This window comes from Paenibacillus sp. FSL R5-192, from assembly GCF_000517845.1.
GTDB classification, from domain to species: Bacteria; Bacillota; Bacilli; order Paenibacillales; family Paenibacillaceae; genus Paenibacillus; species Paenibacillus amylolyticus.
Window position 1 is genome coordinate 57,672 of sequence record NZ_ASPR01000022.1, and the last position, 57,671, is coordinate 115,342.

The 57,671-nt window shown below is 46.0% G+C and carries 45 protein-coding genes (2 of these 45 cut by a window edge); 15 read left to right on the forward strand and 30 right to left on the reverse strand.

The window, feature by feature from the left end; all coding sequences use genetic code 11:
• The 3 genes from C161_RS31610 to C161_RS17680 all read right to left on the reverse strand — a co-directional run.
• A protein-coding gene (locus C161_RS31610; RefSeq protein ID WP_051449792.1) for an S-layer homology domain-containing protein crosses the window boundary here: on the reverse strand, positions 1-3,538 show its 5' portion. The gene continues 59 nt to the left of window position 1, outside the view; 3,538 of the gene's 3,597 nt are visible here — the first part of the coding sequence; the start codon lies at positions 3,536-3,538; its stop codon lies beyond the left edge, outside the window.
• Positions 3,539-4,042: 504 nt separating this feature from the next.
• Complete coding sequence (locus C161_RS17675) at positions 4,043-5,200, reverse strand: glycerate kinase family protein (RefSeq protein ID WP_036671740.1); 1,158 nt, start codon at positions 5,198-5,200, stop codon at positions 4,043-4,045.
• A 3-nt stretch (positions 5,201-5,203) separates the two neighbouring features.
• On the reverse strand, positions 5,204-5,638 hold the full coding sequence (locus C161_RS17680) for an Lrp/AsnC family transcriptional regulator (RefSeq protein WP_036671743.1): 435 nt from the start codon (positions 5,636-5,638) through the stop codon (positions 5,204-5,206).
• A 161-nt stretch (positions 5,639-5,799) separates the two neighbouring features.
• Between C161_RS17680 and C161_RS17685 the strand changes: the two genes are divergently transcribed.
• Positions 5,800-6,267: a VOC family protein gene (locus C161_RS17685; protein ID WP_036671744.1), complete on the forward strand. Its 468-nt coding sequence runs from the start codon at positions 5,800-5,802 to the stop codon at positions 6,265-6,267.
• A gap of 94 nt (positions 6,268-6,361) precedes the next feature.
• On the opposite strand, the gene C161_RS17690 is transcribed toward C161_RS17685, so the two are convergent.
• On the reverse strand, positions 6,362-6,916 hold the full coding sequence (locus C161_RS17690; protein WP_036671746.1) for a hypothetical protein: 555 nt from the start codon (positions 6,914-6,916) through the stop codon (positions 6,362-6,364).
• Positions 6,917-7,012: 96 nt separating this feature from the next.
• Between C161_RS17690 and C161_RS17695 the strand changes: the two genes are divergently transcribed.
• Positions 7,013-7,930 carry a phosphatidate cytidylyltransferase gene (locus C161_RS17695; protein WP_036671748.1) on the forward strand — a complete coding sequence of 306 codons (918 nt, stop codon included), beginning with the start codon at positions 7,013-7,015 and terminating at the stop codon, positions 7,928-7,930.
• A 314-nt stretch (positions 7,931-8,244) separates the two neighbouring features.
• On the opposite strand, the gene C161_RS17700 is transcribed toward C161_RS17695, so the two are convergent.
• Together C161_RS17700 and C161_RS17705 are read right to left on the reverse strand one after the other, a co-directional pair.
• A complete protein-coding gene (locus tag C161_RS17700; RefSeq protein WP_235193852.1) occupies positions 8,245-8,817 on the reverse strand; it encodes a hypothetical protein in 573 nt (190 codons plus the stop codon).
• Between the two features lie 367 nt (positions 8,818-9,184).
• Positions 9,185-9,562: a LysM peptidoglycan-binding domain-containing protein gene (locus tag C161_RS17705; protein ID WP_036671750.1), complete on the reverse strand. Its 378-nt coding sequence runs from the start codon at positions 9,560-9,562 to the stop codon at positions 9,185-9,187.
• A 304-nt stretch (positions 9,563-9,866) separates the two neighbouring features.
• Between C161_RS17705 and C161_RS17710 the strand changes: the two genes are divergently transcribed.
• From C161_RS17710 to C161_RS17720, 3 genes are all read left to right on the forward strand, one after another.
• Positions 9,867-10,919 (forward strand): bifunctional transcriptional activator/DNA repair enzyme AdaA, encoded by a 1,053-nt coding sequence (locus C161_RS17710; RefSeq protein ID WP_036671751.1) that lies wholly within the window; start codon positions 9,867-9,869, stop codon positions 10,917-10,919.
• 77 nt (positions 10,920-10,996) lie between these two features.
• Positions 10,997-11,770 carry an isocitrate lyase/PEP mutase family protein gene (locus tag C161_RS17715; protein WP_036671753.1) on the forward strand — a complete coding sequence of 258 codons (774 nt, stop codon included), beginning with the start codon at positions 10,997-10,999 and terminating at the stop codon, positions 11,768-11,770.
• A gap of 50 nt (positions 11,771-11,820) precedes the next feature.
• A complete protein-coding gene (locus tag C161_RS17720) occupies positions 11,821-12,339 on the forward strand; it encodes a hypothetical protein (RefSeq protein WP_036671755.1) in 519 nt (172 codons plus the stop codon).
• Between the two features lie 163 nt (positions 12,340-12,502).
• Here C161_RS17720 and C161_RS17725 read toward each other — a convergent pair whose 3' ends face one another.
• The 7 genes from C161_RS17725 to C161_RS17750 form a co-directional block, all read right to left on the reverse strand.
• Positions 12,503-13,201: a hypothetical protein gene (locus C161_RS17725; RefSeq protein WP_036671757.1), complete on the reverse strand. Its 699-nt coding sequence runs from the start codon at positions 13,199-13,201 to the stop codon at positions 12,503-12,505.
• The gene (locus C161_RS17730) at positions 13,198-14,073 is read right to left on the reverse strand and encodes an ATP-binding cassette domain-containing protein (protein WP_036671759.1); all 876 of its coding nucleotides are present in this window, start codon (positions 14,071-14,073) and stop codon (positions 13,198-13,200) included. Before C161_RS17730 ends, C161_RS17725 begins: the two co-directional genes overlap by 4 nt.
• Positions 14,070-14,450, reverse strand: a complete 381-nt coding sequence (locus C161_RS17735) for a GntR family transcriptional regulator (protein WP_036611682.1) — start codon at positions 14,448-14,450, stop codon at positions 14,070-14,072. The genes C161_RS17730 and C161_RS17735 overlap by 4 nt, the downstream gene beginning before the upstream one ends.
• Before the next feature lie 99 nt (positions 14,451-14,549).
• Positions 14,550-14,720: an aspartyl-phosphate phosphatase Spo0E family protein gene (locus C161_RS32015; RefSeq protein ID WP_017691550.1), complete on the reverse strand. Its 171-nt coding sequence runs from the start codon at positions 14,718-14,720 to the stop codon at positions 14,550-14,552.
• Between the two features lie 240 nt (positions 14,721-14,960).
• A complete protein-coding gene (locus C161_RS17740; RefSeq protein ID WP_036671761.1) occupies positions 14,961-16,343 on the reverse strand; it encodes a hypothetical protein in 1,383 nt (460 codons plus the stop codon).
• Positions 16,344-16,615: 272 nt separating this feature from the next.
• Positions 16,616-17,533, reverse strand: a complete 918-nt coding sequence (locus C161_RS17745; protein WP_017691548.1) for an aldo/keto reductase — start codon at positions 17,531-17,533, stop codon at positions 16,616-16,618.
• A gap of 147 nt (positions 17,534-17,680) precedes the next feature.
• Positions 17,681-18,571: a diacylglycerol/lipid kinase family protein gene (locus C161_RS17750; RefSeq protein WP_036611691.1), complete on the reverse strand. Its 891-nt coding sequence runs from the start codon at positions 18,569-18,571 to the stop codon at positions 17,681-17,683.
• 380 nt (positions 18,572-18,951) lie between these two features.
• On the opposite strand from C161_RS17750, the gene C161_RS17755 reads away from it, so the two are divergent.
• From C161_RS17755 to C161_RS17765, 3 genes are all read left to right on the forward strand, one after another.
• The gene (locus C161_RS17755) at positions 18,952-20,469 is read left to right on the forward strand and encodes a leucine-rich repeat domain-containing protein (protein ID WP_051449794.1); all 1,518 of its coding nucleotides are present in this window, start codon (positions 18,952-18,954) and stop codon (positions 20,467-20,469) included.
• Between the two features lie 311 nt (positions 20,470-20,780).
• Positions 20,781-22,121 (forward strand): glycoside hydrolase family 30 protein, encoded by a 1,341-nt coding sequence (locus tag C161_RS17760; RefSeq protein ID WP_036671765.1) that lies wholly within the window; start codon positions 20,781-20,783, stop codon positions 22,119-22,121.
• Positions 22,122-22,433: 312 nt separating this feature from the next.
• A complete protein-coding gene (locus C161_RS17765; protein WP_036671768.1) occupies positions 22,434-23,594 on the forward strand; it encodes an MFS transporter in 1,161 nt (386 codons plus the stop codon).
• Between the two features lie 137 nt (positions 23,595-23,731).
• Here C161_RS17765 and C161_RS17770 read toward each other — a convergent pair whose 3' ends face one another.
• On the reverse strand, positions 23,732-24,694 hold the full coding sequence (locus C161_RS17770; protein ID WP_036611704.1) for an endo-1,4-beta-xylanase: 963 nt from the start codon (positions 24,692-24,694) through the stop codon (positions 23,732-23,734).
• A 425-nt stretch (positions 24,695-25,119) separates the two neighbouring features.
• On the opposite strand from C161_RS17770, the gene C161_RS17775 reads away from it, so the two are divergent.
• Positions 25,120-27,249 carry a 5'-nucleotidase C-terminal domain-containing protein gene (locus tag C161_RS17775; RefSeq protein WP_442789434.1) on the forward strand — a complete coding sequence of 710 codons (2,130 nt, stop codon included), beginning with the start codon at positions 25,120-25,122 and terminating at the stop codon, positions 27,247-27,249.
• A gap of 150 nt (positions 27,250-27,399) precedes the next feature.
• Here the strand turns inward: C161_RS17775 and C161_RS17780 are convergent, their stop codons facing one another.
• A complete protein-coding gene (locus C161_RS17780) occupies positions 27,400-28,338 on the reverse strand; it encodes a macrolide 2'-phosphotransferase (RefSeq protein WP_036671772.1) in 939 nt (312 codons plus the stop codon).
• 434 nt (positions 28,339-28,772) lie between these two features.
• Here C161_RS17780 and C161_RS17785 point away from each other — a divergent pair, with 434 nt between their 5' ends.
• Together C161_RS17785 and C161_RS17790 are read left to right on the forward strand one after the other, a co-directional pair.
• Complete coding sequence (locus tag C161_RS17785) at positions 28,773-29,129, forward strand: hypothetical protein (RefSeq protein WP_036671774.1); 357 nt, start codon at positions 28,773-28,775, stop codon at positions 29,127-29,129.
• A gap of 223 nt (positions 29,130-29,352) precedes the next feature.
• The gene (locus C161_RS17790; RefSeq protein ID WP_036671776.1) at positions 29,353-30,798 is read left to right on the forward strand and encodes a DEAD/DEAH box helicase; all 1,446 of its coding nucleotides are present in this window, start codon (positions 29,353-29,355) and stop codon (positions 30,796-30,798) included.
• 79 nt (positions 30,799-30,877) lie between these two features.
• Here C161_RS17790 and C161_RS17795 read toward each other — a convergent pair whose 3' ends face one another.
• Entirely contained in the window at positions 30,878-32,290 is a 1,413-nt protein-coding gene (locus C161_RS17795) for a DKNYY domain-containing protein (protein ID WP_036671779.1), read from the reverse strand.
• Between the two features lie 246 nt (positions 32,291-32,536).
• Here C161_RS17795 and C161_RS17800 point away from each other — a divergent pair, with 246 nt between their 5' ends.
• The gene (locus C161_RS17800) at positions 32,537-34,405 is read left to right on the forward strand and encodes an AbfB domain-containing protein (RefSeq protein ID WP_036671780.1); all 1,869 of its coding nucleotides are present in this window, start codon (positions 32,537-32,539) and stop codon (positions 34,403-34,405) included.
• Positions 34,406-34,662: 257 nt separating this feature from the next.
• On the opposite strand, the gene C161_RS17805 is transcribed toward C161_RS17800, so the two are convergent.
• The 5 genes from C161_RS17805 to C161_RS17825 form a co-directional block, all read right to left on the reverse strand.
• Entirely contained in the window at positions 34,663-41,718 is a 7,056-nt protein-coding gene (locus C161_RS17805; RefSeq protein ID WP_235193853.1) for an InlB B-repeat-containing protein, read from the reverse strand.
• Between the two features lie 585 nt (positions 41,719-42,303).
• The gene (gene minD, locus C161_RS17810) at positions 42,304-43,113 is read right to left on the reverse strand and encodes a septum site-determining protein MinD (RefSeq protein WP_036671782.1); all 810 of its coding nucleotides are present in this window, start codon (positions 43,111-43,113) and stop codon (positions 42,304-42,306) included.
• 406 nt (positions 43,114-43,519) lie between these two features.
• The gene (locus C161_RS17815) at positions 43,520-44,218 is read right to left on the reverse strand and encodes a response regulator transcription factor (RefSeq protein WP_036671783.1); all 699 of its coding nucleotides are present in this window, start codon (positions 44,216-44,218) and stop codon (positions 43,520-43,522) included.
• A 4-nt stretch (positions 44,219-44,222) separates the two neighbouring features.
• Entirely contained in the window at positions 44,223-46,364 is a 2,142-nt protein-coding gene (locus C161_RS17820; RefSeq protein ID WP_036671784.1) for a sensor histidine kinase, read from the reverse strand.
• A gap of 269 nt (positions 46,365-46,633) precedes the next feature.
• A complete protein-coding gene (locus C161_RS17825; RefSeq protein WP_036671785.1) occupies positions 46,634-47,227 on the reverse strand; it encodes a hypothetical protein in 594 nt (197 codons plus the stop codon).
• 268 nt (positions 47,228-47,495) lie between these two features.
• Here C161_RS17825 and C161_RS17830 point away from each other — a divergent pair, with 268 nt between their 5' ends.
• Positions 47,496-48,356, forward strand: a complete 861-nt coding sequence (locus tag C161_RS17830) for a GNAT family N-acetyltransferase (RefSeq protein ID WP_036671786.1) — start codon at positions 47,496-47,498, stop codon at positions 48,354-48,356.
• A gap of 49 nt (positions 48,357-48,405) precedes the next feature.
• Here the strand turns inward: C161_RS17830 and C161_RS17835 are convergent, their stop codons facing one another.
• From C161_RS17835 to C161_RS17850, 4 genes are all read right to left on the reverse strand, one after another.
• A complete protein-coding gene (locus C161_RS17835; protein WP_235193854.1) occupies positions 48,406-48,960 on the reverse strand; it encodes a hypothetical protein in 555 nt (184 codons plus the stop codon).
• 184 nt (positions 48,961-49,144) lie between these two features.
• A complete protein-coding gene (locus C161_RS17840) occupies positions 49,145-49,414 on the reverse strand; it encodes a CD3324 family protein (protein ID WP_036611734.1) in 270 nt (89 codons plus the stop codon).
• A 271-nt stretch (positions 49,415-49,685) separates the two neighbouring features.
• Entirely contained in the window at positions 49,686-50,612 is a 927-nt protein-coding gene (locus tag C161_RS17845; RefSeq protein WP_036671787.1) for an oxidoreductase, read from the reverse strand.
• Positions 50,613-50,672: 60 nt separating this feature from the next.
• On the reverse strand, positions 50,673-51,581 hold the full coding sequence (locus C161_RS17850) for a helix-turn-helix transcriptional regulator (RefSeq protein ID WP_036671788.1): 909 nt from the start codon (positions 51,579-51,581) through the stop codon (positions 50,673-50,675).
• 69 nt (positions 51,582-51,650) lie between these two features.
• Here C161_RS17850 and C161_RS17855 point away from each other — a divergent pair, with 69 nt between their 5' ends.
• On the forward strand, positions 51,651-52,217 hold the full coding sequence (locus C161_RS17855) for a dihydrofolate reductase family protein (protein WP_036671789.1): 567 nt from the start codon (positions 51,651-51,653) through the stop codon (positions 52,215-52,217).
• A gap of 118 nt (positions 52,218-52,335) precedes the next feature.
• On the opposite strand, the gene C161_RS17860 is transcribed toward C161_RS17855, so the two are convergent.
• Both C161_RS17860 and C161_RS17865 read right to left on the reverse strand, forming a co-directional pair.
• Entirely contained in the window at positions 52,336-53,460 is a 1,125-nt protein-coding gene (locus C161_RS17860) for an SGNH/GDSL hydrolase family protein (protein WP_036671791.1), read from the reverse strand.
• A gap of 64 nt (positions 53,461-53,524) precedes the next feature.
• Positions 53,525-53,893: a DUF4180 domain-containing protein gene (locus C161_RS17865; RefSeq protein ID WP_036671793.1), complete on the reverse strand. Its 369-nt coding sequence runs from the start codon at positions 53,891-53,893 to the stop codon at positions 53,525-53,527.
• A 212-nt stretch (positions 53,894-54,105) separates the two neighbouring features.
• Between C161_RS17865 and C161_RS17870 the strand changes: the two genes are divergently transcribed.
• The gene (locus C161_RS17870; RefSeq protein ID WP_036671794.1) at positions 54,106-54,723 is read left to right on the forward strand and encodes an NUDIX hydrolase; all 618 of its coding nucleotides are present in this window, start codon (positions 54,106-54,108) and stop codon (positions 54,721-54,723) included.
• A gap of 108 nt (positions 54,724-54,831) precedes the next feature.
• On the opposite strand, the gene C161_RS17875 is transcribed toward C161_RS17870, so the two are convergent.
• The 3 genes from C161_RS17875 to C161_RS17885 form a co-directional block, all read right to left on the reverse strand.
• Positions 54,832-55,725 (reverse strand): response regulator, encoded by an 894-nt coding sequence (locus C161_RS17875; protein ID WP_036671795.1) that lies wholly within the window; start codon positions 55,723-55,725, stop codon positions 54,832-54,834.
• Positions 55,697-57,028 (reverse strand): ATP-binding protein, encoded by a 1,332-nt coding sequence (locus tag C161_RS17880; protein WP_235193855.1) that lies wholly within the window; start codon positions 57,026-57,028, stop codon positions 55,697-55,699. Before C161_RS17880 ends, C161_RS17875 begins: the two co-directional genes overlap by 29 nt.
• Positions 57,029-57,184: 156 nt before the next feature.
• A protein-coding gene (locus C161_RS17885) for a hybrid sensor histidine kinase/response regulator (protein ID WP_235193856.1) crosses the window boundary here: on the reverse strand, positions 57,185-57,671 show its 3' portion. It continues 2,600 nt past the right edge of the window; 487 of the gene's 3,087 nt are visible here — the last part of the coding sequence; the start codon falls outside the window, past its right edge; it ends in the stop codon at positions 57,185-57,187.

The window sequence follows — 57,671 nt, forward strand, 5'->3', positions numbered from 1 at the left end:
TGAACGTTGGCGTAACTGTGCCAGTTAGGGGTGTGCGGTTGAACAATACATTCAACACTTTCACGGCTTCCGCACGTGTCAGCTTGCTATCCGGTTTGAATGTGCCATCGTTGTATCCAACCATCAAGCCAGCCGATTGCACGTATGCAATCGCCTCTGCTGCCCACAGGTCTGCGGATACATCTGTGAAGGACACTGCTGTACCATTCACGGTTGTATTACTCGCTTGTTGCTGCATCCAGCGATACGCAATCGTTGCCATCTGTGCACGGGTAAGCGAACCTTCCGGTGCAAATTGGGTGTTGCTCATGCCGTTCATGATGCCAGCGGATTGCGCTTTTTGAATCTCATTTGTTGCCCAGTGTGTTGCAGATACATCCTTGTAGCTCACGCTATTCGCGGAACTTGCTGCTTCAGTTGGAAGATTACGAGCCAGCATAGCTGCCATCTGTGCACGCGTTACGAATGCATCTGGACGGAAATCTGTACCAAATCCTTGGATGTACGGTTGGTGTGTACTTTGTGAAGCTTTCAGTCCATCCACAACAACGAGGGTGAACGTGCTGAATTTTGTTACGGTAAATTCGATGCCTTCGCTGTTATCCGCGAGTTGCACCAATTTGCCTTGAATCAATTCTTTTGTGCCGTCACTGTGTTCGATGTAGATTGCCAAGTTGTCCAATGCTTGCTGATGAGCAGCCGGATCGGTTGGCAGACTATCACGCAATGGCAACGTGAGTGTCACTTCGCGGCTCTGCATATTCGTGTCGATCTCTACCGGACGAGCCAGTACGCGCACATTCGTATTCGGAGCAACTTGTTGAATCAACTGTTCTTTCTTCGCACGTTCTTCGACTTCTTTACGTTCCGATTCCTTTTTCAGGGGAACCACACGGAAGTACAAGTCTTGATCGAATCCAGTGATGGAATTCGTCGGAACGGAGATCACTACATTTTCAGTGGAGATTTCAAGTTTCAGTGAACCATCATTCAGTTCTTTCACCGCTGCCTTAGGCAGTTCAATACGTGTCTCGGACACGGAATCTTTGGTGTCTGGGATGACAATGCGTGCGGTGTTCATGTTCAATTGCTTCGCTTTTTCAACAGATTCCTTGGCAATCGCTTCGGTCATTTTCACCAGGTCTTTGATCGTGCCGTTGGTTTCGGTTGTACGGGTAATTGGCGTTTTGGTCAGGTTGGTACCATTTGTTCCATTAACGTCAACCACGATCTGCTCTTGTTTCGTTGTTGGTGCAGGTGTAGACGTTACTGGCGTAGTCGTAGATGATCCGCCACCACCACCTGTGTTTCCACCCGGGTTAGGCGTTGGAGTATTTCCATTATCTGTGCTGCTATCACCATTCTGTGTAAAGACAAACTTCACAGCGCGGCCTGGCAGTTCATCGCTGATTGCTTTGTAACGAACCCATACCGTTTTGTTGCCGCTAAGGTCCATTTTTTGAATGAAGGCAACATCAATCCAGTGCAACTTATTGTCGAAGGAAATCTCCATCGTATTGTCCAAGCCTGTTAGGGTGTTATTGATGTCATTCCCCTTCACATTAGGAGCCGTAAAGAATCGGTTAAATACATTTTGTAGATTCCCAACATCCTCATAACTGTCTTGTTCATTTAGGACCCATTCAGCCAATTCCTTCTGGCCTTCAGGACTAAGTTCTGCTCTTTTGGATAAATCAAGAGCGCCTCTAAGATTAAATTTGTACTTGCTGAAGAACGCTTCACCTTTAATCTGATCTTTCATTGCCTTATCAAGCCATTGATCCATTCGCGGTATAGAGGTAGCTTGCTCAAATGAATCGATAGGCATAGAGAGGAGATTCAGGACAATATCAGGCTCAACAATATCCCCTTTAGACACTCCTTCCAACCTTTCGAATGCAACTAGATGCAAGTAATTGAATGCCAGTACACCTTTATCTACTTTGCTGCGTTCCAAATGTTGTTGTCCAATGCTACGTAACACATATGTCTGTTGGTCATTAAAGTGATTAGGTCCATTTACTAATTGCTGAGCGAGCAGATCCAGCTTATTCCTAAGAACACTGAGTTCCCTCTGCTCCCAAACAGATTGTGCCAATACACCAAGTTCAATCATATATTGGACCTGTTCTTTGTTTTTGTAATCTTTATTTACATAGTCGATCAGGAATCCCGCAATGAAATCTCTAACCTGCAAAGACAAAGCACCGTATCCGTTAGGCAGAGTAATACCCAGTTCAGGATCTTCCATAGCTACACGCATAGCCGCTATATTACCATTAGTTTTTGCAGTATTTAAGACAGTCAATGGATCGCTTTCGTTATCATCAGGGAAAAATTTATTAAATGCAGTCTGAATTTCTTCAAAACTTGCATATCCACCAAGTGGTCTCTCATTAAGCATAAGATCAGCCAATTGATCTTGCTCTTCGGATGAGAGGTTTTCCCATTTGCTGATATCCAAAGGGAAACTTCCAAGTGGTTTTTCTTGGTTTTCTTCTTTGGAGTTATACGATTCTATACCTTCTTGAATTTCAAACATCTCATCTAATACTTTCATCATATCTTCTGACGATACTACCTTATTTATAAAAGGAGTATCACTTACTACTGTATCCCTATAACCCAGAATCTTCTTAATGGAAGGGGCCCCTATAATTTTACGCTCATATATATAAGCAGTCATACGTTTTTCAATAGCTGAAGAGTTGAGATACAGATCAATACGTTCATAGTATCCCTCTTCGACACTAGGATAATCAAAATGCAGTTTCCGCTCTGCTAGCTTTCCATAAAATTCATCAAGAACTTTTACGGAGTCTGATCCTCCAATTTTACGGGGAAGTTCCAAGGCTTGCAGAGCCAACTGCACCAGATATTGAACTTGTTCCTTATTCTTGTATCCATCGCTAGTTGGTGGATCAAGATTTAATAAATGTACTGCGATATCAATTTGATCGTCTTCAGATAACGATTTAAAATCAAGCTTGTCTATGAATTGTTCGTTACGAAAAAGGTCTATAACTTCCTGTTTAAAGTCAGAAGTATCGCCCTGATTTATCTTTTTTTTGATTTCGTTAAACTGGTCCAACTCGCTCAGCTGTGTACTAGGGTCGTAAGATTGCATCTGGTACGCAGATTCCAAACCTTTGCCATCATTAACAATTACATTGAAATAGTAAGTTACGCTGTCGCTTAAACCCATAAATTCTCTGGAAAACGTACCGTCTTCAGATTCTGCACCACTAATCCAATCATCGTTCCCATAGTCTAGTGAGTCCCTGATTTCTTCCATGTCTTTCAGGTTAGGATAAACAGAGACGTAGACCTGATATTTTAATTCATATGATGGCGTAGAGGAGTCAGCATATTCCCAATGTACTTCAACATTGTTATCACCCGTAGGCTTGATTGTGATTAGTCCATTATTGCCTGGCACAGGGCTTGAGCCACCTGCACTAACCTTTGCTGCTGGAGCCAGCCATGGTGCTACCAACACCAAGATGAGCATCAAACTAATTATTTTCCTGTAATTCATGTACTTGATCCTCCCTATCTCATGTTTTTTACATATAAATTCAATCCATCTGATACGTAAGGCCTATTGTAGTGCACTGCGATAAACAGAATCTAAACAAAAAGAGCAAATAAAAGGAAAAAGATCCACCCTGTAGTACAAAAACAGGATAGATCTCAACTTTTTTCGCCATAATTCATCATTTTATTTTAAAAAAAGTATTCTTCGGGACCTATATAGCTCCGACTCTTAAATCAAGGTGTACCCGCCATCCACATACAATGTGCTGCCCGTCGTGAACGTATTGGTCATCAGATACGTAACTGTATGTGCAATTTCTTCATTGTGCCATCAAGGGTAAAAATAACGCGAACGACGCGACTTGAACGACAACTATACAATGGAACTTCACGGCAAAAAAAACGAGAGACAGATCACCTGATATCAGGCATACCCGTATCCCGTCTTTGTCACATCACATTTCAATCCGCAATCCGACCCTATACGATCCAGATGGTCACTGACCTAAGAAAGCAACCCCAGCTTCAGTACTCTTGCAATATTCTCGGCGGTACGTTCCACATTCTCCGGGCCTTCTCGCAATAGTCGATCCAGATCTGCTGCTCCAGGCACAATACCAAATATGGCATCAATACCTTCTGCGTAGAGGGTGTCGATCCCTTCGCCCACATAGCCTGCAAGTGCAATCACAGGTTTACCCGCTTCCTTGGCTGCCCGAGCAACACCATAGGGGCTCTTGCCAAATTTCGTTTGGAAGTCGATACCGCCTTCACCCGTAAATACCACATCCGCAGCAATCAACTTTTCACGTAGCTCAGTATATTCAATGACAATCTCAATCCCTTTACGTAACACAGCCTGTGTAAAAATCAAGAGTCCTGCGCCCAATCCACCAGCCGCTCCGGCTCCTTGTACATCTCGGATATCTTTGTGTAGCTGCTGTTTCACCACATCTGCATAATGGGACAGATTCGCATCCAGCTGTTCAACCATCTCTGAAGTTGCCCCTTTTTGTGGTCCGAACACCCTTGATGCGCCATGCTCCCCACATAGGGGATTGGTCACATCACAGGCCACAATGAACTCCACTTCTTGCAAACGCTCATCCAGACCAGATAGATCAATCTGAGCCAGTTGATCCAGAGCCCCGCCACCACGCGCAAGCGGACGACCCTCTGCATCCAGAAACTTCGCACCAAGCGCTTCAGCCATGCCAGCCCCACCATCATTGGTCGCGCTACCACCAATGCCAATGATGATCTTGCGTATGCCAAGGTCCAGACATGCGCGAATCAACTCGCCTGTTCCATAGGTTGTCGTCCGGAGCGGGTCCCGGGTGTCCTTGGTAACCAAGTGGATGCCGCTGGCCGATGCCATCTCGATGGCCGCCGTTGTTCCGCCACCCAGAATGCCATACTGTGCAGTGACTGTCTGCCCCAATGGTCCGCTCACCTCGTGCTGGTGAAGGACGCCGCCGGAAGCGTCCACAAGGGACTGCACCGTACCTTCCCCACCATCTGCCATAGGTACATGAATATAACCTGCCGTCGGATATATTTTACGCAACCCTTTTTCCATCGCGATACATACTTCTTTCGCTGTCATACTTTCTTTGAACGAATCCGGTGCCAGAACAAATGTCTTCTCTCTAGTCTCTCTCATATCTTAAAGAAGAACACGGTTTTCCATAATATTTTTCATGCTGATATGGGATTTGGAGGGTCCCAGCTTCACCAGTGAATCCTGAAATTCGGCAAGTTCTTCAATGGACGCCGTCTGTACCTTGATCAGGTAGTTATACTCACCGCTAATCCGATAGACATCCGTGACTTCGATAGCCTGTTCACAGAACTGAACTAACTCATCGCAATGCTCTGTTTTGAGCAAAATAAACGTCGTTGTTCCACGGTTTAATTGGGCCAGATTATAGATGGTTGAATAGCCCGTTATTACACCTCTCTCCTCCAGTTTCAGGATTCTTTCCTTAACCGAAGGTTGGGACATGTTAATTTCTTTGCTTATCTGTGCAACGGGAATACGTGCATGATGTTGCAACAAGCGCATAATCTGCTGATCGATTTCATCTATCATGTGTTCCATTTGCAAGACCTCCAAGTCGTCGGCTTATTTAATAAGGTTTTTCTGATAAATTAGCTAAAAATAGTTAGATTCCATCTCATTATATCCTTTGATATTGTATGGTTCCAATGGGATATCAGCCCTATAATTTAGACTACAATCTGAAGAAGGAGCGATGTAATGTGAGTGTTATTGGACTTGCACATGTAGCCATTCAGGCTCGTAATTACGAAGATACTCTGGCGTTTTATACAAAAGTATTGGGATTCAAGGTCGGTCACTCCTGGAGTTTGCCTTCCTTCCACATTACCGAGGCATGTATGCTGATCTCTCCGGATCAGCGCACCTGTATTGAGGTATTTGATCCAAAAGCCGTCATTCCCGCCGAGGGTGAACCTGCCACCTCTCCTGAAGCGGTCCGGCACGGCGCACTGTTACATTTCGCCTTTTACGTGCATGATGTAGAAGACATCTATCAGCAAGCGCTCGCCCATGGAGCCAAGGCCTACGTTGAACCGGATTGGATATCGCTTGGCGAACCTGCACTTCGGGTTAGAAATGCGCTCGTCCACAGTCCGAATGGTGAAGTGATCGAATTTCTTGAAGAGGTTAATTTTGACCGATCCTCATCCTCACCATCATCCATATGAAGTACACAAACAGCCTGTTGCCTCGTCATTCGTGGCAGCAGGCTGTTTCATGGTTCGATTTCCTTGGCAAGAAGCATCAGCACACGCACCTACCCTACTCTTGCTCTGTATTCCCCAGCGTATACTCACTTAGTTTCCCTTCATAAACCAGTTGCAATCGTTCACTCTGGCGAAAATCATCCGGTGTCACCAGCGCCGGCAGTTTATTCCACAGTTTGATTCCCGAACGCTGCAGAATCTCAGCTACAAATTGGGAGCAGAAGTAGGAGTTGCTGAACTCCACCGGTTCCTTGAGTGTAATGCCGATCACGCCGAGCAGATTGTACATATATTTCTGGCGGCTGCGGATGAAGATGTGCAGCACACGTTTCATCTTTTCCACTTCACGATCCGTCACCTGAAGCTTGTATATGACACATGTGGTATTGGGATACTTGCTGTATGTACCTGTCTGAATATTCTCCTTCACAAACCCGCCATTCAGCGGATTGCTCGGATGCTTGCGGCCGAAGCTGTACAGTTCGGTTAACTCCCGGTCAAATGAGATCGATGCGTGATTATATGGCGCTCGGGTATAGCTCTGAATAACCTTGGTAAACAGCGTTCCTGTATTCGTAAGCAGGATATAGATGGAGCGTTCATCTGTCATAGCAAAATTTCCCCTTATCAAGTTGGCACTATTCCTTCATAATAACATAGGTACCCTACAATGGAATCTTACTTTGAATAAGCAGGTGATCGGTACGTGAGCAGTTCACTCTTTACACTAACGTTAATCTTCACAGCTTTACTTGGGATACATATCGTGTACAAAATTATTGCAAAGCTTCAGCCAAGCAAAGACTATTCAGGCATCGGCCAAAAAATCAAAACCTGGTGGGGTATGTTTGTGATCTTCTGCCTCGCCACCCTTTTTAACCCCATCGTGTCCCTCATCTCCCTCATGGTGCTTGCATTCTTCTCACTCAAAGAATACTTCTCCATGATTCGCAGTACACGCAAAGCCGACCGCAGGCTGTTCCTATGGGCGTATCTGGCGATTCCGGTTCAGTTCTACTGGATCTACATTGGATGGTATGGCATGTTTATCGTGTTTATTCCCCTATATGTGTTCCTAGTGCTGCCCCTGCCACGTCTGATTAACAAAGGTACGGTCGGTTTCCTGCGCAGTGTCAGCTCCACACAATGGGGACTAATGCTGATGGTGTTTGGGCTGAGCCACCTGGCCTATTTCCCATTTGCCTCACCGGAGTACGGCTCCAAGCTGGTGCTGTTCTTGGTCGTGCTAACACAGCTTAATGATGTGGTGCACTATCTGGTCTCTCTCTATCTGGGCAAACGAAAAGTGGTGCCTACCGCCAATCCATTTGTCACCTGGGAAGGGTTTGCGTGTGCGTTTATTGTAACGACAGCTACGTCTTATTTTATCCATCCCTACCTGACACCATTTGATTGGAAATTCTCGCTGTTCATCGGGGTGTTGATCAGTCTGGCTGGATTCTTCGGTAGTCTGACGGTGTCTGTACTGAAGCGTGATCTGTTAATTGGAGATGACAACAAGTTCGATTCGCTCAAAAAAAGCTACCTGAGCCGGGTGGACAGCCTGACTTATACCTCGCCGGTTATGTTCCACGTGGTCCGTTATTTCTTTGACTTTATGTAGCAACTATATAAATTGAACTAAAAAGTAATTTTTACACTTGCCACTCCGATGACAGAACAACCTTCAGATCGCTGTTATCCCCCGATTTTTTTAATTACTTTTATAAAGGTGAAAATCAGGGTATAAAGGCGAACGCTTTGCTTCTTCTGGTTATTTCTGTCCTCTACGTTCTCGTGTAAATCTTCAGTTCAATCTTTATAGATGTAGCAACAGATAGATCGGCGATCTTGTAATCATGGATGTCAAAAAAAGCAGCCCAAGTGGCTGCTTTTCCTTTTCACTAGGCTCATGACGGAGCCTTAATCATATGCGTGCTACTTCAACGTAATTTCTTTCTCGGACATGATTTCGTTCCCCTCATCATTTGTGAAGACAAATGTCGCTTTGCCCCGCTCGCCCTTCATCTCATCCGAATAGATAAAGCCGGAGAATTGTCCATTACCGCTAAAGTAAAAGCCATCTTCTCCATTTCCACCATGTTCAATGGCTTCCTGTAGTGAATTCACAATCGTCACCGTGTTAGACGTCCACCGCATCTCCGTTAGTGTATAGCCCTTCGGAACCTGTTTAATTCCAAAATCAAAGCTGTTACCCTCGCTCGGTTTCTCCGTCTGGTCAATGACGATATCAATCTGCTCAGACGGTTCAGTGGATTCCGATTGAGCCGTAGGCTTGCCCTCTTCACCACTGGCACTGCCTTGGCTATTGTTATTCTTCGCATCCGCATTCGGTACAGAGTTTTCTCCAGCTTCCTCTACAGGTTGCTTCGATTCCGGATAGGCATGTTCCTGAACCGATTCACCACTAGTGCCACAGGCACTGACGAATAGCGAAATACAGAGCACAGACATGCAAAGTGCAGATTTCTTTATATTTATTTTCATCATCTAATTCTCCCTTCATTCATCTACAGCACATATATCTATATCAGTTGAACTAATCATTTACACGATAACGGAGAGGACAGAAAAAACCTGAAAAAGCGAAGCGTTCGCCTTTATCCCCGGATTTTCCCTTTAAGAAAAGGGAATCAAAAAATCTGGGGATAACAGCGATTGGAAGGTTATTCTGTCATCGTAGTGTCAGTGTAAATATTCTTTAGTTCAACTTATATAGCACGCCACTTATTAATCACTACACCATATCGTCCCACATGAAGCTCCATTATATGTAAATGACTAATAAATTCAGCATGTAACTGCACCTCGATGAATAAAAAAAGAACTCTGTTCATGACGTCATGCACCGTTTATTTTATCGATCAAACCCAGGTAAGACCAACACTTGTCCAATCTGAATGGCGTTATGCTCGATTTTGTTCACTTTCTTGATAGCTTCTACATACACACGAGTGTCCATCTGCTGAGGTTTATGTGCCAATGAAATGCCCCACAGTGTATCTCCCTGAGATACAACGATCTGGTCCCCCGACAACAATTGCTCATCTCCGGCAAATGCAGTGAATACAGCACTACACCCTATGATTATAATTAGAGTTATAGTGACGATTTTCATTAGCCAGGTTGGCGTCTTCACACGCTGCATGAATTGACCTTTAACATACATGGTGCGAGACTCGGACGTTTTGGTATAAACGGATTCATAAATACTTTTGTACGTAGAATATCTCATTCTATTCGACCTCCAGACTTTCATTCCGCTAATCTTTAATTTCATGTTTACCTATGTATTTTTCCTATAACAATGAATGATCAATAACTCACTTTTTCACTATATAGGTATCTTTGCCTAAGTCACTCTACCTTGATAGGTCTATACTACCAGTTCACTCTAAACAAATTCTGAACAACCAAATTTCAATGTTATATCAGATTCAATTTCTCCAATATTCATGCCTGATTTTCGGCGATGCTTGCTGCAACGTTTTTCTATAATAGGTATAGATAAAGATTCTAATGAGTAAGGACGTGCCCCCATGATTTCTGCTGATCTGAAGGAACAATATTACGAGGCGCTTGTGGCCAAGGATTCGGAATACGAGGGTTTATTCTATGTTGGAGTCCGAACCACAGGTGTGTTCTGTCGTCCCACATGCCCTGCGCGAAAGCCAAAATTCGAAAACTGCGAATTCTATGAGACGGCTCAACAGGCACTTCTGGCCTCTTATCGCCCTTGCCAGCGCTGTCGTCCACTTTCTCACCCTAACCAAGTATCCGATGTCGTTCGCATATTAGTGGAAGCTGTGGAGAAAAATCCGGAGAAACGCTGGAAAGAACAGGATTTCAGGGCCCTCTCCATCGACGAATCCACTGCTCGCCGACAATTCAAGAAGCGGTTCGGCATGACCTTTGTAGAATATGCTCGCGCTCGCCGCATGGGACTTGCCCTGAAAAATATTCGCTCCGGCCGCACCGTTATTGATAGCCAATTATCTACCGGATATGAATCAAGCAGCGGCTTCCGCGATGCCTTTTCACGGATCATGGGTGCTGCCCCTACACAAGTCGATGAAGGACATATCCTGAAAGCGTCCTGGATTGACACCCGCCTCGGCCCGATGATGGCCATCGCAGATGAGGAGTCGCTATATTTACTGGAATTTGTGGACCGCAGAGGTCTGGAACGCGAAGTTGAGCGTCTGCGCAAACGAACCAAATCAGCGATTGTACCCGGCACTACAGCTCCCATCCAGTCCATTGAGCGTGAACTAAACGAGTACTTTCAAGGTATTCGGACAGCATTCGACACACCGTTGTTCTGTTTAGGAACACCATTTCAAAAGCGTGTGTGGGACGAGTTGCTGGCCATTCCGGCTGGTGAAACGAGGTCATATCAAGAGATTGCAAATGCACTGGGAAAACCGACTGCTTGCCGAGCTGTGGCACAGGCGAATGGGGCCAATCAGCTTGCGATTGTGATTCCATGTCACCGTGTAATTAATGCCAGTGGCGAATTGGGTGGATATGGCGGGGGATTAACTCGCAAAAACTGGCTTTTGACTCACGAGAAACAAAAACAGGGTAGCTGAAAAACAGAATGAAGTAATGAAGTACGCATCAAATGTCCAAAGGAATGCATGATATAACAAAGGAGAGTCAACATAATATGAGTACCTTAGAAGAAAAAGCAGCGTTGTTCCAACAATACCATGTGAAAGGAAAACCACTTGTTCTGGTCAATGTATGGGATGCCGGAAGCGCACAAGCCATCCAATCCGCTGGAGCAACGGCCATTGCTACCGGAAGCTGGTCCGTTGCTGCGGCCCACGGTGAACGCGATGGTGAAGCCATGCCATTCCATCTGGTGCTTGCCAATCTCGCACGGATTACAGCGAGCGTGGATCTGCCTGTAACGATCGATATAGAGGGAGGGTATGGGAGGTCTGTGTCAGAAGTGAAGCGAAATATCCTGCAAGTCATCGATCATGGTGCTGTAGGAATCAACATTGAAGATCAACTTCCCGCTGGCTTGGGATTGTACACTGTGGAGGAGCAATGCCCGAGATTGTCCGCCGCCCGGGAAGCTGCGCAGCAGGCAGGCATCCCGTTGTTCATTAACGCCCGCACAGATATTTTTCTGCAACATGCACCTGAACACCATAACCACTCTCTCCTGGAGGAAGCACTTATACGTTCGAGCCATTATGCAGATGCAGGAGCCAGTGGTCTGTTTGTACCCGGTTTGCAGGATCACCAACTGATTCAGGAATTGTGTGAGCGTTCACCGCTGCCAATTAACGTTATGGTCACGTCTCCTGAGCCTTCACCAAAACAGCTTGCCACACTGGGTGTAGCACGTGTAAGCTACGGGCCATATCCCTATCTGCAAGTTATGGAACACCTAAAAGAACTGGGGAGAAACATTTTATCGGGAAATTAACAGGAGGGCATGTTATAATCACCTCTATTGAACATTTACAGGAGGCAATTATGCTTAACGTGGAACAAAAGCTTGAAGTACTACAATCGTATCCCCAACTGCAACGCAAAGATGTTTCTCTCGGTCGAGTTAATTTCCACTACGAGGATAGTGCGTATGATAAAAAAATTGTTGCTCTCCATATTCATCCTAACGGAAACGGTTATATCTATGCAGGGCTACTGCCTAACTATGAGACCGATGCCAAGGGATTCGTCAATATTCGTGATTACTCCGAAGCAGATCTGCGCACCTTGTTAGATGAAACGATCCAAGCGATGTCTCACAATCCCAACGCAGTTGAATTTAAAGAACCAGAACAAGTAAAAGCTGCTGCTCCTGCATTGTCTACAATCTCTACGGGTGGCGGAACGTGGATCGATGAAGATGGACATACGCTGACTTTAAAATACGAAGATGACATGTGGTATGTATATTCCGGTGATAATCTGGATATGGCTTTTGAAACGCGTAGCGAAGCCGGCGAGTACCTCAAAGACGAAGGATTCAAACCGCAGGCTCAAGCTTAAGGGATGCACCTTCATTTGGAATTGTGTATAAAGATTGTTGAATAGGTAAATCCAATGATTTAGGATGATACAAAAAACACGAGGCGTGTTCGCACTCGTGTTTTCTGATTTCGGAATGATTTCACTTAGATTCCTTACCCAGTTCCTTTATAACTGTTTCCTGTCAGTCTTTTTTGGATTTCATGGTAAGCGGCGCATTCTTCATCATGGGGTACGTAGATAGAAGTAGCGCACCACCAATACATCCCAGAACGGTGAACAATGTCATGCGATTGATCCTAGCAATCCACAACATAAACTCACCAAGATCGCCCAATGTAATTATCAGCGTAAAGAACAAGCCAACCCCGAAGAACATAATGAAGAAGTTACGCATCCCCAAGCGCATCCAACAAACCGTTGGGAAGACAGAGATTCCCAGTACGAGAAAGCCGCTCATCAGATCGATCCACAGGTAGGATAAAAAATGATATTTGTTTGAATACAACATGCCTGGTTGATAAAGGGTTACGTCAACAATTCCTTTTTCCTGAAGCAGGTGTATGAGGAAATACGCCACATGCAAAATGACCATGGTGCCTGCAACCATCCATACCGAGTTCATATAGAAGGATTTCATGAATTGAATTCGTGTACTGCCCATACCAATCGCAACCGGAAACAGTGTAATCATTCCCCCGATGGCAAACGCACATATCCCTCCGTACATGGGACCAAACAGTTGCGTAGCATACGAGACATCAAATATGAAGCCAATGGCCAGATATACAACGGCGAGCATTAGAGCGATGGATGAAAATATGCTCAGAAACAAACGCATATCATCGCGAATCAGTCGGTTCGTACCTTTTACTGCGTTCATGGTTTAACCCCCTCTTGATTACGGGTCCTGTTAACCAAATAATCTTGTAATGTCGCTTTCTCAATGGAAAGCCCCTGTGAATGAGCGATATCCTTCCACATTTTCGAGTAGGGCTCATCAATCATCACTTTTACAGTTGATCCCATCTGGGAAGACTCTATAACTTTAACACCTGCTGTAACTCGGTTAATATCATCAATTCCCCCTGTTAGAAGAACTCCTTTTTCGCGTATCTCTTCCATCGGTTGATTTAACAACACCTCTCCGGCTTGCAAAACGATAAGGGACTCACATAAAGGCTGAATCTCCTCAATATGGTGGCTGGATATGAGAATCAGACGCGGGTTATCTTCATAACTTTCCAGTAGCGCATTATAGAAGAATTTACGCTTCTCAGCATCGAGTCCATTGGTGGGCTCATCCAGAATGGTTATCTTTGCATTACTGGCAAGACCCAATATAATCTGGGCAGCAGTCTTCATGCCTTTCGAAAATTTAATGATCTTTTTCTTCGTCGGTAGTTCGAACACATCGATTAAACGTTCCGCCAAATCCTGATTCCACTGCGGATGAAAATATTGTCCCATTTGAACCATGTCACTAACTGTCCAATTTTTCCCCAGGGGATGATTCTCCTGGATGTAACACAGATGCTCTTGGGCAGCCAGATTATTATAGGGGTCTTGACCCATGATCTGAACGGTTCCACTGTCCGGGCGGTTATGCCCTGCAAGTAAACTCATCATGGTTGTTTTACCCGCTCCATTTCTTCCCCAGATTGCACTAATGATTGGCTCACTCTCATGTAGCGTAACCTGGTTCAGAACGGGCGTCTTCTGGTAGCTGTAGTTGACCTGCTCCATATGAATCATAACTCACTCTCCTTATCCTTCTTGCCACGAATCAGATCAATGATCATGTCTTCATTCATGTGAATCCGTCTGGCTTCTTCAAGTAAAGGCTTGATGTATTCTTCATAAAAATCTTGCTTCCGTTCAACGAGCAATGCTTCTCTTGCTCCCTTTGCAACAAACATTCCAACACCTCGCTGTTTGTATATAATCCCCTTGTCCACGAGTTCCTGCAGTCCTTTGCGGGCTGTAGCCGGATTAATATTGTAGAAGCGTGACAGTTCATTGGTTGAGGGAACCTGTTCTTCCACCTTCAATCTGCCTTCCACAATATCGTCCATAATCATTGTGGCAATCTGATGAAAAATAGGCTGAGATTCATCCAAAGTCGATTTCATGTGCTTCCAACTTTCATACGTATTCATTAGTCAGTTAGTCGGTTAGTTACTCATGTAACTAACTATAGTATACAAAGACGCAAATGTAAATAGGCGAACTTAATTCATCGCCTTTCCTACCTTGGCTCTGTTGTATTGATTAATAAGCCCGTCCAGGACTACGGATTGCTGGATCACTTCCGGATGAAGCAGACTACCGTATTCCATATGCATGCGATATAACAACTGTCTGGCATCTTCGATCCGTGATATCAAATCCAGGCGATCCATAGTATCCCTCCTTTTTGTCATATTTTAGTGTATTATGCCAATCAAAAGCGCATGTGAGATACGACATACTTATTCTTCCACTTTGATACACAAAAAAAGAACGCTTCTGAATAAATCAGAAGCGTTCTTTACTTTCATTAAGTTCCAAATCCATGATCAGCGGGTCTCATAATTTCGGGGTTCGGGATTTCCTTGCCTGGGACAGGTTCCGTAGCAGGGGCTACGATGAATACAACGATACTACAGGTAGCTATCAGCAAAGCCAACTTTCTCTTCATTGAGTTTCTGCACCTCACTAATTATCATTTTGTATTGCTTTTTCGCCGTCTCAGATGCAAATTCCCGATATTGCTCGAACAGTCCGACACCTCTAAGCATACCTCGTCCACTGCTAATTTCAATAGAAAATTTTAAACTATCTAGCACAAATTCTATACCTAAATGAAACTCGTCTTTCTTTAAATAATATGCACCCAAATCTGCTAAAAGTCTTAAATATCGATCATCCGTAACCTGACTGCTCACTTTGCCAATTCGGTTACTCTGTTCCTGATAAGTGAAGTACGATTCATACTGTTTGAGAACATGATCAATATCCTTATCATAACGATTAGCCGCTGTTACAATATCACACAGCGCTGGGAATATCTCATTTTCCTTCGTTGAGATATACGCCAGATAATCAGGTAATACCTCAAACTGTCCACCCATTAAATGATATATATATCGATTAGCTTCAGCCCATTCTTGAAACTGATTCATAACTACGATTTCATCTTTATCCGGGTTCCTCACCCAGCGATTATCCGAATATAAAGAAACATATTTAAGTGCCTCAGTGTAGTCCTTCAATTGATAACAGGCACTTCCTGCAGCTAGATCGGAGTACAGAATATAGAAGACAATTGGTCTTTTGGTCTCTTCTTGTTTCCTTCTGCCATTCATCTCATAATGGATGGACGCTTTTACTTTCAATTTTTCAGATAACTCCTGAACCTTGTTCCATCTATGCAGTGCTCCAAATGCATTAATTAGTTCGTTAAGCGCATCCAATTGATAGCGCTCATCCAGCCGATCCACATAATATTCGAACCGGGCTGCGATAATCAGATTCCGCTGCTGATCATTGGTCAGTCCCAACCGGAACAGTCGATACTGACAGAGTGCAAGCCGCTCGGAATGTTGCATTTTCTCGCTTTCAGCAATGTTTTCATATAGAAGAATGGCTGGTTTGAATTTACCCGCTTGGTAGAACTCTTCAGCCACATCAAATAACAAAGGAATATAGGATAGATTATCCATCATCAGACGAATAACCTCTTCAATACAGTCCAACTTGTCCAACTCGGCACAGCGATGAAGGAAGGGTCCCAGTCTTCGCCAGTCCGGGGTCGCGTGTACAAAACACTCATCTATGTATAACTCATAGAAGTAACCTTCTTCCAGTCTCATGGCGGAAGTAATGCGATCCAACTGTTGCATGGCAATAGGCCGATTTTTATTCAAAATATTGCTGAGCGTACCCGAATTAATCCCTGACGTTTCCGAAAAATGACTAATGGACATCTGCTCACGCTTCAGATAACTTTCCAAGTGATCGCGTATCGTGGTTGTCGACTCCAAACGAACACCACCCTCCAAAATAAAAAACATAAACGGGATTATCGGTATGCAAAAGTAATTATATGTAATTAGAAAGTATCGGTCAATATAATAATTTCAACTAATTTGTATTAAAACCATTTTAATCCTTTTATAAAACGGACAATCCTATCCTTATTTTATATCGGAAACACGCCTGACATCAAACCTGAAAATAGACAAAAAACACGAGCCATCTACGGGCTCGTGTTCTCAACTGACTCAGCAGTCAGAATGCTCACTATAACTTGAATTTAAGGGAGTATATTGCCTGCCGCACGGTAAATTTCATACCACTCTGGACGCGTAAGATGAACATCTCCTGCTTTTACACAGTCTTGCAGACGTTCAATATTCATCGTGCCTGTCACAGGTTGCATCTGTGCAGGGTGACGAAGCAACCAGGCGATTGCAATCGTTGTATTGCTCACGTCATACTTCGCAGCAATCTCGTCGATCTTTGCATTCAACTCCGGGAACTTGTCGCTACCCAGGAATACACCTTCGAAGAATCCGTACTGGAACGGGGACCACGGCTGAATGGTGATATCATGCAGACGACAGTAATCAAGAATGCTACCGTCACGGTTAACCGCGGCATCGTTCTCCATGTTCACGTTGATGCCACTGTCAATCATCGTCGTATTGGTAATACTCATCTGCAACTGGTTGGCTACCAGTGGCTGTTTCACGTATTTTTTCAACAATTCGATCTGGTTCGGATTCTGGTTGGATACCCCGAAGTGACGCACTTTACCTTCGCGCTCCAGTTGATCAAAGGCTTCAGCCACTTCCTCCGGCTCAACCAATGTATCTGGACGGTGCAGAAGCAGAACGTCAAGATATTCCGTTTTCAGACGTTGAAGGATACCATCCACCGAATTCAGGATGTGCTCTTTGGAGAAATCAAACATGCCTTTGCGGATACCGCATTTGGATTGAAGAATCATATTTTCACGAACTTGGGGATTCATCTGTACTGCTTCGGCGAAGATCTCCTCACATGTTCCTGTACCATAAATGTCGGCATGGTCAAAGAAATTTGCGCCAACCTCCATTGCAGAACGAACAAAATGTTCGGCTTCCTTACCGTCTAGTGAATTAATCCGCATGCAGCCCACCGCAACTACAGGTACTTCTAGTGCGCTGCTGCCCAATTTAATCGTTCTCAAGATGTTTTCCCTCCATATTCGAATATTATCGTGTATCTTACCTTTGATTGTGACATATATCTGCAATCGGTTTCAATAGCTTTATCCTACATTCATATGGAGAAATGATAGGTTCTTCATTCCAGCCTATAGATCCAAAAGAATAAACTATACTTCTTCCGGTATAATGACCTCAATATGCCTTGGCAGGACACGGATATGAATCGGCAGGGCAGGACCTTCTTCCCCATCTACATTAGTGCGAATGGCTTCGTCTGAGCGAACATGAACTTCTTTGGCTGTAAAATAGTCCACGTCCTTATGGTCTTTCAGACTACCAAATAACAGGGAGGTGCCCAGGGTCAGACTGTTGAACACACTGATATTACGAACAACAAAACAATGTATCAGACCATCGTCCACCTCTGCATCCGGGGACAACTTCTCGAATCCTCCGACCGAGTTGGTCAGCGCCGCCAGAAAAAGTGGCGATTCCCCCTCCCAGAGCTGTCCGTCATATTCGATGGTTAGATGATTGGCTGGTGTATTCACCAGGTCTTTCAAGCCTTCTTTGAGATATGCGAATGATCCCAACTTCGACTTTTCTTCCGAGGATACGGAGAACAAAGCTTCTGCCAAAGAACCTGCAGCCACAACGTTGGCAAACAGGCGATCATTGATTTTCCCCAGATCCACGATATGGGTCTGATTCGAACGTAACTGCCTAATGGCTTCTTCCGGGTCAAGCGAGATATTCAGCGCACGCGCAAAATCATTCACCGTACCTAGCGGTATAACGCCTAATCGGGGACGATGATCCTGATCCATCATGCCGTTAATCGTCTCATGCAGCGTACCGTCGCCTCCGATGGAGATGACCAGATCACAGCCGTCTTTGCAGGCGCTCAGACAGTAGTTGGTGGCATCACCTTCCCCGGCCGTCTCATTAACCACCACCTCATACTGCTGTGACTCCAGAATTTCTCTGACTTGGGACACATACTGCTCGGCCTCTTCCTTACCTGACGATGGATTACTAATGATCATGGCTTGGCGCATACTCACATCTTCCCCTCCAAATTGGCATCTTTACTTCATCTTTACCCTTTTCAAGGGTGGGTTGAATAGGGTCTGCGGGAGATGTTTTATTTTTTTTGATAAACATGTCTCTGAAGAGTGCAGAGCAGGGTTTGTTTCATATAGAATAGAAGTAGAGAAATACCCATTACGAAATTCCTTGTTCCTTTTTCCCGTTGACGGGTTAATAACTATAGATGTGCTTTGAGCCGAACCTGTATATGTTAAACTCTTCAATTCACACTGAACACTCCGTGGGCAGAACAACCTTCCGGTCGCTGTTATCGTGTAGATACTATACTTAACTAACTCAATCTGTTCGGATTATTTTATAATTCTAAAAATCGGAGGGAATGCATGCAATGAGAAGAATGACGCTATTATTTCTAGTATTCATCCTGAGTCTCGGGGCATCGGGGCAAGCCATGGCTTACACAACTACGGACTTGGGCGAGGGAATCATTGAAGATCCCGCTTTGGAGGACGGACTGAAGTTAATTCTGAACAAACCTCTGGATATGCCATTAACTTCAACGGATCTGGAGCAGCTTGAGGTGGTAGATCTGAGCAATGCAGGTATTCACAGCCTGTCCGGTCTCGAATATGCAACCAATCTGACTCACCTCCGATTATATGGGAATGAGATTGAGGATCTCACACCGCTGAAGCACCTAACCCAGCTTCGCGAGATCGATGTTCGCAATAATTACATTACATCCATAGACGCACTTACTGAATTAAAAGACTTGGGACGGCTGTATATCAGCAACAATTCCATTTCTTCCATAGAGGTTGTACGTGGGTTCAACCGATTACATACGTTCCACGCCAGTGGTAACCAGATTGCCAGTATTGCGGCCCTCTCGGATGCGGATGCACTGAAGTGGCTTGAGATTTCGAACAATACCATTAGCGATCTGACACCACTCATGGGTAAAACACGGCTCCAACAACTCAATGTAGCGAATAACCAGATTCAGACGCTGGACGTACTGGCTGAATTGCCAAATACACTGCGGAATCTGAATGTGGCAGGTAATCAAATCACGGATCTGACACCACTGGAGCATATGACACGCCTTCGGACACTTGATATCTCTGGTAACCAAGTACAGCATCTCAAGGGGCTTGAGGAACTGACTGGGCTGACAGAGCTGAATGCAGAGTCCAATCAGATCTATGATCTGGAACCTTTACGGCAACTTTCCAGCCTGGACGTGTTGAAATTATCCAACAACCGGGTGTGGGATCTGACACCGATCGCAGGTTTTACGTTTACCCGTGATCAGTCAGCGACAAATGTTATACAGGATATCTCGGCGTCTACCTCGTTATCCTCGGGTATTCAGACGTCTGTCTCAGAGGTTGAGCCTGCCGGACTCACGGTGCAGAACAATTATCTGGATGTTGTGAGTGGCAGTCATACTATGCAGCTTCTGAATCGGATGAATGTGCGGGAGCAGAAACGAACGCCCCAGGGCAGCTTTCAGCGTCTAATCGAAGGGTCTACCACCGCCTATGTTGGGGATCGTGCTTACGCACTGGATGCTGCACCTTTTATCGATGAAGGCCGGACCTATGTGCCTCTGCGTTTTGTCTCGGAGCAGTTAAACGCCCGTGTGAACTGGAACAGCGGTACGCGCGAAGCTGTGATCACACAGAATGATAAGACCATCCGCTGGAGCGTGGGTAACAAACAAGTTGTCGTGAATGATACACTTGCGATCAATGATGCTCCTCTTCTGATGAAAGATGGTAAAGCTTTTGTACCGGTTCGCTTCATCTCGGAGCAATTCAATACCTCTGTTGGTTACATCGGAAGCAGCAAAACGATTCTGATTTTTGAAAATAAACAGCTTGGTGAGAGTGTACAGCCTTAAGTTGTGTCCCACGTTCATTTACAGCCATAAGAGAATATGAGAAACATAGCGCAAGTCCCCGTCTGAACAATCAGCGGGGATTTTTGTTGTGCCATGACAGTTTTGCTATGACATTGGATAATGGTATATGGACATCGCCAATCTCAAGCAAATACAGCATACCATCTGTCTGTGCGGACATGAACTTGTGACACTCTATCTTGGATTAGGGCAAATTTTACACGGTTTAGCCTATCTTCTTTTGCCGCGGGAGTTGGTATACTGAACTTAATATATAGGACAGCTGAAGTTCAAGCGAGGGGGAAATTCATATGACATTCACATTCACTGGTTATTCAACAACCCAAGGTAACTCATGGAAAGAGTTATCTTATGTATCGACAAATGAAAGCGCTAACTTAAAACTCACGGGTGAAGATCACCAGCTTGTGGAAGGGTTTGGTGGCTGTTTCAACGAGCTTGGTTATATGGCTCTGTCTCACTTGAATGAGGAGCAGCGCCATGAGGTATTTCACTCTCTCTTCCATCCGGAGGGCGAGCACAAGTTTAACATCTGTCGCCTGCCGATCGGCGCAAGTGATTATGCAGAGCAGTGGTATAGCCACAACGAGGTGGACGGCGACGTGGCCATGGAACATTTTTCGATCAATCGTGATTTCAAATATCTGATTCCTTACATCAAGGAAGCTCTAAGTTATAACCCGAACCTGCAATTCTTCGCCTCCCCATGGAGTCCGCCAACGTGGATGAAGTCGCCCAAAGCCTATAACTATGGGGCACTGCGCTGGGAGAAAGATATTCTGGAGGCCTACGCCCTGTATTTCGTAAAGTTTGTACAGGCTTACCGTGACGCAGGCATTACGATCCATCAGGTGCATGTGCAGAACGAAGTGATTGCAGATCAGAAGTTCCCTTCCTGCATGTGGACAGGCGAGCAACTTCGTGAGTTTATTGCCGATTATCTGGGCCCGGTTTTTGACCAACACGGTCTGGATACGGAAATCTGGCTGGGAACGATCAACGCCCCTGATCCATGGGAGGAATTAATCAAGAAAAAAACAAATGACTTCGATGAGTACGCCGGGCTTGTCCTGAGTGATCCAAAGGCCTATTCCTATATCAAAGGTGTTGGGTATCAATGGGCTGGAAAAAATGCCATTCAACGTACCTCAGCGAGTTATCCGGAGCTACGTTATATGCAGACTGAGAACGAATGCGGTGATGGCAACAACTCATGGAACTATGCCAAATATGTATATAACCTCTACCAGCACTACTTCAGCAACGGAGTGAACGCGTACATCTACTGGAACATGGTTCTGGAACCCAAAGGCCGCAGCACATGGGGCTGGGAGCAGAACTCCATGATCACTGTAGATCCGGACAATAGGGAGGTTACTCGGAACCCCGAGTATTATGTGATGAAACACTTCGCGCATCATATTGTTCCTGGTGCTCGAAGAGTCGGCCTGTCTGGCGCATGGAGCGGGAAATCCGTTGCTTTCCGCAACCCGGATAACAGTCTCGTGATTGTCATCAACAATCCATTCCAGGACCGTCGTGACCTGTATCTAACCCTTGAAGAAGGACAGACCCTACACATGGAGCTGGAAGCCGATTCATTCAACAGCATGGTTATTCAACCGAAATAACTAATCCAACACATCGTTAAAAACGCGGATATCAATAGCGTCAGGCCCCAAGAATTCCCCGGGCCGTCGCTATTTTTTTATGGGCCAGACCATGCTTATTGTCAGCATGATTACTCCTGTAGAACACAAGCAGAAGACGACTTAAAGATATGATGTTTCACTTTTTATATTTACAAATCTATAAATCTAGATATAATGTAATCCAGAGAACTTACTCTCATGTCCATCATATTATAGGAGGCAAGGCAGGCTCATTTCAGCATATTATATCTACTTTTCTGTATATTTAAATTTAATGGAGGTACGCTTTGCATGAAATCACAACAGGTCAATCCACTCCTTATCTTGATGCTGGCACTCGGGGTATTCGGGATTATTACAACAGAAATGGGAATCGTGGGGGTACTTCCTCAGGTTGCGCATAAATTCGGCATCTCGGCTGCACAGGCAGGTTGGCTGGTCAGTATATTTGCGCTGGTTGTAGCCATAGCAGGCCCTTTTCTCACCTTGCTGGCATCCGGGATGAATCGCAAAATTATCCTTTTAGCCGCTGTGCTGATGTTTGCCATTTCAAACGTGGTCTATGCCTACGCCACAACATTTGATACCATGCTTATCTTCCGTATCATTCCCGCGTTATTCCATCCCGTCTTCTTTTCCGTAGCCCTGGTCACCAGTGCCCAACTCGTACCAGCAGAGAAAAGCAGTCAGGCCGTCGCCAAAGTATTCACCGGAGTTACCGCGGGCTTTGCCTTTGGCGTGCCACTCACATCGTATCTTGCTGAACGCCTATCCCTCGAAATCGCCTTCCTGTTTGGAGCGATGGTCAGTGTGGTCGCTTTGATCGGCATATGGATCTGGCTACCCTCGATGCCCGTGAAGGAAAAGATGTCCTATGGCCAGCAGCTCGGTATTCTGCGCAAACCTGGATTATGGCTGAATGTTGCCGCAGTCATTTTTATATTCGCCGCCATGTTCTCCGTGTACAGCTATTTCGCCGAGTATCTTGGACAGGTCACCCACATGAGCGGATCATGGATCAGTGTCATGCTGACCGTCTTTGGTGTCGTCATGATCATCGGAAATTTGGGGTTTGGACAGTTTCTGCGTAAGAGCGTGGTCCGAACTGTCCTCATGTTCCCCCTGCTGTATGTAGCAGCTTACGCACTCGTCTATTGGGCCGGTCCTCACTTCATGTGGATGGTTATTGTAGTCATCCTCTGGGCATCCGTGCATTCAGGAGGATTAATTGTAAGCCAAACCTGGTTAACCGCTGAAGCGCAGGACGCGCCTGAATTCGGCAACAGCTTGTATGTATCCTTTTCCAACCTCGGTATTACCCTGGGTACTGCTATCGGCGGATGGTTCATCGCAAACCTGGGAATACATCAACTGATCTGGAGCGGAATGATATTTGCGCTGATCGCTTTTGTCTTGATTTGGATTAAAATTAAATGTTTCCCTGCACCATAAATTGCCGAACACTGTTGAGACAAAGCATTAACACAAAAAGCGCCATGTTCCCATGCTTAACATGTGGAACAGGCGCTATTTGGTGTTATATGATTACCGGATTTACAAAGGATGCTCCGACTCGTCAAAACGCACGCTTAAGGATTGTTCGCCAGGTAATTTCTCAGCCATTGCATAGCCGGACGTTCTGTACCGTTGCTATTGACCAAGTGAGAGCCAGCCTGCCAGGTTTGATTCTGGTTGTAACCCCACAGCGTCACACCTTTAACAGCAGAGTGTTTCCACAGCACAGGGAATTTCTGCTGATAACGTTGCAATTGTGTATTATCGTCACCTGTCATATCCAGCTCGGATACATAGATTGGTAGCCCTGTAGCCGCAAGCTTGTTCAGTACCGTGTTCATTGTGTTCACAGAAACGTTGTCCATATTGAAGTAATGCGCCTGGATTCCAATACCATCAACTAGACCTCTGTTTTTCAAAAGGTTGATAATCTGGATATATTGGTCCGCTTTAGCAGGATCACCGATAATACCATATTCATTAATTAACAATTTAGAGTTAGGGAAGGCTTGTCTCGCCTGTTGGAATGACCAGATAACCCAATCCCAACCCGTTGCCCCATCTCCACCAATAGCATTGCGATAGGATGGTTTCGCATGCAGAGGTTCATTCACCACATCAACGAAGGCAGACTTCGAATACCGCTGTCCTGCGGCTTTAATCCATTGTGTCACTTCAGCCTTCTGATCTGCGGCTGAGAGACTGTTAATCCAATTTGGCTGTTGATTTCCCCATACGAGCGTATGGAACTTGAACGGAAATCCGTTGTTGTTAGCATAGTTGTAGGCCATGTCCGCCTGGCCCCAGTTCATCACGTTGCGTGTGCCTTCAACAGCATCCCACTTGGTAGAGTTCTCCGGAGTTACCTGATTCCAATATGGACTAAAATTCGAAGGAACCTGGTTGGCAATAATATTGCCCAGAAATTTGCTACCTTTCGCCAGACCAGCGCTCACACTACCAACCGCAACAGAAGCAGCGAGAATCCCTACCAATGCCAGTGAGCCGACTGTTTTGAACCACTTAGACTTAATCAATGATTTTCCTCCTTAGTATTCTTTTTTGTGAAGCGCTTACAAACATCATTTTACTGGATAATTTTGGTTTTTAACACCTGTCAAATTATAGTATTTTATTGCAAAAAAATAGATTTAAATGCTTTTTCTGAAGTTATTCATAGATTCACTCTCTTAAATCCAACATAACTCTTACATTGGAGTTTACATTCACCAGATGTTTATCTAGTATGAAATGATACATATCTTTACACACACTAGATAACAAGGGAGATTACAACATGCGCAAAATTTCAACGAAACGTTTCGCCGGATGGCCTTTATCTTTCCTCTTATGTGCCTCCATTTTGTTCGCCCCGTTTGCTTCCACTCCGGTTCAGGCTGCTGAGGCAGACAAGGAGACCAAGATTACGTTGCTGGGTACATCGGATATACATGGTCGATTCATGCCGTGGGACTATGCTCTGGACGGTCCAAACCCAACCGGTAGCATGACACAGCTCTACACCATTGTGAAAAAAGTCCGTGCGGAGAATCCCAATACGATCCTGCTGGATGCAGGAGACATGATTCAGGATAACTCGGCTGAGTTGTTCAATGATCAACCTCAATCTCCCATGATGGTTGCAATGAACGAAATGAAATATGACGCATGGGTTATGGGTAACCATGAGTTTAACTTTGGACTGGACGTACTGGAGAAGATCTCTTCCCAATTCAATGGACAGCCTCTCGTGGGTAACATTTTCAAAGAAAACGGCGACCGCTACATGCCTGCCTATACGATTATCGAGAAAGACGGAATCAAAGTGGGTGTTATCGGAATGAACACACCTATGATTACCGAGTTTGAGAAAGGTACAGATCACCTGGACGGCATCATCGTCAAAGATCCTGTGGAAGAGACCAAAAAGGCCATTGCTGAGCTGAAAGGCAAAGTCGATGTCATGGTTGGACTCATGCATATGGGATTGGATAACGAGAACGGTAATCCGGGAACCGGAGTGACGGATATCGCCAACGCCAACCCGGAGCTGGCTGCCATTTTTGCCGGACACATGCATACTTTGATTGAATCCCAAACGGTTAACGGCGTATTGATCTCCGAACCGAATAAATATGGCTCACATATTTCACGAATCGATCTGACATTTGAAAAAGACGGCGACAAAGTTGTGCTGAAAAGCAAAGAAGCTCAAGCACTCGCTGTAAAAGCAGCAGACGGAACATATGAAGTCTCCGATCCTGCGCTGGAAGAGACTTTGCACCCATTCCACGAGTTCGCTCGTGCCGATGCCAACATTGAAGTGGCTGAACTGAAAGGAACAAACCTGGTGCCTGCCGATGAAATTAAGGGTATCCCTGCGGTGCAGATCCAGGAAACACCTTTGTCTGACTTTTTCACAGAAGTGATGTTGCATTACAGTGATGCCGATGTGGTCGCGCACCAGATTGATAACGACAAGGCCAAGCTGGATGTAGGTCCAATCAAGAAAAAGGATATTGCGTTCAACTACCAATACACCTTTGGTGAAGTGACCGTATATGAAGTAACCGGACGCGATCTAATGGATTATATGGAGTGGTCTGCGGGGTACTTCAACTCCACACGCCCGGGTGATGTGACCGTCAGCTTTGATCCGAAACGACGTGCTTCCAAATACAGCACCGATGATTTCTTCGGCGGCGTAACGTATGAGATTGACCTGACCAAACCATACGGTAATCGGATTACAAATCTCAAGTACAGCAATGGGTCAGTGGTCAAAGAAGATGATACGCTGAAACTTGGCATGAACGCCTATCGAATGGAAGCGCTGATTGCCAAAGGTGGTGCCATGGAAGGGCGTAAGTTCAAGCAACTCTGGTCCTCCAAGGATGCCTCGGCATTTGGTGAGATTCAAGGCACGATTCGCAACCTGTCCATCGCCTATCTGAAAGATGTCATGAAAGGTGTCTACGAACCGAAGATTCAACACAACTGGAAAATCACTGGCGTAGACCTGACTGCACCGGAACGTGTAGATGTGGTGGAGTTAGTTAACGATGGCATCATGTCTGTGCCAACAACGGAAGATGGCAAGTACACCAACATTGCCTCCATTAACATTTTAGATGCAGTGACTCAAGAAGAGATTGATACATTATCTGCCAAAGCAGGTGTGAATGCAGCACAATTTGCAGGCGTGAAAACCAAGGGAGCGTTCTATCAACAGCTGAACAAAGCTCGCAAATCGTCAGGCAATGGCGAGGGAGCAACTACTCCTACACCTGAGAAGCCGACAACGCCAACAGTACCAAAACCAACACCAACTCCAGGCACGCCGAAACCTGGTAAACCATCCACACCAAGCACTGGTAAACCGGGAACTGTCATCAAAGGCAAACAAGCCAAGGTTACTGCGGCTTACCTGAACGTACGCGCTGGCGCTTCATCCAAAGCGAAGGTCGTTGCTGCGGTACCAAAGGGCACCCTGCTTGAGGTGATCAGTACAGACAAATATGGCTGGGTAAAAGTGAAGCTGGATGGACGTGTAGCATTTGTATACGGGAAATACGTGAGTATTTTGAAATAGGTAAAATCGTGACGCACCACGCTTAACGAAAAACAAAAGGGCGATTCTCCCATGGAACTCATGGTCGGGATCGCCCTTTGTTATGTTAAGGAGCCGTTATGCGAGAGTACGTGCCATAACGGGTGAACGAATTATATATACCTTTAATACTCAACCTCTCTTCACATCCCAATTCGCAAGCATGCCTCTCGCCATCTCCATGTCCGACTCCTTCCCCGTAATTAGTGCAAACTTGGCAACAATTGCAGGATAGGCTGCCCACTGCTCCCGAATATGCTCCAGCATCTGGGGCCATGTTCTTCCCCCTGCCTTCTCATAACGACTCAAAAGCTCACGCAGCCCATCCTCCTGAAAGAGTGCGTAGTAGATGACAAAGTCCTTACCCGGATCTGCAATCTCCGCTTCCGTCCAATCAATAAGTCCAGTTACTCGCTGGGCATCATCGACAATAATATGCGGCGGATGCAGATCACCATGGATGAACGCCGAGTGCTGAGGCCAATAGCTATTTATAGAAAGCCATACCGTCCAGCGTTCAACCAACTTGGTTGGCACCGTAAAATTCTGCTTAATCTCCTCTATATTGGCTGCAAATTCTTTGCGAGCTTCCATAGGTGTCTTGATCCGCACTCCACCTTTCTTCGCCTTGTCGGGATCGATGTTATGCAGTGTGGCGAGAGTCGTAGCTAGTGAATCCAGGAATGTATCAGATAAGCCCTCCTGAGTGAATCGCCATACATACCCTCCCCCTGCGGGATCCACAACTGCGATCGGATCACCTTCAAGTAAAGGATAAGCTATCAACTCTGGCGTGAAGATCCTCCAATCCGGTACTTGTGCGGGTATATTTCCTCGGACCACATCCAGCACCTTGTGCTCATTCTCGGCTCGCTCCCATACGTCTTCGCGTCGCGGCTGGCGCAGAACCCATCTGCGGCCTTCTTCATCCGTGGCGAATGCTACACGAAAATCCATCCCCGACTCGTTGATCTCTAAGGATTGCTCAACGATAAGAAGTCCGTTCTGTTTTGCTAAAGATAATAGTTCCTTTTGAATTGCCAAATTCTCATTCAAGTTCGGTTTTGACATATCAGGTACTCCCCTTTTCCTTGATAAAATAAAAAACACAGACATGTTCGCCTGTGCAGTTCATTTCGGATGTTGGCATACCTGAATGCTCACAAAAAAATAGTAGTACATCAAAGAACCACTTCAAAGAGTGATTCTTTCACGACGACTAGCGGCATACGTGTAAAATGGCAAACCGATCCCGATGAACTGCACACAGGCAGTAAACAGCAAGCGTAAACAGACGTTTTTCGCCACACTATCTCAATCGGGAAAAATTTTGCACACGTATCCCTCCGTTCAGTAAGTTACCCATATGCTAACATATTCCAAATTTCAGTTCCAGACTGAATCAAATGATTTTGGTTCTTTTTATTGATATACAGGAACTTCGTCGCCTCAGGTAACGTCCATAGTTATAGATGCATTAAAAAGGATGAGAGGTGAGTAACCCAATGTCCATTGCACGAAGGTTATCCTTACTACCAGTCATCATGCTCCTGTTAACCCTTGGATGTGCAGAGAAGTCCGTAGAACAAGGGAAAGAGAAGCCACATGTGCGAGGAATTATTACGGATTTTGAGGAAGAAAGAGGTCAGGTACTCATAGAGAATAAAGAGGATCACGGTGTTGATTCTGGACCGATTTGGGTCTCTCTCAGCAAGGACGCCGAACTCATCATCGAAGAAGAGATTGTCACCGTCTCTTTGGATGAGACACTCGTTGGTCGAAGTGCAGAGGTGTGGAGCAATGGAGTTATTGCTCAATCTTACCCTCCCCAAACCAAGGCTGTAAAAATGGTCATTCATTAACACCAAGCAAAATACGCCGATACATTTCGTTTCACGTGGAACGTTATGATACACATACGAATAGCAACAAACGTTGCTCCCTCAAATCAGGAATTATGAAAACAATTTACACACTTGAAGCATTTACTCCGTTAGCCTGCCTGCATATAGAGTATAATGAAGAGGTATACGATAAATGTACGGTGCAATAATTGTACAAAAACTAACGCAAAAGAGGTAAACGATGAGCGAGCAACAATTTAAAGATTATGGACTTGGTGAAGAGATCGTAAAAGCACTGGACAGTCTGGGCTATGAGACACCAACCGAGGTTCAAACCAAAGTTATTCCGGTAGCACTAGAGAATCAGGATCTTGTGGTCAAATCACAGACAGGTAGTGGTAAAACAGCTGCTTACGGCATTCCACTTTGCGAGCTGGTGGATTGGAATGAGAATAAGCCACAGGCTTTGATTCTTACACCAACCCGGGAACTAGCTTTGCAGGTTAACGAAGATATTACGAATATCGGCCGCTTTAAGCGTATTAAAGCAACCGCACTATACGGACAGTCCCCTTTTCATATCCAAAAAGCAGAGTTAAAACAAAGAACACACGTGGCTGTTGGTACACCAGGTCGGGTACTGGATCATATCGAACGCGGCACGCTGCCACTCGAACGGATTGCCTATCTCGTCATTGACGAGGCGGATGAGATGTTGAATATGGGCTTTATTGAGACAGTACAGTCCATCATTCAGAAACTGCCGCAGGAGCGCGTAACGATGTTGTTCTCCGCTACGTTCCCTGAAGATGTAGCCAAGCTGTCACGCAAATACATGAACAAACCGGTGGAGATTGAGATCAAGGCAAGTGGACTGACAACAGCCACGATTGAACATGCTGTGATTAACATACCAGAGGTGAACAAAACCGCACTGCTTCAAGACTTGTTCATTGTGGAAAATCCGGATAGCTGCATTGTGTTCTGCCGTACGCAGGAGAATGTGGATAAACTGTTCCGGGTTATGGCTGACCTTGACTACCCAGCAGATCGTATCCATGGTGGTATGGAGCAGGATGAGCGGATCGAAGTGATGAACGCATTCAGACGGGGACAATTCCGCTATCTGATCGCGACGGATGTAGCCGCACGTGGTATTGATATCACGAATATTACCCATGTCATCAACTACGATATTCCTTTGGAAAAAGAGGGATATGTTCACCGTACAGGCCGTACGGGTCGCGCAGGCAAAACAGGTAAAGCCATTACGTTGATTACACCGAAAGATGGCAGACGTCTCGCCGAGATTGAATCCTATATTGGATTCGAAATCCCTGTTGTGAAAGCACCTTCCGAAGAAGCTGTAGATCGCCGCAGAGAAGATTTTGAGAAGCGATTGAAGATTGTACCTGAACGCAAAAAGGACAAGCGTGAACAGTTGAACCAACAGATCATGAAGCTGAACTTCAACGGAGGCAAGAAGAAGAAACTTCGTGCCGTTGACTTTGTAGGTACCATCGCCAAGCTTGAAGGGGTTACAGCAGACGATATCGGGATCATTACGATTCAGGATAATGTGACGGATGTAGAGATCCTGAACGGCAAAGGCCCTCTCGTACTGGAGCTCATGCAAAACATAACGATCAAAAAGATGCAGCTTAAGGTTCGCAAAGGTCATAAATAGTTTGCTAAACACGGTCAAATAACTAGAAATTCAAACAGGGATAGTGGACTCTTTTCTAAGTCTACCATCCCTTTTTTCATTACCTCTTCTTTTTCCGCACTGTACCGCCTTCCACCGTATACCGAAATAGCACATCTTCGGCGCCCCCGATATCATCCGTAACCATAAACGTCGCTGCATCTCCCGACTTATAAACCCCACCCGTCACAAAGCTGAACACCACACGGTCGTCTTTGCCCCAATATTGATTCAGCATGACAAATGTACTTCCGTTGATACCTTTTACCGTACGGTTGCCATTGGCATTATACAGACCCTTCTGGTCCATTGCCCAACTCTGGGGATCAGCATCGAATAGATGTGTAAAGCTGACTCGATCGATATGTTTATTTGGTTTACCCCATAGATACACACGATTGGCATCCACCGCCCAACTGCCGGAAGGCGTTATTAACTCAAACGTCGCTGCATCTGCCCCCTTGATGATCTGAAGCACATCGTCAGGATGACCGAAGGGCTGACTTGTCCGAATAACCTCGGCACGATACACATGTTGCTGATCCTTGGAAAGTCCAAGATGCTCCGTCCCGGCAAACGCTACAAATTGCCGAGCATCTGCCTCGTCGACACGGTAACCGTTGTAATACACGTGTTTGCCATCACGACCAAAAGGCCCACCTAGCGGCTGGAACGTATCCGGGTCTGCTCCTTTTACAGTACGCCACTGAAAATAAACACGTTCCCGGTCCCGTGCAAACTGCTCGTCCAGCGGTTCAAAGGTAGACCTGTCCGCTCCACGAACAAGGTTAAGCACGCCCTTCGCTTCTCGACGATACGTACCGCCCCATTCTGTTCTATAAAAAATGGACGACGCCGTCTCATACCAGTTCCCTGTAATCTGCGTATGGCCCTCTACACTGTGGGCATAATGCACATTCCACCAGCCAGGTACATCGGGATGATGTTCTTGCAGCCACGCCCTCACCTCATCCTTTTTCCCATTCGCATAACGAAGAGAGCTGGACAGATGGAACAGATGGTCCTTGTCGGTGCAATAGTCGTGATGAGCAATCACAGAGTTCGTATCGATATCCTCAAATAGATGAAAATGAGTGCTGCTCTTTACATATAAATAACGTTGGTCCTGAGCAAAGTAGGGCGTATCCGGCAATAGCCGAAAGCTGTCCGGATCTGAGTCAGGCACGGCCTGATCTTCCAGATAGACATACTGAGAGTCGCAGCAGTAATCTTCATCGATCACACGAAAAGCTTCCGTATCCCGACTGAACAAACTCGCCTTGTTCTTGCGAGCATTGAACCACCATATTCCCTGATGATCACGCAGATAGGCGAAGGTCAACCATCCCTTTTGATACGTAGAGATGACTTCAAAATCCTGAGCAGTAATGCCTCCCTTAATCGGAGCGCTGGTTCCATCTTCTTCATTTTGCAATATCACTTGAAGGTCTTCATCTACAATAAACTTGTCCATGATGGTTCCCCCTCCAGATCTGTTGTAACAATTAGTCTATCCTCATTTTAACGTGTGCACCTGATCCTCTCTACATCATCGTACTTGATATTTAGGAACATTACCTCCGCTCTCACCGCTCAGCCCCATTGAAATGCCGGTTTGTTCAGCAATGGATGGATTGTTCACTTGAAAAAGAGTCTGACCCAACTAAAATATAAATGAGAGCGCTTCATTTAATTTAATATCTTTCGGGAGGTGTATGTAATGGGTAACAGGAAAGCTCTCTGGTTTCTGGTCTTCGCACTCACGTTCACCCTGTTTGGACTTCATCCTGAACGAACAAGCGCAGCAAGTGTCACGATAACCAACGGTACCGACTGGCTCGATACCGCAGGCAACCCCATCCATGCGAACAGCGGCAACATTCTGCAGGTAGGCTCGACGTATTATCTGTACGGTGAACATGCAGTGGGTGGCAGGTTCGACAGAGTGAACGTCTACACCTCCACCGATCTGAAGAACTGGACTTTCAGCAACGCCATCCTGACGAAAGATTCCGCAACCGAGCTGGCCTCCAGTAAGATCGAACGCCCCAAAGTCATCTATAACGCCTCCACCAATCAGTATGTGCTCTGGGCACACTATGAGAACGGTACAGACTACAACCTCGGGCGTGTAGCGGTCGCAACAAGCAATACCCCGAATGGCAAATTCACCTATGAGGGCAGCTTCCGCCCGCTGAATTATGAATCCCGTGACATGACCGTCTTTGTTGATACAGATGGCACAGGTTATCTGGTTACTGCTTCACGCAAAAATGGCGGTGCCAATGATACGATGGCTATTTTTAAAATGAATGCAAGTTACACCGGAATACAGTCCTTCGAGGGCTGGCTGTTCGAGAACGCCTACCGTGAAGCACCTACTGTTGTGAAAAAAGGAAACCGTTACTACCTCTTCACCTCTCAAGCCGCTGGCTGGTATCCGAATCAGGGCGCTTATGCTACAGCAACTTCCATGACGGGTCCATGGGCTGCGCTTACGCCATATGGCAATCCATCTGCCTTTGGTTCGCAGATTCACGATATTGCCACGATTACAGGCAGCAACACCACATCCTTAATCTACATGGCGGATCGCTGGAATCCGATGAACCTCGGAGAGCACAAACATATCTGGCTGCCACTAACCTTGAATGATTCGAACGGAACAGCATCACTGGAATGGTATACCACATGGAATATTGATGCAGTAACAGGTGTAGTAACACCGCCTGCTCTCGTCAATCATGCACAAGGCAAAACAGCTACCGCCAGCTCCACAGCCTCCGGCTCGTCTGCATCCAACGTCAATGATGGCAACTACCAGACTTCATGGGTGGCTTCCTCCAATAGCTGGCCTGCCTGGTGGCAGGTGGACTTCGGCGCACCGAAGACGATCACCGAGATCGACACGTCCTGGTTTATGTATAAAGGTTCCGAAGGATACTACAAATACAAAATTGAAATTAGCAACGATGGAGTTAATTACTCCACTTTGGATCGCACCAATAATCTGACCTATGGCTTCACCACGGATGCCGTGCATTTCACTGCCCGTTATGTACGGATCAATATGGTGAACGCCGTCTTGTGGAATAATCCGGGGAACTGGTACACCCCAACCCTGCACGAGGTCAAAATGTTGGGTCCTGCAACACCAGAAGCCACAGGGTTCAGCCAGTTCAGTTCACACAACGTTCCGGATCGATACATCCGTCATGCCAATTACACCGCTCGCGTGGATGCCAACGTCTCCCCTGTTCTGGATTCCCAGTTCCGCGTCGTACCGGGTCTTGTCAGCTCCACAGGAATCTCGCTTGAGTCCATTAACTTCCCAGGCTACTTTCTGAAGCGTAATGCCAGCAACAAAATTGTACTTGAAGCTTACGCCAACACCGCCGCCTATAAGGGAGATGCTACGTTCCTAAGCAGTCCTGGTTGGGCTGATAGCACCAAAGTATCCCTTCAATCGTATAGTCAGCCCGGCTATTACATCCGGCATTATGATTACGTGTTACAGCTCGATACCATCAATGCATCTAGCAGCTCGACGGTGAAGAGTGACGCTACGTTTGGGCGAACCAATTTCTAAGCAAAATAATTGGAGTTGAGGATGAGTCATCTACATCTGCAATTTAAATCTCGGGAAAGGCCGTTTTTTCAGGGTTCAAAACTGATTAACCCACCGAGGTAAAAGTCTAATACCCATTCTGGAGGAAATCTGCAAATGGGGTGTGCATAACGTCCCAGAGACACAAACGCTGCATGAAATATAGTGAATTACGGAATATATGCAAAAAAGCCTACTCCGATGGGAGTAGGCTCTTCTGCCAGTCTGATCTATCCAAGTTATTTGAAATTAGGATCAAACTTCATCACGTTCATTTTACCTTGTTCCTTATAACTCACATAGATGTTATCGGTGCTGTCTATGGTGATGTCTAGCTGAAGAACATCACCAGCGGAGAATCCGGCAGACCCTACGGGTCTCCAATCCAAATTCTCGTATTTCATCACAGTCACCCTGTTGCCATTTGCAGCATCTCGATAAGCAACGTAAGGCGTTCCTTCGCTGTCAAAGGCCATATCTATGCTTCCTTCTTGAGATGAACCGACCAAGAATTCGGGAGTACTCACCTTCTCCCATGCTGTATCTTCTGACGGAATGGTGTGCGGATATTTCCACATTTCAACAACGTTGGAGCTGCTGAGATAGATCATATAAGGTACGCCAGATGGATCAAGCGCGGATGCAGCATCCATATTCGCAGTTATTAGATATGCTTTACGATCCAATTGTTTCCATGATCCATCTACCAAGCTATATCCTGTTGCCACAGGGGTACCAGTTAACCTGAATGGAGCAAATAAATACATGCCGTTGTTTGGTAATGGTGCGAGGAAGGCTCTTAGACCTGCGAATGCCTCTAGTCTCGCTTCTTGTTTCCATCCACTACCTTCATGATAACTCCATGACATAAGCATTGACGGTTCCGCAGCATTACCGGCCAAAATACCTCTAAACATCAGAAAAGGATTATCATCCTTATCGAAGGTAATGAAGAAGCTATCATTAACTTTATCCACTTTTCTGCTCGTCTTTCCATCATTCCAACTGAAATCAGAGATAGTAGATACTGGTCTCCACCACTTATGTTCATCATTATAATTCTTAAAGCTTACTTTACCTGAGCTATTCTTATAAGCAACATAAAGCTTGTCCTTACTGTCTATTCCGAGCGATATAGCTGAGCTCCCTAATCCTCCCGCTTTTTCAAGATCGCTTTGATTGCCAAAGGACTGCCACTTGCCTCCCTTAAATTGCATCACAAACACTTCGTAATTGTCCTTTATATAAGCCACGTAAGGAGTTCCTTGACTGTCGAAGATGACATTGGACTTACTATTCAAGTCCAACAAGTCACCTACTTGCAGCCACGATGTCATCGTCCACTTCGCGTACAGGGTGATGTTTGACGTCACCGGCGTCATGAAGTCGTAGGCGATCTCCAGATCGCGATCGCTGTACCAACCTTCAAATCGATACCCTGCCCACTTCAGCGCAGCAGGTGCCACAGCTTTGTCGCCAGTAACCACCGTCTGACTACCTACTGCTGCTCCACCGTTACTGTCAAAGTCCACCGTGCGGCTGTTAAATGTCCACTTCGCGTACAGCGTGAGGTTACCCGTCACCGATGTCGTGAAGCTGTAGGCTTCATTCAGTCCAGCGTCGCTGTACCAACCATTAAACACGTAACCGTCCCTCGTCGGTACGGCAGGCTCCGTAGCATTACCGCCGGTTTGCATATTCTGTTCAGCCACCAGTGATCCGCCGTTACTGTTGAAGGTGACCGTATATATAGCCGTCCACTTCGCGTACAATGTGAGGTTATTCATCACAGGTGTCATGAAGCTGTAAGATTCATTCAGACCAGCATCGCTATACCAGCCTTCAAATACATGCCCTGCACGGGTCGGTGCGTCAGGAACTACTGCCGTGTCACCTTCACTCACGGACTGACTGCTCACCGACGATCCGTTGTTACTGTTGAAGCTCACTGTGTAGCTGTTCTTTGTCCACTTCCCGTACAGCATCACATTGGCCATTACACCTTCTGTGAAACCATAAGGTATCATCAATTCGCTATCGCTATACCAGCCATCGAACGTATACCCTTCCAGCATCGGAGCGCCAGGAGCAGTAGCCACGGCACCTTCATTCACAGTCTGTTCTGTGACCAACGATCCGCCGTTACTCTCGAAAGTTACAGTGTAGGTAATCGGTACATATACCGTCCACTTCGCGTACAATGTCAGGTCTCCCGTAACCACCATAGTCGTGAAATTGTAGGCGTTCATTAGCTCACTATCGCTGTACCAGCCGCTAAACACATAGCCGTCTTTCGTCGGAGGGGCAGGAGCCATAGCCTTGACGCCTTCATTCACTGTTTGGGCATCTACTACCGACCCTTCATTACTCTCGAAGCTTATCGTGTAAGGGATCAGCCACTTCGCATACAGTGTGAGATCCGCCGTCACCGCTGTAGCGAAGTCGTAAGCATTCGTCAACGTGTTATCACTGTACCAACCGCCGAATACATAACCATCTTTCGTCGGTTCAGTCGGCGTACTAATCGTGGCGCCAAACCCTACAGTCTGAGCCGGCACTTCTTCGGACCCACCGTTACTGTCGAAATTTACAGTGTAGTCGTTAATTGCCCACTGAGCGGTAAACTGGACATCTTCAGCAGGCATCGTGGTCGGAGGCGTTGGCGACCAACCCGTAAAGCTATATCCCTGCCATGTCGGAGTGCCTAGACGCAACAGCATCGTCGCTCCGAAAGGAACATTATCCGTTTTATTTGTTGCCCCAGAACCGTTATAATCAACCGTCATTTGGTATACATCACGCTTATAATATACCTTCAACGCCGTTTTGCCGTTGCTCGTGATTAGATCCGTCAGTGCCGAAATGCTGTCGTCCCGCACGAAGCCATCATAGGATCTCGGCTTGACATCCGCCAAATTCGCCTCGGTACCCGTAACTCCACGATACGATTCCGTATCTGCAACCGTATAGGTGTCACTTCCGATATTTTGCAGCAAGTACACGACCTGATAAGGCGTACCCTCTCTCCCCGTCCACTTCGCTGTATACGTAGTATCCTCAATCGGCATTGTACTTGGAGCTTCTGGCGACCAACCGGCAAACGTATATCCCTGCCTTGTCGGCACAGGTATACGAGCAGCAATGTTCTTGCCAACGGCTTCCGTTAGCGAGATTTGGGGCGCACCGGCATAACCCCCAACGAAGGTCATCTTTCGATTCTCCGGATAGTAATTAACTCTTACGACTGTCGAGCCGTCTCCCTTGATTAATACGCCGCTTACCGTTCCGGTCGCATAGCCCTGCTCCTTAAACCTGTCGGAGCTGATTCGAATCTCTGTGTCCGTTGTTCCAGTCCTATTTTCAGTATCCACAGGCGGAGCCTGTATTCTGCTGTTCGGGTCTAGCACATAATACTCAACCGTATACGGCGTATTCTTGTTCGCAATCCAGTGCGCGTACAGTTTCCGATCCTCCGCAGCCATTCGGTTCGGAATCGTGATCTTCGTGCCGCCGGAAGCGGCCGTATACCAGCCGTCAAAGGTGTATCCTGGATATACCGGGGTGACCACACTGATTGGCGCGTTATAAGGAGCCGCCACAACCTGGGTCACTCCGCTGTTCTGTGGATCCAGCTGAAGGATGTAGTCACCCACTCTGGCAAGCCAGCTTAACTGAATCGTACGCTTGAGTGGCTCGGACATGAACGACGCCGGTGCCCCCTTCCAGGTGATAACCAGATTGCCATCACTCACCTGAATGTTCTTGTCCACCACTTCAATCATCCCGTTTGCTGCGTCATACTTGAAGTTTGGATTGTCCACCTGAATATCGAAATTCGAGCGATCATACGCCTGTTCATCCGTATCGCCTGTCTTCAAATCAAAGGTATTCATCGTGACCCACAACTCCGGTACAGCGATGGATGACGCAGAACCCGCCATGTTCACTTTGAGCGACTTATCCTGTGGATAGGCGAAGTCGTAGACGTTCTGTTCTTCTCCAATCGTATACAGTGGCCACTCTTCATCGACCAGCTCCACTCCACCTGAGAGCGCTCCATCTCCTAATTGAGCGCCGAGTTCGACCTCCAAATAGATCCCAATCTCGACGAACAGGGCACCTAAAGACTTCGTGGTCTTCACCCCGCTAATATTTTTCAATTGATAATAGAAGTAGCCCCAAAGATTCACATACACACCGGGTTCTACAGCAAGCCCGATACTATTCAACTTGACGCTTCCAATCCCCGCTTTGACCTCCATATGAATACCAGCTCGTAAACCGATCGTCCCCATCACATAGAAGGTAAATTGGTAATCTCCGTCTCCCGGCAAGCTGACCGTATTGCTCGAACCACTGAAACTCAATACGCGCAAGCTAACCGAGTAGCGCTTCGCCATCTTATAGTAGAAATCTGCCCCCACCGTCAGGTTCACCTGGGCGCTGACCACAAACTCCGCTTCAAATTTGACTTCCACAATACCTAAAGCCACGCGTACGCTCTTTTCAAAAAGCTCTTTCTTGATTAACGGAACCCACTCCGTGTCTTGCTCCAACATCTCTTGATACTTTTCCTTCAACGATTCCGCATCTACGGCAGTATCCTGCACACCCGCCATTACCGCTTTAATCTGTGTCGCAATGTTCTGAACCTTTCCCAACCTGCCAGCGTTCTTCTCGCCCACCCAGTCATTCAGTGCATCATTTAACTTATCGTGTTCAACGAGAGCTATCTCTGCCGTGATGTTCATCCCGGTATAGCTATAAGCATCCAGATTCGCCGTAATTACATAATCATCAATGCTGTACCAGTAAGGAATCCCCCACTTTTTCAGCCAGTGCCCTTTCATATCCCCATTGATACCGAGGTCCAGGCTCATCTCCTGCACGAATGTACCCGTCATATGGATGACAAGATCGCTGTCTTCATTGATATTGACAACAATATCGGCACCCACTTGTAATGTAACGCTTACGCCTGAGGTTCGGCCGTCAATATTCTTCAGCCTCGTGCCGAGTGAAGCAAAAACGGTCAGATTCTCCACACTTACCCGGCTCCCTTTACTGGACGCTAGGGAGGACTGAGCCTTGATCTCCTGAATTTCCTTCGTCTCCATGGCGATGTCAGACAGATAATCCGCGGCTTCATTGACGAATCCGCTGTCTCTCGCTTGCTGCTCAATTTGCTCTTCGAGCTGTGCAATCTGTTCTTCCGAAAACAGATCGTCGCCGTCAATTGCTTGCTTCTGATAGATGTTGAAGGCATTTTCAATATCTTCAATGGTGGCATCTTCATACGTAATTACGTCCATCTCCGCCTCAGGCGTAATCGACGTAATACGTCCATAACCCATGATCTCAATACCTTCTTGATCGAATTGTCCATCATAAAAACCAATAAAGTCGCCCACATCAACAGTGGTCAGCTCATCCAAACCAAAGGGCTTGTACAGGCTGTCACTGTAGTTCATGGCAGTGTGCTCAACCGTGATGGAATGGTTATTGGGAATTCCATCCTTATCTGCTTCTATGCTCACCGGTAGAACATCCGGCTTGAACAACACTTGATTGGCATCTGCGTGATCATAAGTGTAGACACTTCCATCTACCGCCGTGATCTGGACATAGGCCACATCACCATCGTCTTCACCAGTCGTTTCGACTGTGCGCAGTTTGGGACTAACTCCCTCATAGATGGCTACGGTATCACCGACTTGAATTACCGTGCCAGTGCTTCCGGTGTACTTGAACGTTCCACTACTCGCATTCACTTCGGCGAGTGCATTTTCGCCACCTACCGTCGTAGTAACGACTGAAATCGCGGGTGAATCGACATCTGCTCCATTTATCACCATATCCGTGACATCCGTGAACGGAATGTAGATCATATTCGGATTGAGTGGAACATTCATGACTTCTTGTTTAGCAACGCTAAATACATAAATACTTGTCGTCGCGTCTTGGCCTTGGAAGGACAAGCTGTCATCCGTCAACGTAAGTTGATATGTGTTACCTTCAACGAACTTGCCGTTTTCGGCTGCTGACGATACCGTGAAAACTCCGTTCCCGCCAGAGACGGTAACCCCTTCGAATTCGGGATTCGCCGTATCCACGAAGTTCATCCCCTCTTTGACCTGGGATTCCGTTAGACTGCCCGATGAATCCTGCACCTTAATGGTGAAGTTCGGCGCGACATCCAGTACCGAATAGCTTGGTACGCTCTGTACTGCACGATCTATGCTATCCGTATACTTTGCATACAACTTTGTATCCGCGTTCAGGGTGCTGCCGCTTGCGAAGATGAGTGAAAGATCACTATCCGCAAACCACCCTTGGAATATATATCCTTCTTTTGTTGGAGCAGGTAGATTATTTAGCACCTGGCCTTTTCGTACCGTCTGCGCAGCAACTGCCGTGCCTCCGTTGCTCTCAAACGTGAGCGTATACGCAGTGGAACCCGTGCCTGGGTTACCTCCGTTATCTCCAGGCGTTCCGCCACCACTATTACCGCCGGTTGTTGGTGTCACCGGCGATGTCGGTGTTGGTGTTGGAGTAGGCGTCACCGGCGTTTGATTCTGATTTTTCCACGCCTCTACAACCGCGTTGTTGCGCATGAAGAGAACCGCTGCTTCCGCGCGAGTCGCTTGTGCACGCGGATTGAAGTTCCCCTTTTCGTCCCCGGTGAACACACCGGCTTGCCACAGCTTGATGACCGCGTCAGCCGCCCAAGGCGATACATCCCCGAGATCGCCCGGCTCTGTCGTGACCGGATTCTCGGTCTGATAAGGGATCTGTTCGCTTTCGAAATACCGCAACGTCATCGTCGCCATTTGCTCCCGAGATACGGTAGCATCCGGCGAATATTTCCGATCCCCCGTGCCATCGGTAATTCCCTTCTTAACCGCCCATTCGACATATGGCGCATACCAGCTGCCCGCCTGTACATCGGCAAAGCTCGAAGTGGAGTACGCCCCGGCATCGACTCCCGCCATCCGTCCAAGTGCCGTTACATACATGGCACGTGTCATTGTCCCCTTAGGAGAGAAGCTACTCGCGTTCGTTCCGCTGAATATGCCCTTCTCCTGCACATGGACGACTGCATCATAGAACCAGTCGGTGGGACTCACATCCTGGAATCCAGTAGATGTGGTTACTTTTGTCATCTGCATCGGCAGTTCAGCCGCTACTGCCGATTGCGCTGGTAATAGGGGCACGGCAGAAACTACTAAGCTGATCACCAGCATCCACATCAGGATCTGCCGGCTCACCTTCCATCCCTGTCTTACTTTCTTCACTTTCATTCATCCCTTCTATGTATAGATCAAACTAAAAAAGACCTTCCAAAATTGGTTTCTAATCAAGCTAATCAACAAAGCCAGACTAATAGCGGATACCACTGACCCAGATCGGGATCATTGGTTTCCTGCGAGTCAGTTCGCTCGACACGTGGAGATCAAGCGAGGAAAAACTTTACATACAGAAATGGAATTGTCCTAGCTGCGGCGTTCAGCACATTCAGAACATCAACGTCAGCTCAAACATCCGACTGAAGAGATCCGACTGCTTTAAGGTACGATAATGCCAACTTTACAGATTGAATTCGTTCACCGACCTTCCTGATCAGTCGCAGTCGAATTGTGACACCGACACAGCAAATTATGTCGTTTTTTCTTCCGTATTTTATCATGCGAGATAGGGGCGCTTGTGAATTATAAAGAAAACTTTAAGTAAGCAACTACTCGCAAGTGAGAACATCAATGACATCAAAAAATAGCGGCGTAGGGAAGGTAACTCCCACACCACTCTTTCATGAATTCTTTAGCTCGTCTGCAATCCATTCCAGATGGTTCTCTTCCCAACGATTCATCTACCAGAATCGACTATAACGAACTACTCTTCCCCCAACGCAGTCTTGGAGGAAGTGAAAAAACACTAATATGCCTCTTGGGTTTCAATGAGATAAAAGGCTCCTGCTGATTCTTCGCCACATTGTGGGCGATATGCCTGAAGCGCAGCCCGCTTTCAAACTCAGGATTAAGCGCAATCGGGATGCCCTTATGTACGGAACGTATAATTTCTACATCGGCATGGATCACGCCAATCACACCGATATTGAGAATATCGATAATATCCTGCATCTTTACCGTTGCCGAACGGGCTTCCTGTCCGTCGGCCATATTAATGATGAGCTGTGGCGGAGCCGGAATCATATCTTCTAATAATCCGATTACGCGATCCGCGTCCTGAAGCGATGTACGATGAGGCGTAGTAACGACAATAGCCTCACCTGCTGCCAAAGCCGCATTCCAGAATCCATTTTCAATGCCTGCCGGCGAATCGATCAGCACATAATCATAGTTCTGGGCTATTTGCTGTACAACCTCGCCAAAAACTTGCGGATCATCGTGATGCACCGTGTCGTTACTACAGGAGATAAAGGACAAGGTACTGATTCGCTTATCTTTGACGATCACTTGATGTAAAGCACATCGACCCGTCAGAAAATCAGAAATATGATACCTTACCCTATTACTCAAACCAAGCGGAATATCCAGATTTCTCAATCCAAAATCAGCGTCGATCAGGCAAACGCTGCTCCCCGATAAGGCAAGGGCAGTCCCGAGATTAGCCGTGACCGTTGTCTTGCCAACTCCGCCTTTCCCTGATGTGATACATATAACTCGTGCCATCGGAGCCACTTCCTTCTCTTCAAGTACTAATGCGGGACAGCAAGACAACCATTTCTTCACGTATTATCGTTTGATCCGGCTTGAATGTAACGTCCTCGTAGCTAATAATCAGTTGCAATTTGATGAAATATGTCGTTATATCGACCACAGTGATTTTATCATGATGGATTATCCTACTTGAGAAATCTAAAGAAAACTTTAAATCCGTGCGTATTGGATCGTTTAATTTTTCGGAGAGATGGCACATCATTTTGACGAGGATGGAAAAGCGCAGACTGGTGTTGAGGGATTCAATATCTTGAGTCGATTACGAAGCTAGTGGAAAGAACAAAAAATGGGCCAATAGCGTCAGATACTGCTCCAACGCCATTTTCCCATTTATAATAGACTACCCTTACTGCTATATTCATGCTTGTGACGTACTGTTAGAAACCAGCATATATCCGCTACCCCGAACCGTAATGATTCGCTCGGGGTCGGCAGGGTCAGACTCAATTTTTTTGCGTAAATTACTGATATGTACAGCAACCGTTCTCGTATCCTCCAGACTTTCCATTCCCCAGATGATTTGAAACAACGTATCGACACTGACGACACGATTCACGTTTTGTGCCATATAGGACAGCAGACTGAATTCTTTTTTCGATAAAGAGATAGATGTACTTCCCATGTTGACGGACTGCGTGTAGAAATCCAGTGTCAAACCCGGTAACTCCAGCAGTTGTTCCCTTCTACCCGTCGACACTCTGCGAAGGTGAGCCTTGATCTTGGCCATGAGCACTCCCGGACTGAACGGCTTGGTCACATAATCGTCCCCGCCATAGGATAATGCGCTAATTTTTATTTCGTCTTCCTCTTGACTGCTCAGAAACACAATCGGCGCACTGGTGAGATTACGCGCATTCCTGCACCAGTCAATACCGTTTTCATTAGCCAGCAATATATCCAGTATAATTAAATCCGGCTCAAACGATGCAAGCAGCTCCATCGCTTCTGACCCGCTATGACTGCAGGTGGAGACAAATCCCTCCCTATCACAATACACCTGCACAATCTCGCATATATGAGGATCATCATCAACGATCATGATTTTGTGCGTGTCCATCTCATCACCCCTTTCCTTCAATCACCGTACAAGGAAACGTTACATAGAATGTCGCCCCCATCTTGCCGTCGCTCTCCGCTCGAACCATTCCTCCGTGCGCTTGTACGATTTCCCTGCAAATTGCCAGCCCCAGTCCACTGCCCTCTATGCCCATTCCCGGCCGATCATATCTGTAATTACGTTCGAAGATTTGCTCAAGCTGATCCGGAGGAATCCCCATTCCAGAATCCTGTATGCTAATGACTGCATGGGGAGCATGATTCACCACTTCCACAACTAGTGCAATACGCACCAGCCCCCCGCTGGAGGTGAACTTCATGGCATTTGACACTAGATTAAATAAAGCCTGCTCTATTCTTTTCGCATCCATCTCGACAACTGGCAAAATAGATCGTCTATCCTCGGCATCTCCGATATCCAGTATGAAGTCTAATCCTGCGTCGCGCACTACCAACTCATATTGTTCAAAAAAACCATGCAAGAAAGGAATCATCTGAACTGGCTCCATTCGGTACGAGACTTGTCCAGTCTCCAAATGAGACAAGAAGGACAACTCCTCGATCATACGGTTAATCCTTATCGTGTTCTCCCGGATGTACTTCAGATATTGTTCATTGCGTTCCGGCTTGACCCTGTCCTGTATAGCTTCTACATATCCAAGCATACTGGACAACGGCATACGCAGATCATGCGTAATATAAGCAAGTAGCTTCTTCCTCCCTTGCTCGGAGTGAAGCAGTCGGTCATACGAGGTTTGGAGATCATCATGCACTGTAGATAAGGCCTGTGTTCGCTCCTGAACGGTCTGTTCCAGATTCATATTCATTTCAATCAGCTTGTCATTAACGTACTGTAATTCACGTGTAATTCTCTCTTCGTTCGATGCCGTCCTCGTAGATCGCGAAGACAGCAGAATCAGCTGCGCGATCGTAAATATCAATAAGCCAAGCGGAGATGTATTTCCAACTAGCGACCATCCGTTAAAATACAAAAAATCGTTGACAACCGTGACCAAAGTAACCACCGACACCAGCAGGAAGATCAGCGCTCCCTCCATACGTCGCACAGCCGCCTGAACCAGCCCGATCATCAGATAAATCATATGTAGAACTACCATCACACCGATTACCAGCAAAAATTTTGTATATATAATTGCAGGGGTTACCACTACAAGGATACAGAATGCACCAGTTACGATCCGGGTGCCAAGGCGAAACCATCGCGACACATAATTCGGAAAAATACAATCAAAATACATGGTGATGATATAACCGCTGAGGCAAAGAATCAGATATTCGATCTTGAACTGCAATTCCCAAGGAAAATGAGGCAACCATTGTGTAAAGATAAGCTCGCCGTTGAACAAGGATCGAATACCAAGCAGTACAGTAAACAGGCCAAAATATAACGGAGCTTTATCCTTACGTCGCAACATAAACAACAGCAGATTATACAAACCGATCACTAGCAAACTTGCCGTGATGAACATATCCCTGGCAAGATTCAGATTGGTCTTGGTCGTTAGTACGTCACTGCCACCCAGCTCGATATCCTTGGTAATACCGCCCCGATGATGTTGGAAGTTGGATACTTGCATGACCAGCTCTAACGTGTCGCTTTCAGGCTGAAAATACACCAGCTTTGTTTCCAATTGCGGGGTCATGCTGTGCTTGTCCTGACCAACCTCACCAACTTCTGCCAGCAGCTCGCCATTGACCCATAATTTGTACGCATTAAAAATGCTAGACAGCCGCAGAGCAAGCATCTCATCGCGATCCTGCTCGCTTAGATGAACGACCAGTCCAAAGGTTGCATAGCCTGTACCGCTCAGCCGCTGACCTTCTAACGGGTAGCCCAGCCAGGAGCTTGGGATGTTAATCCAGTGGTCCTGATTTCCTTCCCTTGCCGAACGAACCCGCATATCCTCAGGCGACAGCAGTTCTTGCCAATAGAACGCCCAATTCCCTGTTAATTTTTGCGGATTCGTACTAAGTTGAGCCTGCGTTAAATCCAGAATACCTTCTTCACTTTGGAGCCTAGGAGAGTCCGGCGAAGAGAGGACGACATAGCCTGTAACCAAACCAATAACAGCAGCAATGATATACAACCAAACCTTACGAGAACCGACTCGGAGAATCTCCCTCATGATGAACCCAACCCCATTCTACAAGAGCGCAATAAGTAAGTTGATCATCCAAATAATATCATCAATACAGGAGAATGTACCCTGCAAATTTCTAGCAGGTGTCGATAGCTAACATCGCGATGATACCCTTTTGACGACGCGCGCTTAGCTGGGTGCGCCGCCACAAAAAAAGTACACACTTTGAAGTGCATACTGATATGAAGGATCTTATTCGCAATGAATAATTCGAGCACAATCTGTATGTGCCAGATTCACAGATGACTCATGCATTATAGTGAATTATTGATGATTTCTGTGAAGGGCTTCATGTTGTACGTGTCATCCTGAATGCGCCATTCTCCCTGATCCTGCAAAAAGGTGATATCACCCGATAACGGAATGGACTTGAACTCTTTGCCATCCTTATCCGTAAATTTCAAATCGAGCGTGTATTCCACAAGAATCCAGTCACTCTTGCTATCTTTGATCTTGGTTTGTATATTTTCAGGATGCAGTTTCGCTTGTTCGATGTGTGCAACCTGAAGAGGCAAGACAATATATCGATTAGCCATGTAAGCCTCATAATTCCTGGAGGTCAGGAACGGCTTCATCGTCTCTCCTTTGGCCAATAACCCTTCCATCTCTAACGTATCCTCATAGTCCTTGCCATCCACAGTGAGTTCTGTTGTCTTATACTCCAGCGACATTTCGAGCGCTTGTTGCTGCTCCTCCGCAGTCGCCTTCTGGTCCCCCGTATCACTTGGCTGTTCCGTTGCTGGTGGAGTGACGGGTTCAGTGCTTTCCGCTGGTTCAGATGATGTACATCCCATTAACATGGCGGCGGAAAGAAATAATATACCCATCACATATGCCAACTTGCGCATGGTTAACCCCTCCCTTTCTCGTCAGTATTACTCTCAATTATCCCTTCAATAGGATATAATGTCCAGTTATTAGGTGCATCTGAACAGACACCCAGTGAATTACATCCATTGGGTGTCATCTTCATCATAGATTGTGTTATAGTCATCGGGAAGTGATTTGGAGGAGATAATGATGATGATTAAAATTACTACTGGACCAACTCTCGAAGGATAGCGCCTGCGGGTCCAATAACTGCGTGTTTCCTTCAACAATGAAGGTGTGAAAGCTATGTCAACTTATCAAGTCGTTCCTATGATCTATGATTCCAAGGAACAGATTGAAGCTATTATTTTACTCGAACAACAATGTAAACAGCTTGATTCCATTCATCTGAAAGCAGACCTTGACCATATCAGCAAAAAAGACGGAGACCATGCACTCCTCTGTTATCGCCAAGGTGATTTGGCAGGACTACTCAGTTGGTATCCATCCGACGGCGTAACCGGGAATATTAATGCCATCGTACACCCGCAATTTCGCCGCAAAGGTGTGTTCAGCAGCCTACTGAAAAGGGCCATCCTGGATATGAAACCACAGGGAATCAACCAACTCAGTTATCGCGTTCCTCAGGGCTTATCTCCGGGCCTTCTTACTGCCCAATCCCTTGGAGCCATTTATGATCGTGCGGAGTACTCGATGCAACTTGTGAATGAGGTCCTTTCGGTTGTGGAGCCACCTGAACTAACGTTGTCCGTGGCAGAAGCCGAGGATATGGAGTTTATGGTCACTTGCTCCTCCCAAGCCTTTGGAGATTCGGAGGACTGGACACGCGAGTACTTTATGCAAACAAATGAACCCAGCCGAGTCACCTATATTGCATGGCAGAATCAACTGCCTGTTGGGCTGGTACGGGTCAACTCCATTAATGCAACAACCGCATTTATTCATAACTTCTGTATCTTGCCTGCTTATCAGGGACAGAAACTGGGGCGCACTGCGCTTAGCATCCTGGTTGATCTCCTAAGGAAACAAAGTTACACAGATATTCGCTTATCCGTTGTTACCGAGAACAAACGTGCTTTGAATCTGTACCGCAGTGTTGGTTTTGAAGTGATTTCTGAGTATCACTATTTCAACGGTAGTTTATAAAAGGCAGTAGAGAGAGATCGTTTTCCGCAAAGGGAGACGGTCTCTCTTTTTATATATTGGAGAATTGAAAAATCAATTTATAACCATCGAACGTTTGCCCGTAAATCTCCCGATAGTTACCTTTAGTATAATTATCCACTGTTTTTCGCCAGAAAGATTGGCCAATCTTATTGTTCTCCGATGGATTGGTGAACAACTCCCAGTTTCCTCTAAACATGCCGAAGATCGTCGATGCCGCGTGTTCAGCAACGCCTACACCTCGAAATGGTTGCATCAGAAAGAAGTCATGTACAAAGAAATTCGTGCCTTGTGAACAATATGGCGGAGTAGCTATGAACGCAAAACCTGCCGGTATGCCATCCACAATCATAAGGAACGGATAAAGACACTCCGGTTTTTCCCACCAAATATTCTGTACATCATACTGATCCTGTAACGTTTTGTAATCAGGACTTGGCTCAAAAATGCCATGTTCGTTCGGGGTATGCTCTCCACCCAGACCATAATGTCCGGATAGATCATGAAGGTATAGCGGGTACATATTTTTAATCACATACGCCTCGTCTTTATTCGTTAATTTCACTTCTATATTCATATTATTCATATTCACCAACCTTACCAGATGATTTAAGGAGTTAATTCATGAACTCTCAACGCATATCCTTGTACCGTCAAATGAATTGTACGCGTAATTAACAACCTCGAATATGTAAAAAAGCTTTAATAACTATTCTTTATTCTTACAGGAAAAAGCCACATTCGATTGCTCGAACATGGCTTTTATAGTTTCATCCCTTTTTGCAATACACAATTTTCTTGATGCTATCGATGGATAAACAGTATTGGTCCGCAAGCTGATCGATGGTTGTTCCGGCAGCAAAAAGCTGGCGGATCTCGTCGTTCCGCTCCCGGACAATCCTTCTGCCACCCGAATTCTCGCCCCACTTCTTGTGGGCATCCTTGGGCCTCGGAATATAGATCAAGCCACCAGAGATATGACGCTGTATTTCTTTGAGTAATTCTTCCGGGAAGATTGTATCCGCATTAATATATTTCACGTTGCTCCACTCCTTAAAAGTTAAAATCTTTAAGGCAGCAGAGTCGTACGATGAACGCATTGGATATGCACTATAATGATATGGCGGAAGTGGATTTCAGGCTCTATGCAAACAACCGCCGTTGTTCATCACATGGACTCTGCATAGAGCGGGTCGTGAAACCTTTTATGAATCGAATCATGGTAGCCCCCCATTCAGTTAATCTTATTCGTGCTGAAGAACTTTTAACTGTCTATACCATAATAAGGTTTACTTTCCTTAATAGCAAAATCTACACGTTGAATCTGTAATATACCCCTGTTAATTCTTCTGATACGCTCCATAGCTTGTTTGAAATGTTAGCGTCATATAATTTTTCGATGATCTTAGCGCTCTTGGGATAGCCCTTAGTGCCGCCCATACCACTGGGAGCAATATACTCCCCTCCCGTGATCGTCGGATCTGCTGCAGCATATAAGGTAGGTAATGCCCCCATATGTGCCGGTTGACTAATGATTTTCAAAAGACTGCGCATGAATATATTGGTCTGTTTCCCCGAACCGAAGGAAAATAGATTGGTATGCGAAATTCCTGGATGAGCGGCGATACTCATGGAATCAATATGGGCGGAATTAAATTTATTCTGCAGCTCTCTCGCAAACATCAGATTGGCTAGCTTGCTTTGACTGTAGAACTTCATGGGATTATATCCTTTGGAGCCATCTAAATTATTAAAATCAATCGCACCATTATGAGCTGCCATACTACTTACAGTGACAACTCTCGATTTCGGAGTAGAGATCAATCGAGGCAATAGTAGACCCGTAAGCGCAAAATGGCCTAGATGATTACTACCAAACTGCAATTCAAAGCCATCTTTCGTCAACTGGAATGGAGGGTTCATAATTCCTGCATTATTAACGAGAATGGACAAAGAATCGTATTGCTCAAGAAAAGCGGCTGCGAACTTACGGATACTAGCTAAATCGCTAAGGTCAAGCTGCATAACGATTACCTCTCCAGCTACATGCACAGACGACTTTATTTTATTAGCTGCCTTTTCACCTTTTTCCATATTACGAACTGCAATGATAACCTTTGCGCCTTTTTCAGCTAACGCTAATGCCGTTTCATACCCTAACCCGCCGTTCGAACCTGTCACAATCACTATTTTATCGGATACAGTCGGGATGATGTCTTTAGTCCAAACTTCGCTCATTTGTCTACACACCTTTCTTATCTCTTCCTTGATACCCTAATATCCAGCGTTTGAAAGCTCTTATCCCCCACCATACTGGCTTAAACTCCGTTCCAGCATCCCTCTAACCTGCTGCTGCAGTTCGAGCGGAGACACCACCTTCACTTCCGGCCCATAGGAGAGTAACTTTCGTGCTGTAAAAGAAAACTCTTCAGGCGGAATCAGTCCGCGCCACTCATGGCCTTCAACTGACTTGAACAACACATCTGACGCAGCAATCCTTGCTCCAAATTCCGTGAATTGCAACACCACTTCTACGCTTGCTCTATCTTCTTTGGCAGCTAGCCATGCCTTTAGACTTGGAACAGATTTATCCACTGATTCCATAACAACCAACTGCTGCATGCGATCCACCCGATACAACAATACACGATCCTTATTCCGGGCTGGCATGTACCAATGTCCCTGCTCATAGTAGATGCCATAGGGAAAGACCTGTACTTTTTTAGGGCCACTGCGGGCATGATACATAAATTCGATTTCTCTCTTTTCTACCGCTGCACCCAATATTACTGTTGTTAAAGGCTCGGAATGCCCACCGGGGTGCTGGACAAAGGTGATATGCTCTCTCATTCGCATAATGAGATCCTGTACATCTTCGGGTAAAGTAGAGAAGTATTGCTCAGCCAGATGCTCACGCATTGATCCATATGGAAAATCCGGTACTTGCTGTAGATATTCCAGCATCATAAACAGCCCTAATGCCTCCTGCTGTGTCAGTTGAAGGGGTGGCAAAATCCGATTGGGCAACACCCGGTATCCTCCGTTCACGCCAACTTCTGTGTACAAAGGGAAACCCAGCGCCTGCAATGCATCCAGATCTCGCTGGATCGTACGAATCGATACGTCGAACCGTTCTGCCAATTCCCGGGCAGTGAACTTTTGTCTGGAATCCATCAGGCGCATGATCGCCAATTTCCGATGATTCATTTATTCAACATCCTAACTACGTCAACTTTTGTTATAGTTAAAGTGTATCATACATTTTAGAAGGGAGCGATGAACATGTCTGATAACAAAACAATTTTGTACATTGCTATGAGTTTGGATGGATATATCGCAAGACTGGACGGTTCGGTCGATTGGTTATTTGATGTGGAGGGTGATGGTGGAGACAACGGGTATGCTGCATTTTATAAAACAATCGGTAGCGTTGTTATGGGACGTTATACGTATGAAGAGGTGCTCACACTTTCCGAAGAATTTCCCTATGCGGATCGCCCAACGTATGTGCTTTCCCGCTCGGAACAGCCGCCCGCTCCGCATGTACAGTTTACAACCGAGGAGGTAGATACGCTCATTCCCCGGTTAAAACAAACTTCTGATGGAGATGTGTGGATTGTGGGTGGCGGCATATTGGTTCAAGCTGTGTTAGCAAAAAAATTACTGGACGAGATTGAAGTCGCCATCATTCCCAAGATTCTTGGCGAAGGCATCCCCTTATTCCCGACAGGCACTGTGCCAAGTCAATTCAAAATGGTCCGAACCCAGACGCTCGGACAGATCATTTCGATTCGTTATGAGGTACAGAACAGCGGCACAGCGGATACAGCTTCGAATGTCTAGATAAGTAGAAAGGGAAAAGACCATTCTTATGATGAAGGGACCTCATCAAGTTAGACACCATCTAACCATTGGGGTACCCGTTCATGAAAGAGTGGTCTTTCCATTACCATGTATCAAGTTATCCTATCATTCCTCGTACATATTCCGCTAACACCTCTGCCGTCCTACGGTGAGATAACTCGCCTGGATGGGTGCGCGCACCTACCGTCTCTTCGGTTGTACCAGGAAGCTGGATGATTGAGACCTTACGATCTCCTGCCCCCTTTGTATACGTATCAACCGCGCGGTAGATGGCAGGCATCATGGGAAAACCAAGCATGCCATAAGCCCATACGAGTTGTGCATCTGGATTGTTTTTCCGAAGTTTGAACAGGAACCGTTCCACCGCTTTCTCAAAAGCGGTCAGATCCTCTTCATGATAAGTACCATCTTCATTCAAACGCTGCTTGTACACCTTGCCCGTGTCGGGGTCTTTCCACTCCGGTGACTGAAAGGCACCCCCATCATTGCTGCCCAGGTTCACGACTACCACATCCGGCTGCCAGGAACTAAAATCATGCTGATCTCCTGCGCCTAGCGCTTCGTTACGCTCACCAGTAAGCAAGCCACAGACCTGTTCGTAATACTTGGGGATATTCCCCTTTGGATTATTATCCCAACTTGTCAGCACACCCCAGCCACTTTGCGAGATGACCCGATATTCTGCATTCAATGCCTCTGCTGTCATAAACGTATAATTATGTATGGCGCTGAACCACATCGGAATCCAATCTTCCTCCGCTTTCGCTCCAATCGCACCTTCTCCAGATGTAATACTGTCACCAATGAACTCGATCTTGTACGGTTTTTCCTGCACAGGCAGGAACGCTCCATCCGATTTCACCGCATGAATCTGCAAGGAACAACCCGGGTCACCACTCATCGCTTGAACATCCTTAACGATCCGAACATTCTTCACCACATTCGCGTTCATACCTCGGAATACACAGACCCAGTACCTTCCCGCCGTTAACATCTGTCTGCTCACCGAAACACCATTGATCAGAATGCTGATCCATGACTCATACATGTCATACTGCGACTCTACTTCAACCCATAGTTCGGAGCCCTGTACATTGAGTTCAACTGCACTCCCCGTCCAAAATAACGTCAACGGCGATCGCTCTCCAGTTGTTCTGCCATGCACTTTAAGATTTCCGATCTCAGGCAGAGCATATACCTTTAAATTCTCATTAGATATCACGGTGCAAACCTCCTACGTTTGGCTCAGATTATAAGCAGGCTCTCTACATGCCTCGGTTGTACGCTTAACTGATATTATGCAACTTTTGAAGCGCTTCATCTTTGTTTTTCAAAAAGAAAACATGCTTGCCATTGTTACACTCATAGATGAAATCTCTCAGGCTCTTGCTGTTATGTCCTTCGAAATCTCCCACAATAGCAAGCTTAACATGATAGTTCACGTACTTCTGCAAAATCTCACCTGCAAGCTTGGTTTTCAGTTCGAAGAACTCTTCCGTGATGTTCGATTTGTCGATAATGAGCTTATCGGCATCATCGCTATACCTTACCGAAGCCATCAAATCCAGTGCATCTTGAGCATTGTTGATGACGATACCATCACTTTCAATAATGGCGACCTTGGAATTGCCTTGCTGATCAATGGTTATGTTCAATTCACTTTCTCCTCCTCTGGACATCGTTTCTTTATAATATCTCTCAGTTTTATAATAAAAAGCAATAATCGTAAAGTGCGTTCAATCATTAGCGTGATTCCCTAACCTCGAGTTGTCCTTTCTTAGTAGTTATAGACTGTAATTCATATGATATAATGGGGTTATTTCCTAACTAAACTAAATCTCGTGACTTGCGAAGAAAAGAGGTGTCCATGGACACAAAGTGGCTAGAATGGGCAAAACAGATTCAAGCTATCTCACAAACAGGTTTAACCTATGCCAAGGATGTTTATGATATCGAGCGATATGAGGAATTGAGGCGCATTAGTATTGATATCTTAAGTAACTATACTTCTGTTAACAAAGAGAAAATATCACTTACATTTGCAAGTGATTCAGGTTACGCAACGCCTAAAGTCGATATTCGCGGTGTTGTTTTCAGGGAAAACAAAGTGCTTTTGGTTCGAGAGAAAATAGATGGCGCATGGGCATTACCAGGGGGATGGAGTGACATCGGCCTATCACCATCAGAAGTAGCTGTGAAAGAAATTAAAGAAGAATCCGGTTTTGATGTTGTGCCGATGCGGTTGTTAGCGGTATTGGACAAAAAATTCCATGGACACCCACCTGAGCCTTATCACGTATATAAGATGTTTATCCGCTGTGACATTGTGGGAGGGCATGCGGAAACAGGTGTAGAAACCAGCGCAGTTGATTTTTTTGCTATCGACGCTTTACCTGAATTATCATTGGAAAGAAATACGCTGGAACAAATTAAAATCATGTTCGAATTTCTTGAACAGCCAGATAAAGAAGTCATTATGGATTAAAATAATAACCCCTTCAGCTTGCCCGTCTTTGGTGAAGTGACCTCGACACCGCCGATGGTCACCTTCCCGGGTTTTCATATCCTCCAACAGACAGAGGCATATGATGCCTCAGTTATTCATCTTTTCAAGCGTCTCCATGTAGAACACATGCAGGAACTTTTTGATATTAACCTTGCCTTTGTCGCCTGCCTGATCTTCTTCCATGGCTCTCATCTTCATTCGAACATCCTGGAAGTCAAAGTAGAGTGGCGCATAATGCTCAAACTTGTGGTTGCTATAATCGGTGAGTCCAATCGAGGCCATGTTCGTTAACGCGGCAATTACCGTTCTGCGAATGCGCTGTTCCATCGCCTTGCTCTCTTTCTCCACATCCTTGGGCGTTGACTTGTACGTCTGGGCCACCGCTTCATAGGACTCCTTCAGTGGCGGCCACTCCGCGACCTGCTTCTGATCAATCGCATACTCCATGAGAGCCACAATATCCTTGCTACCACTTTCTCCGATAATCCCCAGATCCATTAGAATGCTTCGTGCCGCATCTCGCACCGTACGACCTTGGGCAGGGGCCGGCGCTTCCACCAGATTCAATCGAGCCATCGACTGCTTGATCTCCAGCACGTAACGCTCATACTTCCACTGGTCATTCACTTTGCTGAGCACATGCTCCACTTCCACCCGATTAATCGGTTTATGAATAAAGAATTCAATTCCGTTCTGGTAGGCCTCCCCTACCATCTCTTTGTTCTCTACCTGAGAGATCATGATGAATTTACCGGTATAACCGCATTGCTTCAGCTTCCCTACCGTCTCAATTCCGTCCTGATCCGGCATCAGCAGATCAATCAACACCACATCAGGACGCAGATCCATGATCATCCGTGCGCCTTCTATACCGCCCTCAGCCATGCCCGCAAGCTCACCGATACCACAGGATTCAATGATATCATGCAGCATGCTCCGACTCACCACATCATCATCCACGATCATGATAGAAAGTGTCATCGACATCGGCCCCCTTTATTAAATTCATCTTGGGAATAGCTATACGAAATGTAGTCCCTCTCGCTCCCAGAGGCGCCGATTCCACTGTGATCTGTCCCGTCAACGACTGAACGATATCACGTACATGGGACAGGCCAATGCCTGTCGCGGCAATGCCAACTTCATTGAACTTCGTTGTGTACCCCGGTTCAAAGATGACATCCCGTTTGGCTTCGGGTACGCCTTTTCCAGAATCCATCACAACGAAATGCACGTTTTCTTCCTGCTCATATATACGAATTCGAATCGTCCCATCATGCTCAATCGCCTCTACCGCATTGGCAATCAGGTTATTCATTACCGTGAGAAGAGGAATGTAATACGGAGACTCACAATCATACTGTTGCTCAATGTCGATCTCGACCTGCTTATGCAACATCTCGCTATATTTTCGGTTTGCTTTACTGGCAAAGTTCAGCACTTCAGACAGGCTCATGTTGACTGCTTTTTCATTATCATACAGCTTCAGCAGACCCGCCAGAATACGTTGTGAATCCTTCTTCACTTCATGAATCTGCTGAGCAATGCCCAGGGTGCGCTGACTGTATTGGTTCATGTCCTGCTCCCGGAGATCGCGATATAGATCATAGCTGTCAGCTGTAATGCCTTCGATCGTATTCATCGCTTTCTTCAGGTAAAAGACCTCGCCATACAGACCCGAGTTCACACTCAGCATCTGCTCCATCCGCTTCTCCTGCTCTGCATGCAAAAGCCGCATCTGCCTCACCGCAATGCTGTTATATAGCCCAATCACAAAGTAACTTCGCAGACCACCTACCACAAGCAGATACAACCATTCCTTCATATAAAAGATATTGGTCCCGCTTAACATTCCTCGAAAAAGCAGCTCAACAAGATTAGAGGAGAAATCGATACATGTGATTAACCCGCCGAGCAGAAGAGGCTGCATCTCATGGAATCGATGCTTGAATTTGCTAAGCCCATAGGCAAAGACCACATAATACACACCTGCCCCCAGATTGTCCCGCATGCTTTCCAGTATAGACACCGTCTGTACATGATTGATGAGATCTACCGACTGGAACAGCAAATTCGCGATGCCTGTCAGGATTCCTGTCTTCACATAAGACAAGTGTGGCATGATCATCAGCAGAAATAAAAGGATGCTAACCCCCAGTCCGATTCGGAAGTAATCTTCCCGGAACGGATTTATCTTGAATTGCGCCCCTACCGCAGTGGTAAAGGCAATGGCCGTCATCTGCACATTCTCATTTTTGACCCAATTGCGCATCGATCTCTTCACCCACTATAACAACGTTTAGCGCCCAATGCCGGAACCCGCGCTTCTAATGTTAAATATACTAACATATGAAAGATGCATTAGAAATAATTAAAATTAGGGAATGAACACGCAAGTAAAACAAAAAGGCCGGAAGTTTTCACTTCTGCGGCCTTTTCCTTATATCTTATCCGGAATATCAAATGATACCATCGTGCCCTCACCCGGCTCACTTACGATCGATAATCCCTGACCATACCGTTGCAGCAATCTGCGGTTTGTATTCACAATGCCTATTCCGCCTTTTCCACCTGGCGTAGCATGTAGCAGTTCTGCAACCTTCTCCGGTTCGATGCCTTTGCCATTATCCTTCACCTCAATACGGGTATAACCCTCATGACGAGTAATGGATAGGCATAACGTACCGCCTACATTGCGGCTTAATAGTCCGTGTCTGACGGCATTTTCAATCAAAGGCTGAATGGATAGCGGCGGGAGAAGCAACGGAAGGTCCGGCTCTACGTTTAATACCACCGACAATCGATCTTCAAATCGTGTTTTTTCAATAAAAAGATAGGCTTCAACGAGTTCCAGCTCGTATGATAATTTCACCAGTTCCCCTGTATTGAGATAGTTGAAGCTGATCCGTAAATAGGATGAAAAAGCT

Excerpts from the sequence above, each read along its gene's own strand:
- C161_RS17850 (WP_036671788.1), bottom strand. The coding sequence starts at position 51,581 with ATGAATCATCGGAAATTGGCGATCATGCGCCTGATGGATTCCAGACAA.
- C161_RS17690 (WP_036671746.1), bottom strand. The coding sequence starts at position 6,916 with ATGACAGATGAACGCTCCATCTATATCCTGCTTACGAATACAGGAACG.
- C161_RS17750 (WP_036611691.1), bottom strand. The coding sequence starts at position 18,571 with ATGCGCCAAGCCATGATCATTAGTAATCCATCGTCAGGTAAGGAAGAG.
- C161_RS17735 (WP_036611682.1), bottom strand. The coding sequence starts at position 14,450 with ATGAAATCGACTTTGGATGAATCTCAGCCTATTTTTCATCAGATTGCC.
- C161_RS17875 (WP_036671795.1), bottom strand. The coding sequence starts at position 55,725 with ATGACACTTTCTATCATGATCGTGGATGATGATGTGGTGAGTCGGAGC.
- C161_RS17755 (WP_051449794.1), top strand. The coding sequence starts at position 18,952 with ATGAGAAGAATGACGCTATTATTTCTAGTATTCATCCTGAGTCTCGGG.
- C161_RS17765 (WP_036671768.1), top strand. The coding sequence starts at position 22,434 with ATGAAATCACAACAGGTCAATCCACTCCTTATCTTGATGCTGGCACTC.
- C161_RS17775 (WP_442789434.1), top strand. The coding sequence starts at position 25,120 with ATGCCGTGGGACTATGCTCTGGACGGTCCAAACCCAACCGGTAGCATG.
- C161_RS17675 (WP_036671740.1), bottom strand. The coding sequence starts at position 5,200 with ATGAGAGAGACTAGAGAGAAGACATTTGTTCTGGCACCGGATTCGTTC.
- C161_RS17815 (WP_036671783.1), bottom strand. The coding sequence starts at position 44,218 with ATGGACACGCACAAAATCATGATCGTTGATGATGATCCTCATATATGC.
- C161_RS17780 (WP_036671772.1), bottom strand. The coding sequence starts at position 28,338 with ATGTCAAAACCGAACTTGAATGAGAATTTGGCAATTCAAAAGGAACTA.
- C161_RS17680 (WP_036671743.1), bottom strand. The coding sequence starts at position 5,638 with ATGGAACACATGATAGATGAAATCGATCAGCAGATTATGCGCTTGTTG.
- C161_RS17715 (WP_036671753.1), top strand. The coding sequence starts at position 10,997 with ATGAGTACCTTAGAAGAAAAAGCAGCGTTGTTCCAACAATACCATGTG.
- C161_RS17705 (WP_036671750.1), bottom strand. The coding sequence starts at position 9,562 with ATGAGATATTCTACGTACAAAAGTATTTATGAATCCGTTTATACCAAA.
- C161_RS32015 (WP_017691550.1), bottom strand. The coding sequence starts at position 14,720 with ATGGATCGCCTGGATTTGATATCACGGATCGAAGATGCCAGACAGTTG.
- C161_RS17825 (WP_036671785.1), bottom strand. The coding sequence starts at position 47,227 with ATGCGCAAGTTGGCATATGTGATGGGTATATTATTTCTTTCCGCCGCC.
- C161_RS17820 (WP_036671784.1), bottom strand. The coding sequence starts at position 46,364 with ATGAGGGAGATTCTCCGAGTCGGTTCTCGTAAGGTTTGGTTGTATATC.
- C161_RS17710 (WP_036671751.1), top strand. The coding sequence starts at position 9,867 with ATGATTTCTGCTGATCTGAAGGAACAATATTACGAGGCGCTTGTGGCC.
- C161_RS17725 (WP_036671757.1), bottom strand. The coding sequence starts at position 13,201 with ATGAACGCAGTAAAAGGTACGAACCGACTGATTCGCGATGATATGCGT.
- C161_RS17870 (WP_036671794.1), top strand. The coding sequence starts at position 54,106 with ATGGACACAAAGTGGCTAGAATGGGCAAAACAGATTCAAGCTATCTCA.
- C161_RS17830 (WP_036671786.1), top strand. The coding sequence starts at position 47,496 with ATGTCAACTTATCAAGTCGTTCCTATGATCTATGATTCCAAGGAACAG.
- C161_RS17700 (WP_235193852.1), bottom strand. The coding sequence starts at position 8,817 with ATGATGAAAATAAATATAAAGAAATCTGCACTTTGCATGTCTGTGCTC.
- C161_RS17835 (WP_235193854.1), bottom strand. The coding sequence starts at position 48,960 with ATGAATAATATGAATATAGAAGTGAAATTAACGAATAAAGACGAGGCG.
- C161_RS17795 (WP_036671779.1), bottom strand. The coding sequence starts at position 32,290 with ATGGACAAGTTTATTGTAGATGAAGACCTTCAAGTGATATTGCAAAAT.
- C161_RS17760 (WP_036671765.1), top strand. The coding sequence starts at position 20,781 with ATGACATTCACATTCACTGGTTATTCAACAACCCAAGGTAACTCATGG.
- C161_RS17785 (WP_036671774.1), top strand. The coding sequence starts at position 28,773 with ATGTCCATTGCACGAAGGTTATCCTTACTACCAGTCATCATGCTCCTG.
- C161_RS17845 (WP_036671787.1), bottom strand. The coding sequence starts at position 50,612 with ATGAGCGAAGTTTGGACTAAAGACATCATCCCGACTGTATCCGATAAA.
- C161_RS17730 (WP_036671759.1), bottom strand. The coding sequence starts at position 14,073 with ATGATTCATATGGAGCAGGTCAACTACAGCTACCAGAAGACGCCCGTT.
- C161_RS17790 (WP_036671776.1), top strand. The coding sequence starts at position 29,353 with ATGAGCGAGCAACAATTTAAAGATTATGGACTTGGTGAAGAGATCGTA.
- minD (WP_036671782.1), bottom strand. The coding sequence starts at position 43,113 with ATGGCACGAGTTATATGTATCACATCAGGGAAAGGCGGAGTTGGCAAG.
- C161_RS17855 (WP_036671789.1), top strand. The coding sequence starts at position 51,651 with ATGAACATGTCTGATAACAAAACAATTTTGTACATTGCTATGAGTTTG.
- C161_RS17720 (WP_036671755.1), top strand. The coding sequence starts at position 11,821 with ATGCTTAACGTGGAACAAAAGCTTGAAGTACTACAATCGTATCCCCAA.
- C161_RS17800 (WP_036671780.1), top strand. The coding sequence starts at position 32,537 with ATGGGTAACAGGAAAGCTCTCTGGTTTCTGGTCTTCGCACTCACGTTC.